The sequence below is a fragment of the Streptomyces catenulae genome (assembly GCF_000718015.1).
In the GTDB taxonomy this organism is placed as follows: domain Bacteria; phylum Actinomycetota; class Actinomycetes; order Streptomycetales; family Streptomycetaceae; genus Streptomyces; species Streptomyces catenulae.
Genome location: NZ_JODY01000006.1, coordinates 111282 through 168952, shown reverse-complemented (window position 1 = coordinate 168952; position 57671 = coordinate 111282). Strand labels below are relative to the sequence as shown.

General features: G+C 74.0%; 44 protein-coding genes (2 of these 44 cut by a window edge). 24 read left to right on the top strand and 20 right to left on the bottom strand.

Annotated elements, in window-relative coordinates:
* On the bottom strand, positions 1–972 hold the 5' portion of the coding sequence (locus IF23_RS0108630; RefSeq protein ID WP_030281546.1) for an aromatic ring-hydroxylating oxygenase subunit alpha. The gene continues 375 nt to the left of window position 1, outside the view; 972 of the gene's 1347 nt are visible here — the first part of the coding sequence; the start codon lies at positions 970–972; its stop codon lies off the left edge, out of view.
* An 817-nt stretch (positions 973–1789) separates the two neighbouring features.
* Between IF23_RS0108630 and IF23_RS0108625 the strand changes: the two genes are divergently transcribed.
* The 5 genes from IF23_RS0108625 to IF23_RS0108605 all read left to right on the top strand — a co-directional run bounded on the left by IF23_RS0108625 (position 1790) and on the right by IF23_RS0108605 (position 8602).
* On the top strand, positions 1790–3040 hold the full coding sequence (locus IF23_RS0108625) for a cytochrome P450 (RefSeq protein ID WP_030281544.1): 1251 nt from the start codon (positions 1790–1792) through the stop codon (positions 3038–3040).
* 67 nt (positions 3041–3107) lie between these two features.
* Positions 3108–4529, top strand: coding sequence for an aldehyde dehydrogenase family protein (locus IF23_RS0108620; protein ID WP_051739429.1), 1422 nt, complete (start codon positions 3108–3110; stop codon positions 4527–4529).
* 87 nt (positions 4530–4616) lie between these two features.
* Positions 4617–5993, top strand: coding sequence for an MFS transporter (locus IF23_RS0108615; RefSeq protein WP_030281541.1), 1377 nt, complete (start codon positions 4617–4619; stop codon positions 5991–5993).
* 152 nt (positions 5994–6145) lie between these two features.
* Entirely contained in the window at positions 6146–7747 is a 1602-nt protein-coding gene (locus tag IF23_RS0108610) for an ABC-F family ATP-binding cassette domain-containing protein (RefSeq protein ID WP_030281539.1), read from the top strand.
* Positions 7748–7819: 72 nt separating this feature from the next.
* Positions 7820–8602: an SDR family NAD(P)-dependent oxidoreductase gene (locus IF23_RS0108605; protein WP_030281537.1), complete on the top strand. Its 783-nt coding sequence runs from the start codon at positions 7820–7822 to the stop codon at positions 8600–8602.
* A 26-nt stretch (positions 8603–8628) separates the two neighbouring features.
* Here the strand turns inward: IF23_RS0108605 and IF23_RS0108600 are convergent, their stop codons facing one another.
* Positions 8629–9747 (bottom strand): NAD(P)/FAD-dependent oxidoreductase, encoded by a 1119-nt coding sequence (locus IF23_RS0108600; protein ID WP_245654933.1) that lies wholly within the window; start codon positions 9745–9747, stop codon positions 8629–8631.
* Between the two features lie 366 nt (positions 9748–10113).
* Between IF23_RS0108600 and IF23_RS0108595 the strand changes: the two genes are divergently transcribed.
* From IF23_RS0108595 to IF23_RS0108575, 5 genes are all read left to right on the top strand, one after another.
* On the top strand, positions 10114–10995 hold the full coding sequence (locus IF23_RS0108595; RefSeq protein ID WP_051739427.1) for an SCO6745 family protein: 882 nt from the start codon (positions 10114–10116) through the stop codon (positions 10993–10995).
* Between the two features lie 482 nt (positions 10996–11477).
* Positions 11478–12077 carry a cysteine dioxygenase gene (locus tag IF23_RS0108590; protein ID WP_030281530.1) on the top strand — a complete coding sequence of 200 codons (600 nt, stop codon included), beginning with the start codon at positions 11478–11480 and terminating at the stop codon, positions 12075–12077.
* Positions 12078–12139: 62 nt separating this feature from the next.
* Positions 12140–13846, top strand: coding sequence for a non-ribosomal peptide synthetase (locus IF23_RS0108585; RefSeq protein WP_030281528.1), 1707 nt, complete (start codon positions 12140–12142; stop codon positions 13844–13846).
* Positions 13843–19890 carry an AMP-binding protein gene (locus IF23_RS0108580; RefSeq protein ID WP_157847986.1) on the top strand — a complete coding sequence of 2016 codons (6048 nt, stop codon included), beginning with the start codon at positions 13843–13845 and terminating at the stop codon, positions 19888–19890. Before IF23_RS0108585 ends, IF23_RS0108580 begins: the two co-directional genes overlap by 4 nt.
* Complete coding sequence (locus tag IF23_RS0108575) at positions 19887–20624, top strand: thioesterase II family protein (RefSeq protein ID WP_051739425.1); 738 nt, start codon at positions 19887–19889, stop codon at positions 20622–20624. The genes IF23_RS0108580 and IF23_RS0108575 overlap by 4 nt, the downstream gene beginning before the upstream one ends.
* A gap of 20 nt (positions 20625–20644) precedes the next feature.
* On the opposite strand, the gene IF23_RS0108570 is transcribed toward IF23_RS0108575, so the two are convergent.
* Both IF23_RS0108570 and IF23_RS33920 read right to left on the bottom strand, forming a co-directional pair.
* The gene (locus IF23_RS0108570; RefSeq protein WP_030281522.1) at positions 20645–21187 is read right to left on the bottom strand and encodes a class I SAM-dependent DNA methyltransferase; all 543 of its coding nucleotides are present in this window, start codon (positions 21185–21187) and stop codon (positions 20645–20647) included.
* 913 nt (positions 21188–22100) lie between these two features.
* Positions 22101–22265, bottom strand: a complete 165-nt coding sequence (locus IF23_RS33920) for a hypothetical protein (RefSeq protein ID WP_157847985.1) — start codon at positions 22263–22265, stop codon at positions 22101–22103.
* Here IF23_RS33920 and IF23_RS0108555 point away from each other — a divergent pair.
* A complete protein-coding gene (locus tag IF23_RS0108555) occupies positions 22257–23018 on the top strand; it encodes a bestrophin-like domain (protein ID WP_030281520.1) in 762 nt (253 codons plus the stop codon). The two genes, IF23_RS33920 and IF23_RS0108555, sit on opposite strands and share 9 nt — an antisense overlap.
* A gap of 88 nt (positions 23019–23106) precedes the next feature.
* Here IF23_RS0108555 and IF23_RS0108550 read toward each other — a convergent pair whose 3' ends face one another.
* The gene (locus tag IF23_RS0108550) at positions 23107–23961 is read right to left on the bottom strand and encodes an NAD(P)-dependent oxidoreductase (protein WP_030281518.1); all 855 of its coding nucleotides are present in this window, start codon (positions 23959–23961) and stop codon (positions 23107–23109) included.
* Between the two features lie 216 nt (positions 23962–24177).
* Entirely contained in the window at positions 24178–24939 is a 762-nt protein-coding gene (locus IF23_RS0108545) for a sulfite exporter TauE/SafE family protein (RefSeq protein WP_030281516.1), read from the bottom strand.
* Between the two features lie 83 nt (positions 24940–25022).
* Between IF23_RS0108545 and IF23_RS0108540 the strand changes: the two genes are divergently transcribed.
* Entirely contained in the window at positions 25023–25976 is a 954-nt protein-coding gene (locus tag IF23_RS0108540; protein ID WP_030281513.1) for a LysR family transcriptional regulator, read from the top strand.
* A 15-nt stretch (positions 25977–25991) separates the two neighbouring features.
* Here IF23_RS0108540 and IF23_RS0108535 read toward each other — a convergent pair whose 3' ends face one another.
* Complete coding sequence (locus IF23_RS0108535) at positions 25992–26369, bottom strand: hypothetical protein (RefSeq protein ID WP_030281511.1); 378 nt, start codon at positions 26367–26369, stop codon at positions 25992–25994.
* An 88-nt stretch (positions 26370–26457) separates the two neighbouring features.
* Here IF23_RS0108535 and IF23_RS0108530 point away from each other — a divergent pair, with 88 nt between their 5' ends.
* From IF23_RS0108530 to IF23_RS0108520, 3 genes are all read left to right on the top strand, one after another.
* A complete protein-coding gene (locus IF23_RS0108530) occupies positions 26458–27270 on the top strand; it encodes an AraC family transcriptional regulator (RefSeq protein WP_051739423.1) in 813 nt (270 codons plus the stop codon).
* Between the two features lie 92 nt (positions 27271–27362).
* Complete coding sequence (locus IF23_RS0108525; RefSeq protein WP_030281507.1) at positions 27363–28310, top strand: GlxA family transcriptional regulator; 948 nt, start codon at positions 27363–27365, stop codon at positions 28308–28310.
* A gap of 43 nt (positions 28311–28353) precedes the next feature.
* Positions 28354–28986 carry a DJ-1/PfpI family protein gene (locus IF23_RS0108520; RefSeq protein WP_030281505.1) on the top strand — a complete coding sequence of 211 codons (633 nt, stop codon included), beginning with the start codon at positions 28354–28356 and terminating at the stop codon, positions 28984–28986.
* Positions 28987–29052: 66 nt separating this feature from the next.
* Here IF23_RS0108520 and IF23_RS0108515 read toward each other — a convergent pair whose 3' ends face one another.
* Positions 29053–30300, bottom strand: a complete 1248-nt coding sequence (locus IF23_RS0108515; protein WP_245654932.1) for an LmeA family phospholipid-binding protein — start codon at positions 30298–30300, stop codon at positions 29053–29055.
* 308 nt (positions 30301–30608) lie between these two features.
* Between IF23_RS0108515 and IF23_RS0108510 the strand changes: the two genes are divergently transcribed.
* The 5 genes from IF23_RS0108510 to IF23_RS31025 all read left to right on the top strand — a co-directional run bounded on the left by IF23_RS0108510 (position 30609) and on the right by IF23_RS31025 (position 36646).
* Positions 30609–31283, top strand: a complete 675-nt coding sequence (locus IF23_RS0108510; RefSeq protein WP_030281502.1) for an HdeD family acid-resistance protein — start codon at positions 30609–30611, stop codon at positions 31281–31283.
* A gap of 382 nt (positions 31284–31665) precedes the next feature.
* Entirely contained in the window at positions 31666–32997 is a 1332-nt protein-coding gene (locus IF23_RS33440; RefSeq protein ID WP_157847984.1) for a DUF6801 domain-containing protein, read from the top strand.
* 129 nt (positions 32998–33126) lie between these two features.
* Positions 33127–33315, top strand: a complete 189-nt coding sequence (locus tag IF23_RS0108500; protein WP_030281498.1) for a hypothetical protein — start codon at positions 33127–33129, stop codon at positions 33313–33315.
* Positions 33312–36038 (top strand): NACHT domain-containing protein, encoded by a 2727-nt coding sequence (locus IF23_RS0108495; RefSeq protein WP_157847983.1) that lies wholly within the window; start codon positions 33312–33314, stop codon positions 36036–36038. The genes IF23_RS0108500 and IF23_RS0108495 overlap by 4 nt, the downstream gene beginning before the upstream one ends.
* A gap of 227 nt (positions 36039–36265) precedes the next feature.
* Positions 36266–36646, top strand: coding sequence for a MazG-like family protein (locus IF23_RS31025; RefSeq protein WP_245654931.1), 381 nt, complete (start codon positions 36266–36268; stop codon positions 36644–36646).
* Positions 36647–36735: 89 nt separating this feature from the next.
* Here the strand turns inward: IF23_RS31025 and IF23_RS0108485 are convergent, their stop codons facing one another.
* Complete coding sequence (locus IF23_RS0108485) at positions 36736–37623, bottom strand: LysR family transcriptional regulator (protein WP_030281492.1); 888 nt, start codon at positions 37621–37623, stop codon at positions 36736–36738.
* A 98-nt stretch (positions 37624–37721) separates the two neighbouring features.
* On the opposite strand from IF23_RS0108485, the gene IF23_RS0108480 reads away from it, so the two are divergent.
* Complete coding sequence (locus IF23_RS0108480; protein ID WP_078653863.1) at positions 37722–38288, top strand: PACE efflux transporter; 567 nt, start codon at positions 37722–37724, stop codon at positions 38286–38288.
* A 6-nt stretch (positions 38289–38294) separates the two neighbouring features.
* Here IF23_RS0108480 and IF23_RS0108475 read toward each other — a convergent pair whose 3' ends face one another.
* Complete coding sequence (locus tag IF23_RS0108475) at positions 38295–39131, bottom strand: hypothetical protein (protein WP_211266135.1); 837 nt, start codon at positions 39129–39131, stop codon at positions 38295–38297.
* Positions 39132–39218: 87 nt separating this feature from the next.
* On the opposite strand from IF23_RS0108475, the gene IF23_RS31945 reads away from it, so the two are divergent.
* Complete coding sequence (locus IF23_RS31945; RefSeq protein WP_051739420.1) at positions 39219–39671, top strand: hypothetical protein; 453 nt, start codon at positions 39219–39221, stop codon at positions 39669–39671.
* Positions 39672–39770: 99 nt separating this feature from the next.
* On the opposite strand, the gene IF23_RS0108465 is transcribed toward IF23_RS31945, so the two are convergent.
* On the bottom strand, positions 39771–40226 hold the full coding sequence (locus IF23_RS0108465; RefSeq protein WP_037677715.1) for an ASCH domain-containing protein: 456 nt from the start codon (positions 40224–40226) through the stop codon (positions 39771–39773).
* 217 nt (positions 40227–40443) lie between these two features.
* On the opposite strand from IF23_RS0108465, the gene IF23_RS0108460 reads away from it, so the two are divergent.
* Entirely contained in the window at positions 40444–41262 is an 819-nt protein-coding gene (locus IF23_RS0108460; RefSeq protein ID WP_030281482.1) for an SAM-dependent methyltransferase, read from the top strand.
* A 60-nt stretch (positions 41263–41322) separates the two neighbouring features.
* Here the strand turns inward: IF23_RS0108460 and IF23_RS0108455 are convergent, their stop codons facing one another.
* From IF23_RS0108455 to IF23_RS0108430, 6 genes are all read right to left on the bottom strand, one after another.
* The gene (locus IF23_RS0108455; protein WP_030281480.1) at positions 41323–42447 is read right to left on the bottom strand and encodes a DUF5954 family protein; all 1125 of its coding nucleotides are present in this window, start codon (positions 42445–42447) and stop codon (positions 41323–41325) included.
* Between the two features lie 162 nt (positions 42448–42609).
* On the bottom strand, positions 42610–43596 hold the full coding sequence (gene sbnA / locus IF23_RS0108450) for a 2,3-diaminopropionate biosynthesis protein SbnA (RefSeq protein ID WP_030281478.1): 987 nt from the start codon (positions 43594–43596) through the stop codon (positions 42610–42612).
* A gap of 36 nt (positions 43597–43632) precedes the next feature.
* Positions 43633–44691: a 2,3-diaminopropionate biosynthesis protein SbnB gene (sbnB, locus tag IF23_RS0108445; RefSeq protein ID WP_030281476.1), complete on the bottom strand. Its 1059-nt coding sequence runs from the start codon at positions 44689–44691 to the stop codon at positions 43633–43635.
* Positions 44688–45692 carry a TauD/TfdA family dioxygenase gene (locus IF23_RS0108440; RefSeq protein ID WP_030281474.1) on the bottom strand — a complete coding sequence of 335 codons (1005 nt, stop codon included), beginning with the start codon at positions 45690–45692 and terminating at the stop codon, positions 44688–44690. The genes sbnB and IF23_RS0108440 overlap by 4 nt, the downstream gene beginning before the upstream one ends.
* 113 nt (positions 45693–45805) lie before the next feature.
* Positions 45806–49255, bottom strand: coding sequence for an amino acid adenylation domain-containing protein (locus IF23_RS0108435; RefSeq protein ID WP_030281472.1), 3450 nt, complete (start codon positions 49253–49255; stop codon positions 45806–45808).
* Between the two features lie 72 nt (positions 49256–49327).
* Complete coding sequence (locus tag IF23_RS0108430) at positions 49328–51970, bottom strand: Pls/PosA family non-ribosomal peptide synthetase (RefSeq protein WP_078653860.1); 2643 nt, start codon at positions 51968–51970, stop codon at positions 49328–49330.
* Positions 51971–52854: 884 nt separating this feature from the next.
* On the opposite strand from IF23_RS0108430, the gene IF23_RS0108425 reads away from it, so the two are divergent.
* On the top strand, positions 52855–54354 hold the full coding sequence (locus IF23_RS0108425; RefSeq protein WP_051739419.1) for an amidase: 1500 nt from the start codon (positions 52855–52857) through the stop codon (positions 54352–54354).
* 55 nt (positions 54355–54409) lie between these two features.
* On the opposite strand, the gene IF23_RS0108420 is transcribed toward IF23_RS0108425, so the two are convergent.
* From IF23_RS0108420 to IF23_RS0108410, 3 genes are all read right to left on the bottom strand, one after another.
* Positions 54410–55981 carry an alpha/beta hydrolase gene (locus IF23_RS0108420; protein WP_078653859.1) on the bottom strand — a complete coding sequence of 524 codons (1572 nt, stop codon included), beginning with the start codon at positions 55979–55981 and terminating at the stop codon, positions 54410–54412.
* Positions 55982–56078: 97 nt separating this feature from the next.
* On the bottom strand, positions 56079–56729 hold the full coding sequence (locus IF23_RS0108415; protein WP_030281465.1) for a response regulator transcription factor: 651 nt from the start codon (positions 56727–56729) through the stop codon (positions 56079–56081).
* A 4-nt stretch (positions 56730–56733) separates the two neighbouring features.
* A protein-coding gene (locus IF23_RS0108410; protein WP_037677712.1) for a sensor histidine kinase crosses the window boundary here: on the bottom strand, positions 56734–57671 show its 3' portion. The gene runs 226 nt beyond the window's last position; only the last 938 of its 1164 coding nucleotides appear in the window; its start codon lies off the right edge, out of view; it ends in the stop codon at positions 56734–56736.

Below are 57671 nucleotides of genomic sequence, written 5' to 3'. Positions count from 1 at the left end.
GAGCGGGTCGTCGTCGGTGCCGACGGCGCGGTCGTGGGCGACGCTGAGGAAGACGGTGTTGGGGAAGACCACGCCGTGGGCGACCTCGCAGTGGGAGGTGAACCGGACCTGCTCCGGGGTCTGCGCGGCGGCCAGTTCCGCCCAGCGTTCGGGCGGGTAGCCGGGGAACTGCGGGGCGGCCGGGTCGCGGTCGTCGAGGGAGTGGCCGTCCTCGACGACGTAACCGGCGCGCACGCTGTGGCCGCCCGCGGTGGCGATGTTGACGCCGACGAGGTCGGTGCCCGCCCGCCCGCGGGTGCCGTCGGCGAGGGTGTCGCCGTAGATGCCCTGGTCGAGCGCGATCCGGTGGGTGGTGCGCATGTGGTAGCCGTCCCCGGCGAAGTTGTCCGTGGGGATCTTCCAGTTCCCCCGGGCGCGGACCCGCTGCGGCGGTCCGCACACCTCCCACTCCCCCGCCCCGCAGTCCAGGAGGGCATCGAGGTACCAGGCGATCTCGCCGAGGTACTCCTCCAGTTCGGGCGCCTCGGCGTCCCAGGTGGCGAAGAGGAAGCCGCGCCGGGAGACCACCCGTGCGGCGGGCAGGTCGTGGGCGGCGCGGTCGAAGTCCGGCGGATAGGCCGACCGGAGCGCGGGAACTCCCGCCAGGCGGCCGTCGTTGGCGAACGTCCACCCGTGATAACTGCACCGCAGATGTGCGGTGTTTCCCAGACTCGCGCGGCACAGCCGGGTGCCGCGATGGGTGCAGGAATTGTGCAGCGCCCGGACCGTACCGTCTTCCCCGCGTACGACGACGACCTCGTCCCGGCCGAGCGTCCGCACGATGTAGTCGCCCGGCTCGCGCACCTCTCCGGCGAATCCGAGGAGTTGCCAGGAGGGCCGGAATACGCGGCCCCACTCGATATCGAGAACACTGTCGTCGACAAATGCGCGACGCCCGACGGTGGTTACCGAATCAACCTTTTCTGACGGCACACATCCCTCCCCTCAGAGAATTGAAGAACAGACCGCACCACGTACACGGATACCGTCCGCACCGAAAGCATGGAACACGAACGTGCCGAGCGGACAGTGCCCGGGAACCGCCGGGCGACAGCGTCGGAGAATGCGGCCGGACCGGCATTCCGGGTCCCGCCAGACCCGGAGGTGCACATACGTCGGCCGTCCGGCCGGGAAGGGTGCCGCGCCGGGGCGCGCACCGCTTCCCACGGGCCGGTGACGCACACGCTAAGCGCGGCCACCCCGGCACGCAAGGGCCTCTCCCGCCGCGTCAGCAGGTGTTCCGGCCGCCCGACCGGGCGTCGGCGCCACCGCGCGACGGGCGCCCCGTACCGGGCGCGGACGGTCCCGCGTGCCGTCGCCGACCCTGCCCCGCCGCTCCCGCGGAAACAACCGCTCCCCGGCGATGCGGCCGGAAATCAACGCCCCGTCATCCGGCCAGAAAAACGGCCCGGCCGGTGGCGGTTTCCGGTCCCCACGCCCCGTGTACGGCGCCTCCGGGGAAAGCGTTCCGACGCGGCGGGAGGGAGCGCCATCGGCGCCGCCGTCGCATTCCCGCATCCTCGCCGCGGGACGCCTCAACGCCATCCGACGGCCCCCGCAACTGGCCGAAATATTGGCCGCATCGGCGTAAGAATTCCAAATCTCGACTGCGAGGGTTCACGGCGTCGATCGGCTCCTTGATCCGCCGGAGAATGGTGCTTTACGGTGACGCCGAGAGAGCCTGAAATTCTCCCCGCGGCGCCATCGCCCGCCCTCTTGTACCTCCCATCACTTTTCCGGGAGCTGTGCTGTGTCAATCGATCTCGTATCCATCGAAGAGTTCTCCCACAACCACGTCGAGTACATCGAGGACCCGTTCTCCTTCTATGCGCTGATGCGCGAGCGGAGACCGGCCCATCTGTCCGGGAAGATCTTCGGCGGCACCTGGCTGATGTTCCGGTACGCCGACTGCGCGCGTCTGATGAAGGACGAGCGGCTGTCCAACGCGCGCTCCGCGGTCCCGCTGCGCTTCCTGCCGGACGAGCAGCGCGAGGAGTTCGCGGACATGCTCGACATCTACCGCCGCTGGCTGGCGTTCCACGACGGCGCCGAGCACACCCGCAACCGCCGCCAGGCCAACCGCGGCTACGTGCCGTTCACCGACGCGTACCTCGAACCGCGCATCCAGGGGCTCGTCGACCGGCTGCTCGACCGGGTCGATCCGGCGGGCTTCGACCTGCTCTCGGAGTTCGCCTTCCCGCTGCCCGCGATGGTGATCGCCGATGTGCTCGGCGTCCCGGTCGAGGCGCACACCGAGCTCAACCGCTGGACCGACGACATCGCGCACCTCTTCGGCTCCACCTCGGTGCCCGTCGCGCATCTGCGCCGGACCCGGGAGAGCACCCGGCAGCTCGCCGCCTTCCTGGCGTCCGAGGAGAACGCGCGCCGCTCCCGCGCCGTCGGCGGACTCCTGCACCAGCTGCGGGAGATCGAGGTCCGCGGGCACCGCTTCACCGAGCGCGACGTGGTCGCCCAGGCGGCGTTGCTGCTGTTCGCGGGCGTGGCGTCCATCCGGTACCTGATCGGCAACAGCGTCCACGCGCTGGCCGGTGTCCCCACCGACCAACGGGACCTGCTCCAGCACCCGGAGACGGTCGGTCCGGCCGTCGAGGAGCTGCTGCGGGTGTGCACACCGGTCTCGTTCGTCGGGCGGATAGCCGCCGAGGACTTCGAGTACACCGCCTCCGACGGGACGGTCGTCCCGCTCCGCAAGGGGCAGCCCCTGCTGCTGTACGTCGCCTCCGCCAACCGCGACCCGGAGGTCTTCGACCGCGCCGACGAACTGGTTCTGGACCGGCCGCTGCCCAACCCGCATCTGACGTTCGGCATCGGCAGGCATCTGTGTTTCGGCGACCCGCTGGTCCGTCAGACGACGCGGATCGCGCTCACCTCCCTCTACCGCAGGTGGCCGGAGCTGTGTGTGCCGCCGCAGGAGCCCAACTGGAACAACAACCTCGGCTTCCACGGCTTCACCTCGCTCCACGTCAACGGCGGCGGGTGAGCCCCGGCGAGGACCGCGCACCCGTGCCACCCCGCCCCGAACCCGCCGAGCGACAGGAGAACTCCCCGTGACCACACCCGCCGCACACCACGTCATCGACGGCCACCGCACCGCCCCCGCGGCCGATACCGAGCACGCCGAAGTCCTCGACCCCTGTACCGGCGACCCGCGCCTGCGGGTGCCGTGTGCCGGAGCCGCCGACGTCGACCGCGCCGTACGGTCGGCGGAGGCGGCCTTCGGCGGCTGGTCGCGGACCACCCCGGGCGAGCGCCAGGCCGCGCTGCTGGAGCTGGCCGACGCCGTCCTCGGCAGGGCCGACGCGTTCCGGGAGGCCGAACTCGCCGACACCGGGAGCCGGGAGGCCGCGGAGGAGATCGGCGGGGTGGTGGACGAGATCCGCTTCTTCGCCGGTGCGGCGCGGCTCCTCGACGGTGTGGCGGGCGGCGAGTACGCGCCGGACCACACCTCCTACACCCGGCGGGAGCCGGTGGGTGTCTGCGCGCAGATCGCGCCGTGGAACTTCCCGCTGCTGATGGCGGTGTTGAAGTCGGTCCCGGCGCTCGCCGCCGGGAACAGCGTGGTGCTCAAGCCCGCGCTGACCACGCCCTCGTCGGCGCTGCTGCTCGCGGAGACCGCCGCGCGGATACTGCCTCCCGGGGTGCTCAACGTCGTCTGCGGCGGCCCGGCCACCGGACGGCTCATGGTCGAGCACCCGGTGCCGTCCGTGGTCTCGCTGACCGGGTCGGTGGCCGCCGGGGTGGACGTCGCCACCCGCGCCGCCGCCACGCTCAAGCGCACCCATCTGGAGCTGGGCGGCAAGACACCGGTGCTGGTCTGCGCGGACGCCGATCTCGCGGAGACCGCGCGGACCGTGGTCAACGGCGCGGTCGCCAACGCGGGGCAGGACTGCACCGCCGCCACCCGGGTCCTGGCCGTCGACGCCGTCCACGACCGGCTGGTCGAGGCCCTCGTCGCGGAGGCGGCCGACCGGCGCCCCGGCCCGCCGTCGGACCCGGCGAGCGCGTACGGGCCGTTGAACAACCCCGAGCAGCTGGCGCGCGTACAGGAGCACATCGACCGGCTGCCGTCGCACGCCCGGGTGGTCACCGGCGGCCACCGGGTCGGGGACCGGGGCTTCTTCTACGCGCCCACCGTGATCACCGGGGTACGGGCGGGCGACGCCGTCACCGAGGCGGAGATCTTCGGACCGGTCCTCACCGTCGAACGGTGCGCCGACGAGGCGGAGGCGGTACGGCGGGCCAACTCCTCGCCGTACGGCCTCGCCTCGGCGGTGTGGACCGGCGACCACCGGCGGGCGATGCGGCTCTCCGCGGAGCTGGACTACGGCACCGTGTGGGTCAACACCCATCTGCAGTTCCCCTCGGAGCTGCCGCACGGCGGCTTCCGCCGGTCCGGCCACAGCAACGACCTCTCCCGGTACGGATTCGAGTGCTACACCCGCATCAAGCAGGTGACCCACCGCCTGTAGCGGCCCGCGGCACACATCCGTACGGACATCCGCAGTGACCGGCCGGGCGGGTTCACCGGCCGGTCACCCGGCATCGAGGGGGAGAGGGTGGAACGTTCCCCGGGGGTCTTCGCGCCGCGCTGGCGGCTCACCAGCATCGGGATCGCCGTCGCCATCAGCCTGTTCGCCTTCGAGGGCATCGCGGTCGCCACCGTCATGCCCACGGCGGTGCGCGATCTGCACGGACTGGCCTTCTTCGGCTGGCCGTTCAGCGTCTTCCTGGTGATGAACCTGGTGGGTCTGGGCGCGGCCGGTCGGTGGTGCGACCGGATCGGGCCGCGCCGCCCGCTGCTCGCCGGGATCGCCGTGTTCACCGCCGGACTGCTGCTGGCCGGGACCGCCGGGCAGATGGCGGTGTTCGTGGTGGGCCGGGGCGCGCAGGGGCTCGGCGTCGGCCTCGCCTCGATCGCGGTCTTCCAACTCGTCGCCCTCGCCTACCCGGTCGGCCTGCGGCCCCGGGCGCTGGCCATCATCTCGGCGGCGTACGTCCTCCCGGCGCTGGTCGGGCCGGTCGTCGCGGGCGCGGTCACCGCGCACGCCGGGTGGCGCTGGGTCTTCCTCGGCCTGGTCCCGCTGGTGCTGGGCGGCGGGCTGACGCTGCGGCCCGCGCTGCGGACGGTACGGCCCCCGGGCGGGCCGGTGGCGGGCCGCTCCCGTAAGCCGCTCTTCGCGCTGGTCACCGGTGCCGGTGTGGTGGCGCTGCAGGCCGGGGGCGGCGCCGTGGCCGCCGGACGGACGGTCCCCGCCGTGCTCCTGACGGCGGCGGGGCTGGTGGCGCTCCGGTCCGGGCTGCGGGTGCTGCTGCCGCCGGGCGCGGGGCGGCTGCGGCGCGGGGTGCCCGCCGTGGTGGCGCTGCGCGGCCTGCTGGCCTGCGCCTTCTACGCCGTGGAGTCGGTGGTGCCGCTGACGCTGGTCACCCTGCACGGGCTCGGGACGGTCGCCTCCGGCCTGCCGCTGCTGGCCGGGGCCCTGGGCTGGTGGGCCGGGGCGCAGTTGCAGGGGCGGCTCACCGCACCGGACCGGGCGACGCTGCTGCGGTACGGGCTGACCGCCCTGGCGTGCTGCTTCGCGGGCGTGGCGGCCACCTGTCTGCCGGGCGTCCCGGCGTGGCCGGTCTACCCGCTGTGGATCGTGGGCGGTCTGGGCATGGGGGTGTGCGTGCCGACCACCGGGGTGCTCGTCCTGGACCAGTCCGCCGCGGACGAGACGGGCGGCAACGCCTCGGCGCTCCAGATCAGCGATGTGACGGCGGCGGGGTTGGGCACGGGCGTGGCCGGGGTGCTCGTGGGCGCGCACGCGGCGCGGGGGCCGGGGTTCGGCGCCGGGATGGTGGCGCTGGGCCTGCTGGCCGCGGCCGTCTGCGCCGCCGCGGCGGTGGGCGCCGCACGCGCCGCTCCGGTACCGGGGCGTGCCGTGGCGACCTGAGCCGTCCCGGCCACGCAGGCGCCGGAATTCACGTGGCACGTCCGGCTCACCGGTCGCTAGCATGACCCGCATGTCCACTCCGCGCGTTTCCTAGCGACCGCATCCCGCTTCAGGGGACAGGTCTGCCATCAGGAACTCACGGAGAGCACCCATTGATCACTGTACGTAATGTCGATGTGCGTGTCGGCGCACGTCTGCTGCTGTCGGACGTCAACTTCCACATCGCCCCCGGCGACCGCGTCGCCCTGGTCGGGCGCAACGGCGCCGGCAAGACCACGCTGATGCGCACGATGGCCGGTGAACTGCGCCCCGCCGCCGGGGCCATCACCACGACGGGCCCGCTCGGCTATCTCGCCCAGGACCCGCGCGGCGCCGACCAGGACCAGACGGTCACCGACCGGGTCCTGGCCGCCCGCGGACTGGACCGCGCCACCGCCGCGCTCCGCGCCGCCGAGACGGCCATGGCCGAGGCGCGGACCGACGCCGCGCGCGAGCGCGCCATGCGCGCCTACACCCGGGCGCAGGACGAGTTCGAGGTCCGCGGCGGCTATGCGGCCGAGGCGCTGGCCGGGCGGGTGACGGCCGGTGTCGGGCTGCCGGACCGGGTGCTGACACAGCGGCTCGGCGAGCTGTCCGGCGGTCAGCGCCGCCGGGTGGAGCTGGCCCGCATCCTCTTCGCCGAACAGGACACCCTGCTGCTCGACGAGCCCACCAACCACCTCGACGCGGACTCCATCGCCTGGCTGCGGGACTTCCTGTCCACCTTCCCCGGCGGGCTGCTGATGGTCAGTCACGACAACGAGCTGGTGGAGGCGGTGGCGAACCGCGTCATCCATCTCGACGCCGAGCGGCTGGCGATGGATGTCTACAACACCGGCTGGCGGCGGTATCTCGCCGACAGCGCCGCGGCCGAGCGCCGCCGTACCAGGGAGCGGGCCAACGCCGAGCGCAAGGCGGCGGCGCTGCACGCCCAGGCGGACAAGATGCGCTCGCATGTGGCGACCGCGGTGGCCGCGAAGAACATGGCCCGCCGCGCCGACACCATGCTGCGGGAGCTGGAGCCGGTGCACCGGGCCGCCCGGGTGGCGCGGGTCCGGCTGCCCACCCCGCAGCCCTCCGGACGTATCCCGCTGGCCGCCGTCGGTCTCGCCAAGTCCTACGGCGACCACACGGTCCTCGACGGGATCGACCTCGCCGTCGACCGGGGCAGCCGACTGGTCGTCCTCGGGCTGAACGGCGCCGGGAAGACGACGCTGCTCCGCCTCCTGGCGGGCGAGCAGCAGCCCGACCGGGGCCGGGTGGTGCCCGGACACGCCCTGCGTCTGGGGTACTTCGCGCAGGAGCACGACACCCTCGACCCCGCGGCGACGGTGTTCCGGTCGCTGGCGTCCGCGGCGCCGGAGCTGACCGACGGCGAGGTGCGGCAGGTGCTCGGCGCGTTCCTGTTCCGGGGTGACGACGCCGACAAGCCCACGGGTGTGCTCTCCGGCGGGGAGAAGACCCGGCTGGCGCTCGCCTGCCTGGTCCACTCCGGTGCGAACGTCCTGCTGCTCGACGAGCCCACCAACAACCTGGACCCGCTCTCCCGTGACGAGGTCCTGGCCGCGGTGGGCAACTACCCGGGCGCCGTCGTGATGGTCACCCACGACCGCGGCGCGGTGGAGGCGTTGCGTCCCGACCGGGTCCTGATCCTCCCCGACGGGGACGAGGACCTGTGGAGCGACACCTACGCCGATCTGGTCGCCCTGGCCTGATCACGCCCCGCGCGCGTCCGTCCCGTACCGATCCTCCGGTCCCGTGGACCGGCCGACAAGCTGAGGAGCACCATGCCCGATCTGCAAGGCCGCACCGCACTCGTCACCGGTTCCTCGCGCGGTATCGGCCGCGGTATCGCCGAACGGTTGGCGGCGGACGGCGCGCGCGTGGCGGTCCATTACGGACACGACGCCCGGGCGGCCGACGACACGGTGGCGGCCATCCGCGACCGCGGGGGCACAGCGTTCGCCGTCGGCGCCGATCTGTCGACGGTCGCCGGGGTGGAGGAGTTACTGACCGAGACGGCCGCCCGGTTCGCCGCGGGGGGCCGGGACCGTCTCGACGTACTGGTCAACAACGCGGGGTTCAGCCGGACGTTCTTCGAGGCCACCACGCCCGAGACCTTCGACGCGCTCTTCGCGGTGAACGCCCGGGCGCCGTTCTTCCTGGTCCAGCGGGCGCTGCCGCTGCTCGCCGACGGCGGCAGGGTGGTGTCGGTCTCGTCCGCGGCGGTCCGGGTGGCGGTCGCGGACGTGGCGTACACGATGGCCAAGGCGGCGGTGGTGGCGATGAGCCGGACGCTGGCGCATCTGCTGGGCGAGCGCGGCATCACGGTGAACACGGTGGCCCCGGGCGCCGTGGACACCGATCTGACGGCGGCGGAGCGGCGGGAGCAGCCGGAGGCCAGGCAGGTCGTGATCGACATGACCGCGCTCGGCCGGATCGGCACCCCCGCCGATGTCGCCGGGGTCGTGGCGTTCCTCGCCTCGGACGACGCGGGGTGGGTCACCGGCCAGCTCATCGAGAGCAGCGGTGGCCTGTTCCTGGGGCTGCCGCCCGGGCTGACGCAGTGACCGCACCCCACGACGAGAGAGGCGCCCTAGTGGGACTCGCCCAGCCAGCCCGCGTCGGACGGCGCGTCACAGCCGACGAAGGTGTTCACGAACGCCCCGGTGGCCTGCGCGTCGGCGGCGGTGCGACCCAGATCGGCCAGGAAGTCGGCGCCGAACGGCCGCAGTTCGGCCTGCTCGCAGGTGTAGGCAAAGGCCGCCAGCCGCTGGGCGTCGCGGGTCGCGGCGTAACCGGCCAGCGCCTCGTCGAGCGCGGTCGCGTCGCGGAGTCCGGCGCCGAGGGCGTCGGCGAGGACCGCGGCGTCGGCGAAGGCGTCGGAGATGCCCTGCGCCGAGACAGGGTCCTTGTGGTGACCGGCGTCCCCGGCCAGGACCCACCCCGGGCCGTGGGCGTGCCGCCGGGCGTTGCGGACGGCGGCGGCCCGCGGTCCGGTCACCAACGCGCCGCCCTTCAGGGCCTGTTCGACCTCGGGCACCGCCCGGAGCGCGGCGGTGTAGAACTCCGCCGCGCGGCCGGGGCCCGGCGCCTCCTCGGGCGGGAAGATCAGCGACACCACGGTGAGTCCGTCGTGCGTGGGCCAGAGGGAGATGCCGCGCCTGCCCCGGAACACCACCCGCACCCCGGGTTCGGTGACGCCGGACCAGTAGGCGTAGAGGCTGCGGGCGAGGGTGCCGCGGTCCTCCACGACGGCGGAGCCCGCCAGGCGCGCGACGGTGGAGTTACGGCCGTCGGCGCCGACGACGAGCCGTGCGCGCAGGGTGGCGGGGCCGTCCGGTCCACTCCCCCGGACCCCGGTGACCCGGCCGTCGACGGTGACGAGACCGGTGACCGAGAAGCGTTCCCGTAGCCGGGCGCCCCGGGTGCGGGCGGCGGCCACCAGCAGGGCGTCCAGTGCGGTCCGCCGGGGTGCATAGGTCACGGCCTCCGCACGACCGGCCCGCGGCACCCCGGTCAGCACCCGGCCCTCGAAATCGAGCGAGACGCCGCGCACGGGTGGGCATCCCGAATTCTCCAACTCCGGGACAAGGCCCCATTCATGCAGCTGCCGAACGCCCGGCCACCTGATCCAGTGGGTGGAGAGCGTATCGGCCCCGACTGGATTCCGGTCAACGATCTCGACGGAATAACCCCGCTCGGCGAGGAGCATTCCGAGGGGGGCACCGGCACACCGTGCACCGACGATGACGACGTCCCGAAGTTCATCTGCCGCAACTAATTCAGCATTCACCGGAACACATCCGCCTCTCTCTGGGAAATACGCCGCCGACCTCGGCATCTGTCGAGGTGAGAGGCGTGTGGGAGGGTGGTGCAGTGGCGTCGATTATGGCATCGGACATGCGGTGCGACGAGCGGGTTTCGGATTTTTTCGCGGCCTTATCGATTGGCCGGATCGGGTCCGTAAAACAGGGCGTCGCGCGCTCTTTCCTGCCTGCCGGGAACTGTATTGAGCCCACATCGCCGGTTCCGTTCGGGAACGTTGACACCTCTCTTCCCGCAGACCTAATCTTCCCTCATGTCCAGCGATTCGATCCCGTTAATTGCATCGCGCTGCCATGCGGCAGGAGACCCGATTCATCTCCTCTGCTATTTCGCCCCCGAGGCCGACAAGGAGTTCACCTCCGCCGGACTCGAACCGGGCCACATGGGGTACTTCGCCGGCCGAGCCGCTCCGCTCGGGCGCGCCTCCTCCGCCGCGGTGGCAGCCGCGTTCTTCAACTTCAACCCCGCACTCGTCGCCCGGCATCTGCCCCGGGCGTGGGATCTGGCCCCGCCCGAGCGGGTGACGGAGGCGCGGCTGACCGCCGTGGACCGGGCGCTGCACCGCATCCTCGGCGCGGAGACGGTGCGCGGTCCCCAGGTCGCCGAGGCGGCCCGCCTCGCCCGGACGGCAGCCGAGGCGTGCGCCCCGGAGGGACGGCCGCTGTACGCCGCCCACGCCGAGTTGGCCTGGCCCCGGGAGCCCCATCTGGTGCTCTGGCACGCCCTCACGCTCCTGCGCGAGCACCGCGGTGACGGCCATATCGCCGCGCTCGTCGGCCATGGCGTCGGTGCCGTCGCCGCCCTGATCACCGACACCGCCACCGGGCAGAGCCTCTTCACCGCGGAGCAGGTGCGCGTCCACCGCGACTGGTCCGTGGCGGACTGGGAGGCGGAGACCGCCGCGCTCACCGAGGCGGGCGTCCTGGACGCCGCCGGGCGGCTGTCGGCGGCGGGCAGGGAGTTGCGCTCCCGGATCGAGGCGGCGACCGACGCCGCCGCGGCTCCCCCGTACCGCGCACTGGGCGCGGAGCCGGCCGAGCGGCTGATCGGGCTGTGCACACCGCTGCGTGACACGGTGGCCGCCTCCGGTGAGCTGCCGCGCAACGACACCGCGGACCGGCCCGCCCGGGGCTGAGACCGTCCGCCCGCGCACCGGTGGCTCCCGCCGACCGCCGGTCCGGCCGTGGAAGGAGCGATGCCCGCGCCCCCGCCGGGCGCCCCCCCCCTTTCCGTAACTCCGCGCCTCCCGCACGGGACCGACGTGTCCGGGAGGCCGTCCAGCGAGCGCCCGTCCGTGTCGCGGGCCGCTCGGCCCCACGACCCCGTCCTGCCGCGGGGCGCCGTGTCCGGACCGCCATCCGGACGTGTGCCGCCCCGCGCGCGGGACGCCGTTCGCCGCCCCCGGGACCGCCGAGGGCCCGACCGGGTACCACCCGGCTCCGCGACGGCACCGCGGAGCACCCCGCCGGACCCGCAGGCACGCGTCACCCGCGTCCGCCTGCGCGCCGGTCCCGGCGCCCGCCGTGGCGCGGACCGGGCGAGCCGTTCCGGCGTCCGGCGCGCACACCCCTGCGCGCCCGCACCTCGCCACACCAACCACCCCAGCGGAGGTGACCCATGGACGTCACCGCACTCATCGATGCGGTCTCGCGGACCAGAAGCCGAGCCGACCGGCTCCCCCGGCAGGAGATCATCGACCGGCTCTCCCGCGCGCTCACCGCGTTCACCACCTCCTCGGCCAACCAGCGCTTCGCCGAGGAGTACCGCCCGAGCGGCAACTACACGCGGCTGCTGCTGAACTCCCCGCAGGACGCCTACCAGATCGTCCTCGTGTTCTGGGGGCCGGGACAGGGCAGCCCCGTCCACGACCACGACGACACGATCGGCGTGGTCAGCGCGCTCACCGGCCGGACGAAGGAGGTCAAGTACGTCCTCGCGCCCCACGGCGAGGAGCGCGTCGGGCTCACTGCCACGGGCGAGTTCATCCTCGCCCCGGGCCGGATCACCCCGATCCTGCCCGAACGCGACAAGCAGCTGCACCTGATGGTGAACGAGCAGGACCACTGGTCGGCCACCGTCCACGTCTACCTCACCGCGATCCACCGCTACCGGCAGTTCACGGTGACGCCGGACGGCACCTACCGGGCGGCCGAGACCCAGCTGTGGTTCGACGAGTCCGACGTCGGCCGCCGGATGCCCGCGAGCACCCGTTCCTGACCCACCGGGGTACGCCGCCCGGCGCCGCGGGACGGCGCCCGGTCCCGTAGAGAGAGGTAGCGATGGATCTGCTGGACGCCGTGGCCCGCCAGGCGCGCCGCACCCCGGACGCCGTGGCGCTGACCGATCACCGCGGGACGCACCTGACCTACGCCGGGCTCCAGGCCCGCGCCCGGGCGGCGGCGGGCTCCCTGACCGCGCTCGGGGTGCGGCCCGGGGACCGGGTCGGGCTGGTGCTGCCCCGCACCGCGGAGCTGTTCGTCCTCGAACTCGCCGTACTGCTCGCCGGTGGCTGCTACACCCCGTTGGACCCGGATCAGCCGCCGGACCGGCTGCGGCTGCTGCTGGACCGCGCCGCGGTGGCCGTCCTGCTCACCGACGACACGGAGCTGGCGCGGGACGCCGGTGTCCGCGCGGTGCAGCCCGGTGCGCTGCCGCCCGCGGACCCCGCCGCCCCGCGCCCGCGGGAGGCCCGCCCGGAGGACCCCGCCTACTGCCTGTTCACCTCGGGTTCGACGGGGACCCCGGTGGGCACCTTGATCAGCCGTGCGGCGCTGGACGTCTACGTGGCGGCGTACGCGCGGCTGGTCGGCGCCTCGCCGCGGGAGCGCGGGGCGCAGCTCGGCTCGCCCGGGTTCGACGTCACCGTCGACGAGCTGTGGCCGTTCCTGACCACCGGCGCGTCGGTGCATCTCGCGTCCGACGCCGACCGCGCCTCGCCGCGCGCGCTGGTGGACTGGCTGCGCGCCCACCGGATCACCCAGACCTACATCCCGCCGCTGCTGCTGGAGTCGGTCTTCGCCCTGGACGGCGCGGAGTTGGGGGACGTACGGCTCATCCGTACCGGCGGTGAGCGCCTCGCCGCCTATCCGCCGCCGGGGTTCCCCAGCCGGGTGCTGAACGAGTACGGGCCGACGGAGACCGTGGCCGGGGCGGTGTTCTGCGATGTGTCCGCCTGGCCCGACCGCGGTGTGCTGCCGCCCATCGGCAGGCCGCTGCCGCACATCCGGGCCCGCGTCCGCGACCGGGCGGGGCGGCCGGTCGTCCCGGGGACGCCGGGCGAGCTGTATCTGGGCGGTCCGACCGTCGGCATCGGCTACCTCGGCGACGACGAGCGGACCGCGCGCAGGTTCGTCGAGGTGGACGGGGAGCGCTGCTTCCGCACCGGCGACCTGGTGCGGGAACTGCCCTCCGGCGATCTGGAGTTCCTGCGCCGCCTCGACGATCAGGTCCAACTGCTGGGCAAGCGCGTGGAGTTGGGGGAGGCGGAGAGTGCGGCGGGCGCCCATCCCGCGGTCCGGCGGGCGGCGGTGGCGGCCCCCGCGGACGCGGCGGGGCGGGCGGAGCGGCTGGTGTGCTTCGTGGAGTGGCGCCCGGGCCACGGCGCCGCCGACACCGACGGACTCCTGGACCGTCTGCGCCGGACGCTGCCGCCGCACATGGTCCCGTCCGAGGTGCACACGGTCGACCGGCTGCCCACGACCCCGTCGGGCAAGGTCGACCGGCGGGCGCTGCTCGCCGCCCGGCCGACCGCCGCCCACCCGCCCGCGACGCCGGAGGCGCTGGTGGGGGTCTGGGAGCGGGTCCTGGGGGTCAGCGGTCTCACCGCCGACGCGGACTTCTTCCTGTACGGCGGTGACTCGGCGCGCGCGGTGCGTGCGGTGGCCGAGATCGGGCTGCGGCTCGGGGTGCGGGTCACCGCGCGCGATGTGTTCGTCCATCCCACCCCTGCCCGGCTCGCCGAGCGGCTGACGAAGGAGACCCGGTGAGCGCAAGCCCCGTGCTCGACATGATCGCGGCGACCGCGGCCGCCCACCCCGGCGCGACGGCCGTCGTCCAGGGCGACCGCTCACTGACCTACCGGCAACTGGCCGAGGACGTCAGGGCGTTCGCCGACGCGCTGGCCGCCCGGGGCGCCTCCTGCGGTACCCACGTCCTGCTGGTGCTGGAGAACCGGCCCGAGTTCGCGGTCGCCTACTTCGCCACCGCGGAGGCGGGCTGCACGGTCGAGGCGGTCGATCCGGACCAGCCGCCGGAGGCGCTGCGGCGGCGGCTGGCCGACAGCCGCCCCGCCGTCGTGGTCACCACGTCCGGCCACCCGGTGGCCGCCCTCACCGACCGCCCGGTCCTGTACGCGGACGCGCCGCTCCCCCGGCCCCGGGCGGACGCGCCCCGGACCGCGCGGGCGGGCGGCCCCTGGGTGACCGCGCTCTCCTCCGGCAGCACCGGCGAGCCCAAGCGCGTCGTACGCGACCAGGAACACCAGGTCGCCGAGGCGGGCAACATCACCGCGACGGCGGACATCCGCGCCGAGGACGTCCTGCTCTGCCCGGTGCCGCTCTTCCACGCGCTCGGGCAGTTCTGCTGTCTGCTGGCGGCGGTCCGCTCCGGCGCCACGCTGGTGCTCACCGACCGCGGCGCGGACGCCTCCGCCGTGGACGCCGTGGTGGCGGCGCTGGCCCGGCACCGCGTCACCCTGCTGATCGCCGTGCCCCAGCTCTTCGACGCCCTGGCCGACCTGCCCGCGGACGTACCGGTGGAGCTGGGCGCGGTCCGCCTCTGTCTGTCCGGCAGCAACTTCCTCGACCCGGCCGTGACACACCGCTTCACGGCCCGCTTCGGCCTGCCGGTACGCCAGAGTTACGGGTCCACGGAGGCGGGCAGCGTCTGCTGGGACGTCGGCGCCGAGCCCTCCCCCGGCACCGTCGGCACCCCGTTGAACGGGGTACGCGTCGAGGTCCTCGGCGAGGGCGGCGCTCCGCTGCCGCCGGGCGTGACCGGCGAGATCGTGGTCTCCGGCCCGGCCGTCGTCGCCGACCCCGGCAGCGGGCGCCACCGCACCGGCGATCTGGGCAGCCTGGACGCCGCGGGCAGGCTGACCGTCGTCGGGCGCTCCCGGGTGCTGATCGACACCGGCGGCCACAAGGTCAACCCGGTCGAGGTCGAACGCGTCCTCGCCGCCCATCCCTCGGTCGCCGACGCGGGCGTGGCCGGGGTGCCGCTGCCGGGCCGGGGCGCGCTGCTGGTGGCGGCGGTCCGCCCGCGCGACGGCGTCCGCGCCGACCCCGCCGCGCTGCTCGCCCACTGCGCCCGCCGACTGCCCTCCCACGCGGTGCCCCAACGGGTGCGTACGGTGGCCGAGGTGCCGCGCACCGCGCTGGGCAAGGTCCGCCGTACGGAGTTGGCCGCGCTGCTCGCGGACGGCGGGGACGGGCCGGACGCCGGGGCACGCGAGCGGCTGACGGCGCTGCCACCCGAGCGGTGGCGCGCCGAGGCCGTCGCCCGGCTGCGCCGCGCGGTGGCCGAGGTGGCGGGGACGGCGCCCGCGGCGGTGGACCCGGACGCCCCGGCGCGGGACGCCGGGGTGGACTCGCTCGCCGCGCTGCGGCTGCGCACCACCCTCCACGCGGAGCTGGGCGTACGGCTGCCGCTGCCCCTCCTGCTGGGCCCCCGCCCGCTGCGGGAGGTCGCCGAGGAGGTGGCCGGACGGCTCGACGGGCCGGGGGACGACACCGGTCCGGTGCCGCGCGGACCGGCCGTCGGCAGCTTCCCGCTCGCCCCGAACCAGCTGTCGCTCTGGCACGCCGACCAGCTCCAACTGGGCGGTTCGGCCTATGTGGTGGCCGTCGCGGCGCGTCTGACCGGCGGCTGTGACGTGGCGGCGCTGCGGCGCGCGTGGACGGCGCTGGCCCAGCGGCACCCGGTGCTGCGCACCTCGTTCCCGCTGCGCGACGGGGAGCCGGTGCAGCGGGTGGCGGCCGAGGCGCGGGTGGACTTCGCCGTCGTGCCGTCGGCGGACCGCGAGGAGCTGACCCGGTCGGCGTTCGCGCCGTTCGACCTGACCGCGGGGGTGCCGCTGCGCGTCCGGCTCCACACCGGCGGGTCCGGCGACCCGGTGCTGGTGGTCTCCCAGCACCATCTGCTCACCGACCACTGGTCCACCGTCCTGCTGTTGCGGGAGCTTGCGGTGCTCTACGCGGCGGAGACCACCGGCGACGAGGCGTATCTGCCGCCGCCCGCGCACAGCTACGCGGACTTCGCGGTGTGGTCCCTGGCGCGGTCCCGCTCCCCGCTCGGCGCGGCCGACCGTGACCACTGGGTGCGGGAGCTGACGCCGCCGCCCCCGCCCGCGGAGCTGCCCACCGACCGGCCCCGCCCCGCGGTGCGCGGACAGCGCGGGGCGGCGCTGCGGACGGAGCTGACCCCGGCGCGCTCCGCCGCGGTCCGCGCGTACGCCCGGACCGCGAGCACGACGCCCTACGCCGTACTGCTGGCGGTCTTCCATGTACTGCTGCACGCGCATACGGGGCGCGCCGACAGCGCCGTCGCGGTGAACACCGCCAACCGCGACCGGCCCGAATTCGCCGAGGTGCCGGGCTGCTTCACCAACATCGTGGTGCACCGGGTGCGGCTCTCCCCGGGGCAGTCGTTCACGGATCTGGTCGGCTCGGTGGGCGACCGGCTGCTGGCGGGCCTCGACCACAGCGGCACCACCGTCGACCAGTTGCTGGGCCCGCTGGGCGTGGCACGCGACCGGGGCCGGGCACCGCTGGTGGAGGTCGGGTTCGGCCAGAACACCGCCCACGACCCGGCGCTGGGCCCCCTCGCCACGCTGCTCACCACCGACCGCGACGGTGTGCCGGTCCCCCTGGGGCCGCTGACCCTGGAGACGGTCGCGCTGCCCCGCACCGGGGCGGTCTACGACCTGGCCGGGGTGGTGTCCGAGCACGGCGACGCGCTCGGCGTCACCTGGGAGTACGACACGGACCTCTTCGCCCGGTCCACGGTGGCCGGGCTGGCGGACCGCTTCGGGACGCTGGTGGACACCCTGCTCGCCGCGCCCGACGCCGCGTTGCGCACCGTCACCGCCCCGGCGCCGCCCGGGCCCGCCGCGGCGCCCCCGGGTGAGCCGGTCGCCGACCGGATACGCCGGTGGGCCGAGGCGGACCCCGGGGCCCCGGCGGTCGTCGACGGGACGCGGACGACGGCCTACGGCGTCCTCGACCGGGCCGCGGACCGGGTGGCGGCCGCGCTCACCGCCGCCGCGCCCGGCACCGTGGTGGCCGTCCGGGCCGGGCGGCCCGCCGAGCTGGCCGCCGCGTGCCTGGGCGTGCTGCGCGCGGGGCTCGTCTGCGCGCCCCTGACCGGCGAGGGCGGCGCCGGGTCCGCCGAACTGTCCGAGGTGGGGGCCGCTTTGCTGGTGGACGCGGCGGGGTGCACGGACACCCCGGACACCGCCGCGGTGCCCGTCGAGGCGGTGTCCGCACCGCCGGTGCCGCGCCCCGACGGCCCGCGGGCGCCCGCGCTGGTGATCCGCACCAGCGGCACCACCGGGCCCCGCCGCCCGGTACCGCTCGGGCAGCGGGCGCTCGCGGACGCGGTCCGCGACGGCGAGCGGGGCGAGGTGCTGCTGACCCACGGGGCGGCCGACCGGCTCGCGTGCGAGCTGCTCACCACCCTCGCGGCGGGCCACGCCGCGGTCCCCCTCGCCCCCGACGCCCGGCTGGCGGAGCTGGCGCGCGGCCGCCCGGCAGCCGTGGCCACCCTCACCCCCACCGAACTGGCGCTGCTCCTCTCCCGCCTGGACGGCACCGCGGCCCCCGCGGTGCGCACGCTGGTGATCGGCGGCGAGCCCCTCGGCGCGGACCTGGTACGCCGCTGGCGCTCCCACGCCCCGGACGGCCGTCTGGTGCACACGTACGGCGGCGCCGAGTGGGGGCTGGTGCTGGCCGAGGAGGAGGTGACGGGCGACGGGGACGCGGAGCCCGCCACCGGCCTCGTACCGGTGGGCCGACCCGCGCCCGGGACGGCGCTGTGCGTCGTCGACGCCTGGGGCCGCGCCTGCCCGGCGGGCGTCCCCGGGGAGATCTCCGTCGCCACCGGGGACCGCGCGGCACCGTCCGCGGCCCCGGACGCGTCGCTCCCGCACCCGTCGCGCCCCGATATCCGGGTGCGGCGCACCGGGGACGCCGGGCTCCGCCTCCCGGACGGCAGGCTGGTCGTCCTCGGGCCTCTCGACCGGATCCGCTCCGAGCGCGGCTACCACCGGGCCCCGGCCCGGGTCGAGGCCGTGCTGCGGGGTCACCCGGCCGTACGGGCGGCCGTGGTCGCGGACGGCGCGGACGGGCCCGTCGCGGTGGTGGAGACGGACGGGAGCGTGGCCGAGGGGGCACTGCGGGAGCTGCTGCGCGGTGCGCTGCCCGCGCATCTGGTGCCCGAACGGCTGGTGTGCCGGGCGCCGTTGCCGCGGACGCCGGACGGCAAGGCCCGGCGGACGCCTCCGGCGGAACCGGCCACCGGCACGGCCCCGCCCGCCCCCGCCGAGGAGCTGACCGGGGTCGAGGCGGCGCTGGCGCGGGTGTGGCGGGAGGTGCTGGGCGTCGCGCACGTCGGTCCGGACGACGACTACTACGCGCTGGGCGGCGACTCGGTGCAGGCGGTCCGCATCGCCACCAGGGCGGCGGAAGCGGGCCTCCAGGTCACCCGGCGGCATCTGTTCACCCACCCGACCGTCCGCGCGCTGGCCCGGGTCACCACCTCGGCCGCCGCCGCGACCACGGTCCGCGCCAGTTTCGCCCGCCGCCGCTCCCTCCCGCTCACCCCGGTGCAACGCTGGTTCTTCGCGCTGGCGCTGCCGGACGCGGGCCACTGGAACCAGTCGGTCGCCCTGTCGGTGCCTCCCACGCTCACCACGGAGGCGCTGACCGGCGCCGTACGGGCGGTGGCCGACCACCATCCCGTTCTCCGCCACCGCTTCCGCCACCGCGCGACACGGTGGGAGCAGGTTCTCGACCCGACCGCGCAGACGGTCGAGGTCGAGGAGGTCACGGCCGACGGCGGCGCGGCGGTCCGTACCGCGACCGCACGGGCCCGACGCGGCTTCGACATCGCCGCGGGCCCGCTGCTGCGCGCCACCCTCGTCCACACCGGCGGGGAGCGGCGCCTGCTGGTCCTGACCGCGCATCACCTGGTGGTGGATGTGCTGTCGTGGGGCGTGCTCCTGGACGACCTGCGCACCGCCTGCGCGCACGGCACGGCGGGCACCCCCGTCCGGCTGCGCCCCGGGGCCGTCACCTACGACCGGTGGGCGCGGTCCCTGCGGGACGACGGCGGCGAGAACACCGGGGAGGACTCCCCCGATGCGCACCCGGACGGGCCGCCCACGACGTACGAGCGCGCCACCCGGGTCGCCGAGCGTGCGCTCGACCCGTCGTCCACCGGGCGGCTGCTCGACGGTGTACGGGCCCGCGGCGCGCACCCCGCCGACGCCGTCCTGGCCGCGGCGGCCACCGCGGTCGCCGCCGCGCTGGACCGCCGCACGGTCCGCGCCGTGACCGAACTGCACGGCCGGGACGAGGAGAAGGTCGGCGGCGCGGACCTGTCGCGGACCGTGGGCTGGTTCACCGCGCTGGCGCCCGTCCGGGTCGACGCGGCGCCGGACGCCGATCCGCGCACGGTCCTCGACGCCGCCCGGGCGGCCCGCACGGACGCCGACGGCCACGGCGCCGCCCGCCTCACCGGCCCGGACCGGCCGTGGCTGAGCGTCAACTACCTGGGCGCCCTCGGCACGCTCTTCGCGGGCGCGGCCGACGGCGACGGCCTGACGGAGTCCGCCCTGCCGGACCGGGGCGACCGCGGTCCGGACAACCCCCGGCCGTTCCACTGGGAGTTCAGCGCCCACACCGAAGGAGACACCTTGCGGCTGCGACTGGCACACGCGGACGGTACGGACCGGGCGGAGCGCCTGCTCGACGCCGCCTGCGGCTATCTCCGGGACCTCGCCGCTGCCCTGGAGCGGGAGGCGGCCCGATGAGCGCGGAGTGGCTGGTGGACCTGGTGCCCGCCGGGCGGCCGCGGCGGGTGGTGTACCTCTTCCCGCACGCGGGCGCGGGCGTCGCCGCGGTGCTGGCGCTGGGCCGCGCGCTGGGGCCGGAGCCGCATCCGGTGGCGGTCCGGCTGCCCGGCCGGGAGGCGCTGCTCGACGAGGCGCCGCTCACCGACCTCCCGGCGCTGGCCGCCCGGCTGGCCCCCGCCGTCCGCGCCCATGCGGACGGCGCCGAGATCGTCCTCTACGGCCACTCCTCGGGCTCGGTCCTCGCCTACGAGACGGCCCGGGCGCTGGGGCCCGCGGGCCCCGCCCTGCTCGCGGTCTCCGCACAGCAGGCGCCGGGGACCGCCGTCCGCACCGCCGACGGCTGCTGGGACCTGCCCGACGAGGAGTTCTTCGCCCAGGTCGTCGCGGACGGCTATCTCCCCGCCGAACTGCTCGACGCCCCCGACGTCCTGGAGATGGTGGCCCCGGCGCTGCGCGCCGACTACCGGGCGACGCACGAGTACCTCACCGGCACGGCCCCCCGGACACCGCTGGCGGCGCCGATCCTCACCGCCCGCGGCACGGAGGACCTGACCGTCTCCGCGGCGGACCTCGCCGCCTGGTCGGCGCTGACGACGGGCGGGCACACGACCGCGGCGCTCGCCGCCGGGCACAACCTGCTGCGCGACTGCCCGGAGGAGTTGGCCGCCGCCCTCCGGCAGGCGCTGCCCTGACCTCCGGGCGCCGCGCCCGGTCAGGGCCTGCGGTGTACGGACACCGCGTACGGGCCGCCGGTGTAGGGCTCGCGCGACCAGGTCGCGTACCTGGCCTCCGGCGCGAGCCCCGCCGCGCGGCAGTGCGCGTCGTAGTCGTCGAGTCCGTAACCGCGGTCCAGGGAGAACCCGGCGACGAGGTGGCCCCCGGGCCGGACGTGCCGGGCCGCTCCGGCGACCAGCTCGGGCTCCGTCCCGGGCGGTGTGAACAGCGGGACGTTGCCCGCCATCACCACGACGTCGAAGGTCCGTCCCAGATCGAGGCCGACCAGGTCGCGGCGGTGCCAGTGGATCTCCGGCGCCCGGCGCCGGGCGGTGTCGAGCATGGAGGCGTCGGCGTCCACCCCCGTCACCTCGATCCCGTGCCGGGCCAGCTCCGCGGCCACCCGCCCCGTGCCGCAGCCCGCGTCGAGCACACTCGCGGGCGCGAAGGCCCGGACGAACACGGCCTCACCGTGCACGTCCTCGCCCGCGGCGGCCATCCGGTCGAACCGGTCCTGGTAGTCGTCACCGTTCCACGTCATACGCCCCACCCTGGCACACCGGTTCCCCACCGCCGCGCGAGCCCGTTCCGTCCGGGCCACGGGAGAGCGAAGCACGCCACCGGCCACCCTTGCCTCCCCTCTGACCAGCGCTTTCCCTGATCTGCACACGCGCACGCGGTTCCGGCGAGGTACGCGTAACTCCCCTACCTCACCCTTTAGTTGAGTGCATCGCGCCGCGAACAGGGCGACGCACCAACCGTGTTCCGGTCGCGTCCCGGGCCGCCGCCCGTCGACTCCCCCCTACACACATCCCACGACCACACACACCCACTATCCGCTTTTCCCACCATTTGAGGGAACTCCGGAGATCATCGCGGGCGGACCGGTGGCGCGCTGCGCAGAATTCCGGTGTGTGCCAACTCCACGTGTTACCGCGGCCGGTGGCCGGTCTCGCCACCGCCGCCTTCCTGATATTGACCGGATTCGCCGCGGTGCCGGTCCTCGCCTCCTCCGCCGCGGCCGACCAGACGCACGACACCGAGCACCGCGGAGGACACGCCGTCGTCGGCCGTGACTCCGTCCACGCCTCGTCCGGCGACTCCCACGCGTCCGTCACCCCCGACGGGGCGTACGCGTCCTCCGGCGACAGCTGCGCGTACGCCGGGGCATGGCCGGCCGTCGCTGTGGCGACCGGGTTCCCGATGCCGCCGGACCGGCGTTTCCCCTGTACGGAGCCGACACCGACACCCACTCCCCCGCACAGCCCGACGCCCCGGCCCCGGCCGTCGGATCCCGGTCCGCGGCCGACCCCCACGCCCGGGGCACCCTCGCGCCCCTCCGCGGCGCCGTCCGCGCCGCCCCCTACGGCGCCGCCCGCTGTCCACCCTCACCGGCCCGCCCCGGCGCCGCCCTCACCGGCGTCGCCGGGCGCCTCCCCGACGCCCCCGCCCAACTACGCCGCGGTGGCGCACAAGCCGCACGGCGGCAGCTCGATGGTGACCAGGACGTTGCTGGTCACCACCCCCGCCGTGTTGGCCGGGGTCGCGCTCCGCCCCCGTTCACGCTCCTCGTCCGGATCGTCCGGGCGCCGTTCCTCGTAGGAGAACCCATGTCGCAATGGCTGGTGCTGGCCATCGCCACGGCCGCCGTCTGTGGCGTCGTCCTGGCCATCACGGTGCTCAAACAGCGCCGGATCGGCGAGGACGACGACCCGTCCGAAACCCCCGATGTCATCGAGTACATGACGATGATGGTGGGCGTCGTCTACGCGATCGTCCTGGGTCTGGCGATCGCCGGGGTCTGGGAGGCCCGGGGCACCGCGGAGGACACCGTACGCACCGAGGCGCAGGCGCTGCACGAGATCAGTGCGCGGGCGCGGGCCTACACCCCGCCGGTGCGCGACCGGATCCGTGCCGACGTCGACCGGTACGTCACCTATGTGGTGCACAAGGAGTGGCCGGTGATGGCCGAGCGGGGTGAGATCACCGCGCAGGGCACCGCGCTGCTCGCGAAGGTCCGCGCCGATGTCACCGACCACCATCCCCGTGACGCCTTCGAGGAGCAGTCCTACCAACCCCTGGTCGACCAGGTCGCGGTGGCGGACGGGGCGCGTAACGCCCGGGCGGATGCGGCCGGTACCGCGCTACCGGCCGTCGTGTGGTTCGGGCTGATCAGCGGTGGTGTCGTGACCGTCGGCCTGATCTTCACCCTGCAGATCCGGCGGTCCGGGAAGGAGCTGCTGATGGCCGCCGTCTTCAGCGCGCTGATCGCGTTTCTGCTCTTCCTGGTCTGGGACCTCGACGCACCGTTCAGCCGCGGTCTCGCCGCGGGCGTCGACTCCTTCACCGCGCTCTTCCCCCACGCGGGCTGACCCTCCCTCCGGCCGGTGCCCCACCCGGGGCCCGGCCGGAGGTCTGCCATGCGCCGGAAACCCCCACCCGGGAACGGCTGCCGACCGCTCAGCCGCGGAACTCCGCGCGGGCGGTGGTTCTACGGGTCAGGTCCACGAAGTCCGGTTCGGAGCCGTCGTTCGCGGTGACGGCTTCCCACAGGCGGCCCGCGGCGGCGTGGGAGATCGGCAGTTGCCGGGCCGGGTCGGGGACGGCGGCGAGCAGGGTGTCGTCGTCCTCCGCCGAGCGGCGCAGCGGGCGCGGGTTGGTGGTGTCCCGGGCGCGGGCGACGACGGCGGCCATGGGGCCGACCGCCATCAGGTCCAGTGCGGTGTCGTAGTCCTGGCCCAGGTGGTCGGCGAGGTCCAGGGCCTCGCGGATTCCGGCCTCGGCCGCCATGACGGCGACGTTGGTGATCAGCTTGTAGGCCACCCCGGCTCCCAACTCGCCGACGTGCCGCACCTTTCCGAGCGTCTCCAGCACCGGGCGCGCCCGCTCGTGGACCTCCGGCGCCGCGCCGACCAGGAAGGTGATGCCGCGCTCGCGCGCGTACTTCACACCGCCGACGATCGGCGCGTCCAGGACGGTCACCCCGGCGGGGGCGGCGGAGACCGCGCGGTGCAGCAGTTCGGGGGTCGTGGTGGAGCAGACCACGACCAGGGAGTCCCGCGGGGCTCCGGCGAGGATGCCGTCGGGGCCGAGGTAGGCGGCGGGGATGTCGTCCGACATCACCAGACCGAGGGTCAGCTGCGCGCCGCGGGCCGCTTCGGCGGGGGTGGGGTGGACGGAGGCGCCGAGGGCGGCGGCGCGTTGCCGCTTGGCGGGGTCGGTGTCGCTGATGCGGACCTCGTACCCGGCGGCGACGAGGTGGGGGGCCATCTGTTCCCCCATGTCGCCGAAGCCGATGATCGCGACCGTCTTCATTCCGTCCCTCCAGAGTCTCCGTGGGCAGGCGGGTCGTGCGGGTGACGTGGGTGTGCCCGGGCGGGCCGTCCCGCACCGCAGCGGGGTGGCGGCACGGTGGGTGAGGGCAAAGTTACCGGTGGGCAGGGGTGGTGGCGGGGCAGGATCGCCGGGCGGGCGCCGTCCGCGCGGGGGGCGGTGGGTGTGCCGTCACGGCGGTGGCGGGGTCCCGCGGTGTCAGGCGCGCAGGAAGTAGAGGACGGTCGTGAGCACGGCGGTCACCAGGAGGGCGCCCCGGAGCAGCCCGGCGGGGAGGCGGCGGGCCAGATGGGCTCCGGCGAAGCCGCCGACCACGGCGCCGAGCAGCATGGCGGTGAGGAGCACCGGGGCGCTCAGGGCGTCCGAGGCGACGAGGAAGAGTGCGGTGGCGCTGAGATAGACGGCGGCCAGTTGGGCGACGCGCATCGGGTTGCCGGTCGCGGCGTCCAGTCCGAGGCCGATGCTCCACAGGGCGAGCATCAGGATGCCTACGGCTCCGCCGAAGTATCCGCCGTACACGGCGAGGAGGAACTGTCCGGTCAGGACGGCGCGTCCGCTCATGCCGACCGGGCGGCCGAGCGCGCCGGTCAGCGCCCGGGAGAGGGGGCGGCCGACGGCGAGGGTCACCGTGGCGAAGGCGAGCAGCCACGGCGCCGCGGCGTCGAACGACGAGGCGGGCAGCGCCAGCAGCAGGCCCGCGCCGACGCCGCCCCCGATCACGCTGACCGTGGTCAACGCCCTGATGGAGGTGGGTCCGACGGGGGTGAGGTCGCGCCGGTAGACCCAGGCGCTGACGGCCGCGCCGGGGACGAGGGCGACCCGTGACACCGCATTCGCCGCCACGGGTGGCAGGCCGAAGGCGACCAGTGCGGGCAGCGCCACGAAGGTCCCGCCGCCCCCGATGGCGTTCAGGGCTCCGGCGGCCACGCCCGCCAGCAGGACAGGGAAGAACTCGCTCATACGCCGAGCATCAGCCCCGGACGGAGAGTTCCACAATGCGGAATCTCCAGCCGTAGCCTTCGGCTGCGCCGTAGCCTGAGCGGATGCGCTACGACCTGGACGATCTGCGGCTCTTCCTCCACATCGTCACGGAGGGTTCGATCACCGCGGGGGCGGGGCGGATGCCGCTGAGCCTGCCGTCGGCCAGTGCCCGGGTGCGTGCGCTGGAGCACCACGCGGGCGTGGCGCTGCTGATCCGGGGCCGCCGGGGCGTCCGGCCCACCCCGGCGGGTACGGCGCTGGCCCGCCATGCCCGCGACGTCCTCGACCGGACCGCGCGGTTGGAGAGCGCCGTGGCGAGCTACGCCCGGCCCTCGACCGCGCCGCTGACCCTGCTCGGCGGCGGCTCCGCCATGTACGGGCTGATGCCGCGGGCCCTGACCACGTTCCTCCGCGCCCACCCGGACACCGATGTCACCGTGTCCGAGAGCCGTACCCCGCAGACCGTACGGAGGCTCGCCGACGGTGAGGCGGAGTTGGGTGTCGTCATCGATGACGAGGCCGGGGACTGCGGGCTGCGTACGGAGCCGCTCGGCGACGACTCCCTCTTCGTGGTCGGCCGGGTCGGCGGGGTCCTCAGCGGCCGGACGGCGCTGACGTACGGCGAGGTCGCCGAGCACCCTCTCGTCGGGCTGGACGCCGACTCCTCGCTGCGCCGCTGGATCGAGCGGCATCTCGGGCCGCACGCCCCGGCAGTGCGCCACCGCACCACCGTCGCCGACCTGGGCGTCCTCGTCTCCCTCGCGGCGGCGGGCGCCGGGCTCGCCGTCGTCCCGCGACGGGCCGTCGATCCCCGGCTGCCCCTCGACGTCTGCGCGCTCCAGGACCCCTGGGCCCGCCGGAACCATCTACTGGCCTGGGGCGTCAAGGACCGCGCCACCTCGCCGGAGGCCCTGGCCCTCGCCGAGCACCTCCGCCGGGCGGCCCGCCACCGGCCGCCGTCCGGGGCCACGCAGGGCGAGGATCCGGCGGAGGCGGACGGCTTTTCGGACCGCTGACCGCCGTCCGGGCGCTCAGCCGTGCCGGACCGTACCCGCGGCGACCAGGAGCAGGGCGAGGGCCGCGAGGTCGATCCGGGCGACCCGCTTCGTGGCGCCGTTGAGCGCCCGGGTGGTGCGGGCGAACAGCAGGAAGGTGCCCATGCTGACGCCACCGGCGACCATGGCGGGCACCCGTAGCGACGGGAGGAACGCCGCGCCGAGCAGTCCGGTGCCGACCAGCGCCAGCAGCACCGCGCGGTGGCGGAGCAGCAGGACCAGATCGGGGTCGGCGTGGACGTCGATGCCGTAGGCGGCGCCGATCCGGGACGGGGCGACCGCCACGGCGCCGGGCACCAGGTTGATCACGCCGACGAGGAACAGCAGGGCGGCGGTGAGGGGTTCGGTCGGCATGGCGGCGGCGCTCCGTTCGGGGAGGGGTGCGGGTAGGCCGTGCGGTACGGCGGACCGCGGGGCGGGCTCGGCGGTTAGCATCCCCCGCATGTCCCCCGCGCCGCTTTCAGAAACGTGCCGTGAGCGGGCCGCGTTGTGGCTGTGGCCGGGGCAGGCCCTGTACGTCGGGCCCGCGTTGGGGCTGGGGTTCCACTCCGGTGCGGTGAGCTGTCTGGCGGTGGGCGTCGACGGGGAGTTCACGGTCGAGGTGGAGCACGGCGCGCGGCACCGGACCCGGACGGCGTGGGTGGCGGCCCGCGTACGGCACCGCATCACCGCCGGGGGAACCCGGATGGCGTTCTGCTATCTCGACCCGGCGTCGGCGCGGGAGCGGGCCTGCCGTCGGCTGCTGGACGGCGGCGCCGAACTGGCCCTGGACCACGCGCACCAGGCCGAACTGGTGCGCGGGGCCGCATCGTTGGGCGCGGACGCGCCGCTCGCGGAGGTCCGGGGCTGGCTGGAGCTGACCGGCCCGGACGGGCACGACCGCGGCCGGGACCCGCGCGTCCTCCTGGCGACCGCCCGGCTGGCGGGGCCGCCCGGGCAGCCGGTCGCGGCCCGGGAGCTGGCCGCCGAGGCCGGGCTCTCCGTCTCGGCGTTCCTGCGGCTCTTCCGCGCGGAGACGGGCACCACCGTCCGCCGGTACCGGCTGTGGGCCCGGCTGGTGCGCACCGCCGGACTCCTCGGGACCTGGCCCGATCTGAGCACCGCGGCCGTGGAGGCGGGGTTCTCCAGCCCGTCCCACTTCAGCAGCGCCTTCCACGCGATGTTCGGGCTGCGCCCCAGCGCCCTGCTCTCCGGCCGCGCGGTGATCCGCACCGTCGAGCACCCGGCGGTCGCGTCCGGCCCGACCGCGGGCTGAGCGACGGCCGGGCCACCACCGGGACCACCGGTGGCAGGAAAGGTGGGATTCTTGTCATTGCAGACACGGTGCGGGCCGCGAAGGATGGAGACATGACGCGGCGATCCGTACTGGTCCTCCTCTTCGAGGGCGTGCAGAGTCTCGATGTCACCGGCCCCGTGGAGGTGTTCGCGGGCGCCGGACGGGCGGGCGGGGAACCGTACGAGATCCGCACCGCCTCGCTCGACGGCGGGCCCGTGCGGACGTCGAGCGGGCTGCGGCTCACCCCGGACTGCGCGCTCTCCGACGCCGGGCCGCCGCACACCCTGCTCATCCCGGGCGGCGAAGGCTCCCGCTGCCCCGCCCCCGGGCTGATCGACCGGCTGCGGGAGTACGCCGGGCGGGCCGAGCGGGTCGTGTCGGTGTGCAGCGGGGCGCTGTTGCTGGCCGCTGCCGGGCTGCTCGACGGCCGCCGGGCGACGACGCACTGGGCGCTCTGCGCGCAGCTGGCCGAGGAGTACCCGCGGGTGACGGTCGAGCCGGACCCGGTCTTCGTCCGGGACGGGCCGATCGCCACCTCCGCCGGGGTCACCGCGGGCATCGATCTCGCACTCGCGCTCATCGAGGAGGACCACGGCCGGGACATCGCCCTCCTCGTCGCCCGCCAGCTGGTCGTCTTTCTCCGACGGCCGGGAAACCAGGCGCAGTTCAGCGTCCAGCTGGCCGCCCAGACGGCCCGCCGGGAGCCGCTGCGCGACCTCCAGCAGTGGATCACCGAGCACCCGGACGCCGATCTGTCCGTCGACCGTCTCGCGGAACGCACCCGGCTCTCCCCCCGGCACTTCGCGCGGGCCTTCCACGCGGAGACGGGGACGACGCCGGGCCGCTACGTGGAGCGCGTCCGTCTGGAACAGGCCCGCCGTCTGCTGGAGGAGACGGCGGACGGTGTCGAGCAGATCTCCCGTGCCTGCGGATACGGCACCCCGGAGGCGATGCGCCGCGCCTTCGTCAGAACCCTGCACACCGCACCGGCCGAGTACCGCCGACGCTTCCGCCCCTGACCCGGTCCCGCCTTTCCGCACTCTCCTCCCCGAAGGGAAGACCATGCAGATCGCCATCGTCCTCTACGACCGCTTCACCGCGCTGGACGCGCTCGGTCCGTACGAGATGCTCTGCCGCACCCCCGGCACCGAGACCGTCTTCGTCGCCGAACGGCCCGGTCCGGTCACCAACGACCAGGGCGCGCTCACGCTGATCGCGCAGAAGGCGCTCGACGAGGTGCCGGACCCGGACATCGTGGTGGTGCCCGGCGGCCCCGGCCAGCGGGACCAGATGACCAACGAGACCCTGCTGGGCTGGCTGCGCACCGCGGACGCCACCAGCACCTGGACGACCTCGGTGTGCACCGGATCGCTGCTGCTCGCGGCGGCCGGACTGCTCCGGGGCCGCCGCGCCACCTCGCACTGGCGGGCGCTGGACACCCTCGCCACGTACGGCGCGGAGCCGACCGGTGAGCGGGTCGTCGTGGACGGCAAGATCGTCACCGGGGCGGGGGTCTCGGCCGGTCTCGACATGGCCCTCACCCTGCTCGGCAAGGTGGCGGGCGACGAGTTCGCCCAGACCGTCCAGCTCGCGATCGAGTACGACCCCCAGCCGCCCTACGACGCGGGCTCCCCGCAGAAGGCACCCGCCGCGATCGTCGACAAGCTCCGCGACGGCGCGTCGGTCTTCCGCTGAGACCACGCGGCACGGGCGCCGTCCCGCGCCCGTGCCGCCCCGTGTCCTCCCCGGTGGTGCTGCCGCTCAGCCCACCTTCACGTCCGTGCCGGTGATCCGCGCACGGATCCCGTCCTTCGTGACGGAGAGGTCGCGCAGCCGGATGTCGCCCGGCAGATCGTCCGGCAGTTGGGCGGCGAACTCCATCCGCTGCGCGACCTTCGGCTCCCGGAGCTGCTGCAACCCCTCGATCAGCGAGGGGTCGATACCGGTGGGCCCGAGCAGCGACGGATGCTCCACGAGCGTGTCCAGCATCCGCCCCGTCATCATCTGCCGCGGGCTGACGCGCTCCCCGGCCGCCTGTCGCAGTGCGTCCTCGTCCATCCGGTCGGCGACGGGCGCGGTCAACTGGAGGCCGCCGCCCTTGCCCGGTACGTAGGTGAGCAGTCCGGGCACCACCACGCGGGTGTCCTGCACGGTCAGCCGCAGCCCGCGGTCCCCGGTGCGCTCCAGGTGGGCGCGTCCCTGGAGCCGGGCCTGCCTGTCGCCCACCGGCAGTTCGCCGGAGGCCAGCACCGTGTTCTTCTCCGGCCCGGGCTCCAGGGTGATCTGCGAGGCGCCGACCTCGCGGTTCAGGTCCTTGAAGTCCAGCAGGAGGTCGCCGCGCACCCGGCTCAGGACCGCCCCGGTGACGGAGGACGGCAGGCTGCCGACGATCCGGATGTCGTCCGCCGTCCCCTTGACCTGGGCGACGGAGACCGGTCCGGCGTCGACATGCGGGACGGTGACCTCGACCCGGTCGATGCCGCCCGCGAGCACCTGCCCGACGAACGGGAAACTGTCGATGTGTACCTCGGGCGCGGCGTGCAGCTTCAGCGCCTTCCGGACCTGCTGCGCCGCCACGTTCTCCGCGTAGAGCACGGCCCACCGGTCACCGAGCGCGAGAAACGCCAGGACGACGGCGAGCGCGACGGCCGTCTTGACGGTCCGCCGTACGATCCGACGCCTGCGCCGCCCGTCCCGCGCGGGTTCCTTTCCGCCGCGGGTGGGCGTGGGGTCGTCAGCGGTGACGTCCGTGGCGGCACCGGCCGCGGCGTCGTCGGCCGTGGTGGCCGCGGGGTCGGCGGCGTCGGCGGGGCTGCCGGTGACGGTGGGTGCGCTGTCGGTTACGGGTCCGCTGTCGGTGACGGGGGCGCTGTCAGCTACCGGGGCGGCGGGTGCGTCGCCGGTGGCGTCGTCCTGGGCGGGCGCGGCGTCCGGTTCCGCGCCGTCCCGGGCGGTACGGCTGCCCGGTATCCGTGCCGTGGGGGGTGCGGAAGGTTCGTTGGAGTCCATCGCCGCCATGCGATCACAGCCCGCGGACGCGCACCAAGTTGCCGCCCGCGATACCCGGGCAAGCGCGCACGGGACGGGAGATTTCCCGCCCGGAGCGTCCGGGCCCTCGCCGACGACCCTCGCCGACCGCCCGGGCCGTACCGGGAGATCCGCCGCGTCCCGGGGCGAGCGGCCGGGAGCCCCGCGCCGCCGCAGGCCGGGCGCCTCCCCGAAGGGCGCCGCGCGCTCCCCAAGCGGGACGGGGCCGATGGGGTGACGATGGAAGCGTCCGTATCCGACCGTGCTGTCCCATGAGAGAGGTGGCAGGTATGACGAACCCCTCCGCGGCCTCGGACGACGGCCCGCCGCAAGCCCCGGAAGCCTCCGCGGAGAGCAACCCCCTGGGCATCCTGTCCAACCTCGGCTGGCAGGCCCTCTTCACCATCGGCCTGGCGTCGATCGCCCTCGGTGTGATCATCCTGGTCTGGCCGGGCAAGACCCTGCTGGTCATCGGCATCGCCTTCGGCGTCTACCTGTTGGTCAGCGGTGTCTTCCAACTGGCCGGAGCCTTCGGCGCGCACGTCCCCGGGCATCTCCGGGCGTTGCACTTCATCACCGGTGCGCTCAGCGTGCTCCTCGGACTCATCTGCTTCCGGGGCACCCTCCAGTCACTCCTGTTGCTCGCCCTCTGGATCGGCTTCGGCTGGCTGGTGCGCGGCATCATGATGACCGCGGCCGCCGGTTCGGCCCGCGAGGCGCCCGCACGGGGCTGGCAGCTCTTCCTCGGCATCATCACCCTGCTCGCCGGCATCGTGATGATCGTCTCGCCGTTCGGCTCGATCGCCGCGCTCACGCTGGTGACCGGCATCATGGCCATCGTCCTGGGCGTCACCGAGGTGATCAACGCCATCCGCCTGCGCATCGCCATCGGACGCGACCCCAAGAACACCCCCACCAGGCACCGGCGTTCGACGTTCCACCCCCGTCCGCATCCGCAGCACTGATCCGATGACTCCTGTGGCTGCGGTGGCCGAGAGCCGCCGCAGCCACAGCGGTTGCGCGTCCGAGGAAATACTCACCGGTATCCGTGACACACACGGGGCTTTTCCGTTTCTGATCTTTATTCAGCAGGAAGAATATTCCTGGCAGTCGCCCCCTCCTCAAGGGGTTCTGCAGCATTCCGGGCGGGGAGTGCGTCAGGTTCTCTTGCAACCGGGGCCGCGCACATCGCGTCTTCCAAGTAACCTTGTCCGCCCCGCTGATCGGAATCGGCCGGGTGCCGAAGATCCGGCACGGGCGCACGGAATCCGAGCGGCACGCTCCGTTTCGATGAAAGAGCGCGTCGTTCCGTAATCGCACACCCGCACAGTGAACGGGGGATTACTCATGAACATCAGGTGTGGCGGGCCCAGGGCGAAGACCGTCCTCGCGGTCGCCACGGTTTCGGCGGTGACAAGTGGGGTGCTGGGCATCGGCGGCGCCGGATCGGCTTCCGCCCGCACACTCACCCGGACTTTCGCCTATACGTGCTCGGCCCAGATGATGGGCGTTCAGCCGCTGACGGTGAAGATCACCTCGGACCTTCCGAAGTCGGTCCCCGTGGGCGCGCCCAGCAGGAACATCACCGTCAAGGCGGTGGCACAGGTGGACGCGAGTTTCACGGAGTGGCTCGCCAAAGCCGGGATGACGTCCCTCCGGGGCACGGCGGAGGCGCAGGCCCAGGTGTCCGCGCCGAAGAACGACTTCGGCCTCACGGTCCCCTTCCGGCTGAGCACGGCCCACGTCCCCGCGTCCGGCCCCTTCAGCATCGACGCGACCGGCAACGCGACCGCCCCCACCTTCCACCACCCCGGCAGGGGCACGGTCACCGCCGGCGACCTCACGCTCCACCTCGCCGCGACCAACGGCAATCTCTCGCTGGTGGCCGACGCGCCGTGCACCCTCAACCCCGGCCAGAGCAAGGTCGTGACGGCCTTCGACGTCACCACGCCGGGCTCGGGCTCCTCCCCCGCCCCGCACCCTTCGACCGGCTCGGGCGCCTCGGTGACCCCGCGGCCGACGGCCGGATCGGCGGGCGCCCCGGCTCCCGGACCGACGGCCGGACCGGTGGGCGCCGCCGCCCCCGGTGAGCCGACGGCCGGATCGACGGGCGCCGCTCCCACCGCCCACGGCGCGCCCGCGCCCGGCACGCCGAGCCCCGGCGTCTCCGGCGGCGCCCCGAAGGCGACCGTCCCGGCCCATGCGGCGCCGGGGTCGGCCGAGCCCGCGCCCGCCGGGAAGGCCTCGACCGGCGGGCCGAGCACCAGGGACCTCATCCTGCTGGCGGTGGGCGTGCTCGCGGCATGCGCCGCCGCCTTCGGCCTCGGTGCGCGGCGGCGGAACAACGGCCGTCCCGGGGGCGACGGGGAGGAGCGACGGCCCCTCGTCCCGCCGCAGGGTCCGCTCGCCGAAGGCGTCGAGGGCGGCGTCGACGGCCGTCACCAGAGGACGATCTTGACCGCCACCGTCCCGTGGCCCCGGGGGCACGGCGGCGCGGGCCGACGGGTCTCCGAGGGCCGGAACGTGGTCCTGGGCCGCCGTCCGACCGTCGCTCCGGGGGCCGGTGCGCGGGGCTGCGGCGCCGAGGCGGCCGTCCCGCAGCCGGGCCCGCGGGACGGCGACGACACCGGCGCCGTGCCCGACGAGCGGTCCGGCACCGCATACGTGCGGCAGCCGTAGGGAAGCAGCCGCCGTCGGCACGGCGGAGGACCGGGCAGGGCGGCAGGCGGGCACGGCCGGTGCCCGCCTGCCGTGCGGGGGAACCACCACGGGGAGCTGACCGTTGACGCGGAGAGGGAGGTGCTTCCGGTGACGGAGATCGACACCCTGCTCGACCGGGTCGTACCCGCGGTGGAAGCGGCGGTCGGCGTCCACGGCGCCGGTGCGCGGCCCCGGACCGAGGACCCGGCGGCCGACGCGACGGTACGGCGCGGACCGCGGCCGCATTCCGGGATCATCTCCACAGGCGGCCACTCAACGCCCATCCTCTTTCGGTGAGCGGCGCACCGGAACCGCAGGAGCGGGAGCCCATGGGCCCTCATGCCCCACAGCCGGACGGCCGGGACCTGTTCCGGATCGGTCTCAACACCGGCATTGTCGTCAACGGAAACCACAATTTCATCGTGCAATTCCCCGCGGATTTCTCCGCCAAGGATGCACTCACCGGTTGGATCGAACAGCTCACCACGGCGGTCGGCGCCGATCAGGGATCCGTCGGCGGCAAACTGGCCGAACAGGCCGATGCCCTCGCACTCGCCGTCCGCGCCCGCCTGAAGCCCGAGGTGGAACAATTACGGCTCCAGGACGGGAAGTTGCCGCTGCGCTGGCGGCTGATGCTGGAGAAAGCGGCCGACCACGACGGCGATTCCGACGCCCCGACCGGAAAGGCGCCCGCTCCCCCGGCGGATCTCGCGGACGTTCTCGCACAGACGGAATCCCGTTGGCTGGTGGTGCTGGGCCGGGCAGGCTCGGGGAAGACCGCCCTGGCACTCCGTTTCGCGCTGGCCCACCTGGACGCGCGGGTGCGCACCCGCGGGACGGCGACGCCGGTACCGGTGATCTTCAGTCTCGGCTCCTGGGATCCCGCCGCCCTGTCGCTGCGGGACTGGTTGATCGGCCGACTGGAGCGGGACCACACCTTCCTCGCGGTGCACGGCCCCGGCGACATCACCTGGGCCGAGGCGCTGATGAGCGAGGAGTACGTACTGCCGATCCTGGACGGGTTCGACGAACTCGCCCCCGGTCTACGCGGAATGGCGCTGGAAGAGCTCAACAACTTCCTTCTGCCGCTGATCGTGACGAGCCGTCGTGCCGACATAGAGGCCACCGCGGAACAGACCGGGGTCGTTCCCTATGCCGTCGCCGTCGAACTGGCCGATGTCACCCTGGACGACGCCGTCGCCTATCTGGAGCGGACCAGCCACCGCCGCTTCCTCCGCAGGCCGAACGCCTCCGGGACCGACTGGGCCCCCGTTCTGCGGGAGTTGCGCGAGCAGCGGCAGACACCGGCCGGTGCCCGGCTCGCCGCCGTACTGACCACTCCGCTGATGGTGACGCTCGCCCGCTTCGTCCACGAATCCGGCCCCGATCCGTCGGATCTCCTGGACACCGGCAAGTTCGGCACCCGGGAAGCCCTGGAGAACCACCTTCTGGACAGTTTCCTCGCCGCCGCCTACCGGCGCGACGCATACACCCTGCGCTGGGACCCCGAACACGCCCAACGCTGGCTCGGCTATCTCGCCGCGCATCTGACGGAGCTCCGCACACCCGACATCGAATGGTGGCGGCTGGGGACCAGCGTCCGGCTGCGGTGGCTGATGCTGCGGGTCGGCGTCACCGTCGGGGTCTTCTGCGCAATCGTGGCCGGACTCGTCTACGGGGCCGAGAGCCTGCTCCTGTACGGGCCGCTGCCCGGACTGTTGACCGTCGCCCTCACCGGCCCGACGAACGGCCTCGCGATGGGGCTGACCTTCGCCCTCATGCACGGATTCGTCAGCCGGATGCAGGTCGGCGGCCCGATGTTCGAACCGTCGCTGATGGAGATCAGGCTCAGCGGCTGGAAGAAGAACAGGGTGGGGAAGAAGCTGCGGGAGAGCTTCCGCCCCAGGGTGGCGGGCGGGCTCGCCGGGGGCCTGCTGTTCGGTCTCCTGTGGGCGCTCGGAAGTGCGATGATCACCGCCGCCCTGCGGTATCCCGCCCCGGTGATCGCGCTGAACTCGGCGATACTGCTCGCGGCGGGCATCGGTCTGGGCGGTGTGCTGGGGCTCGTCGCCGCGCTCGGCGCCGGGTTCGAGACCGTCATCCCGCGGGAGACCAGCGCCCACCCGCCGGACCTGCTGAACACGAACCGCGCCACCGTACTCAAGCAGTTGCTCACCGTCGGGCTGGTGATCGGGATCGGGTGGGGCGTCGTGTTCGGCGCCGCGTCGCGCAGCGCGCTGGCCGGTGCCGGAGCCGGGCTGGTGTCCGGGGTCATGATCGCGCTGGGGACAGGCACCATGACCGCCTGGGGACGGTGGGTGGTCCTGGCCCGCATCTGGCTGCCCCTGTCGGGATGGTTGCCGACGGACCTGGACGCGTTCCTTCAGGACGCCTGGAAGCGGAACATCCTGCGCCGGGTCGGCGCGGTCTACCAGTTCCGCCACGCCCAACTCCGGGACCATCTGGCCACGACCGTCGGCACCCCGCCCGAACGCGTCCTCCACCGCGTCAACCTGGACCTGCTGTTCGACGCCGCCGACACCGATCACGACGGCTACGTCACCGAGGACGACTATCTGCGGTTCGCCGGGCGCTGCCGTACCGCCTACGGGCTCGACACGGACGCCGCCGAGGCGAGGGAGGTGGAGTCCTTCTACCGGGAGTACTGGGCCGGGCTGCGGCGGCAGGCGAGGACCGGCGGCAGGCTCTCGCGCGCACAGCACCGCACCGCTGCCGGGGCGCTCGCCGCGGACCCCGATCTGCCCGGGCAGGTCGCGGCCTTCGGGGCGGCGCTGTTCAAGGTCCTCGATGCGGACGGCGACGGCTCCGTGGGCGAGCGGGAGCTGAGCCGGTATCTCGCGCTGTGGGGCCTCGCCGACGACGCCTCGGCCGTACTGGCCCGGATGGACGGCGACGGCGACGGTCGTCTCCGCGAGGCCGACCTGATCCGTGCGCTCGACCTGCATGTCCGCCGCCCCCACCTGGGAGGAGCGGGCAGTGTGTTCTTCGGCGTCGCGTGACCCCGCCCGGGGGCACGTCGGTCGGCGGCTCCGCGCCTCACGGCCGTCGGGGCTTCCGCCCGTCCGGCGGTCTCACCGGTCGTCGTGACGCGACGCTTCGGACAGCGCAACAGGTACAGGGAGAGTGCGAAGGCATGAGGGAAGCGACACCGGCGGCGGAGACTTCCGGCGGGAGCGGGGCGACCGACGGTTCACCGTGCCACTGCGCACGGCCCGCGGGCGATTTCTTGGAGACGACCGTGGAGCGGCTCGCCCGGCGGTTCACCGCGCACGACACGGCGCGGGGGCTCGGCGCCGTCGAGCAGTGGACGTTGCAGGTGCTGAAGATCTCGGAGGAGACCGGTGAGGCGGCGCAGGCGGTGATCGGGGCGCGCGGCACCAACCCCCGTAAGGCGCCCGGCTCCTGGGACGAGGTGCACGCCGAGGTCGCGGACGTGGTGATCACCGCCCTGGTCACCCTGAAGCGGATGCGTCCGGACGACGCCGAGGAGTACCTCCGTCACCAACTGGCCCTCAAAACCGCCAACTTCCTCCCGGACCCGACCACGCCCACCGGTGACGCCCCTGCGGCGGACCGTCCCGGCGCGCCCCCGGGCAACCTCGGATGACGCAGGAGGAGTGAGCCCGGTCCCGGCATGCGGTGTGGCCCGGCCCCTCGGTTCAGTCCTCCCGAGATCGGCCGAGGGCTTGCCGGGATTCAACGGTGGCTGGTCCGCATCAGCTCGACGACCTCTCCCGCGGCTTTACGGAGGGGCTTTCTGCGCAGCCACACCAGATGTACGGGCAGGGGCACGCCGTTCCGGGTGTTCTCGAATTCCAGCAGCCGTAGCCTCCCGGCGGCGACTGACGCCCGGATCGAGCTGGTGGGCAGGTTGGCCCATCCGGCTCCGACTTGCACCAAGGCGCGGGCGGTCTCCACGGAGTCCACATGCCAGCGGTCGCCGGAGACGATGAGGCGGCGGTCCACGACGGACTCGTCGGGTCCGGCCACCAGGATCTGGCGACTGGCGCTCAGGTCCTCAAGTCGCCGCAGGTCAACGGGGAGACCGAAGGTGTCGACGGTGGCGGAGGCCACCGCGACGAAGGTCTCCTCCCCCACGGTGATGCGGACCTCCTCCCGGTTCGCCTGCGCGGGGGCGGGCATCAGCGCCAAATCGATGTGCTCCTGGTGCAGCATCGCGCGCACCTCGTCCTGGGGGGCGTGGCGCAGGTTGACGCGCAGGAGGGGGTAGCGGGTGCCGATGTGCGTCACGGTGTCCAACAGGTCCTGGTCCTGGGTACCCGTGGCCACGGCGAGGGTGAGTGTGCTCTCCAGATTCTGCGACAGCTGCACCGCGTGGACCTGTAGCAGCCGCAGGCTACTGGCGATGGTGCGGGCCTGAGGCACCAGCGCCATCGCCTGGGCGGTGGGGGTCGCCTCGCGACGGGACCGGTCGAACAAGGGATATCCCAGCTCTGCCTCGATATTGGCGATGCCCATGCTGACCGCGGAAGGTACCCGACGGAGTGCGCGTGCCGCGGCGGAGAAGGAGCCGTGATCGACCACGGCGAGGAACAGAGTGATGTCGTCGCTGGAGAGCGCCATAGGGACCTGTCAGTTTCCTTGAAAGGATCTTACTTTTTTCGCCAGTTCGCCTGAATTACCGTGCCCTGCGCACCCAGCCGAACCGGAAGGCAATTTACATGCAGGGCATAAAGCGGAAACTGGTCTACGTCGGAGGCTACGAGGTCCTCGGACTGGTGGTGGGCACCTCGGTGATGACGCTGCTGACGGGCGACGCGTTCTCCGACACCGGACCTTTGGCCCTCATGATCAGCGCCGTGGCGACGCTGTGGAACATGGGGTACAACTACCTCTTCGAGGCATGGGAAGTGCGTCGGAACGACCGGACGCGGACGGTGTGGCGTCGCATCCTCCACGCCGTGGGATTCCAGATCACCCTGGTCTGCTTTCTTGTCCCCCTCATCGCATGGTGGCTGCACATCACAGTGGTTCATGCCTTCCTGCTCGATATCGTGTTCATCGTCTACGTCCCCTTCTACACCCTCGCCTACCATTGGGCCTTCGATAAAATCTTCGGAGTTCCCAACTCGGCGAGGAACGACGCCGCCGATTCATCGGAAATCGTCGCGAAGGGCGGACCCGCGTCGCCGTCTCATTCGCATCACGGTGAGATCGAAAGCGATACGGACGGCGCGAGCGGCATTCCGATCGGGGTGAACTCTCCCTCCGTATCGGACCGTTCATGAGATCCCCTAGAGCGTCTCCCGTATCCGGGCGAGGCGGGCGGCGTCCCAGGTGATGTCGGGGTCGGGTTCGAGGAACGAGAGGGCGGTCGCGGCGACGCCCAGGGCGGGCTGCGACCACTCGACCTCGTCGGTCGCCCCGAACGCGCCGGGTCGCCGCCGCGTCTCCGCCAGGTCCGGGCGAGCGAGGGAGGTGAGGACGAAGCCGCGCATGGTGGCGTTGAGCGTGGTCGCCAACTCCTCGAAGGTGGTGTGGAGGTCCGGTCGCAGACGCATCCCGAGGAGATCGGTCAGCTCCCGGTAGGAGCGGGCGATCCGGTCGTTGAGGTCGTGTTCGGCGGCGGCGAGCGCGGACCGGACCTCGCGCCGCAGGTCGTCGTCGGTCAGCCCGAGGAAGGTGGCGTGCAGCGCGATGTAGGTGCGCCACTGCGTGGAGGCGCGCATCGCCGCGAAGTCCCGTAGCGCGCCCTGCCGCAGCAGCTCCCCGCAGAGTTCCCGCCGCCCCTGGGCGGTGGCGAGCTGGTCGAGGCGTTCCCGGGCCAGTCGGCGCACGGCCGCCTCGCCGATCTGGCCGTCGGCACCTGCCGCCGCGGGGGCGCGCCGGGCCAACTCCTTGAGCAGGTCGCTGAGGAAGAGGTCCTTGTACGGCCAGCGGCGGTAGACGGCGCTGCGGGCCACACCGGCGTCGCGGATCACGTCCTCGAAGCTCAGATGGTCCAGGCTCACGGTCAGACCGGTGTGCTCCACCGTCGCCACCGCGGCGTCCAGCATCCGCTGCGCGGTCTCGGCATCGCTGAGGCGCCGACGGCGCCGGACCACTCCGGTAGGAGGTTGCTCGTTCGACATCCGGCCCTCTACTCTCCGTTTGAGACTTGAGACACTGTATCCCAACTCTCTTCAGTTCCTTCCGGATCCGTCTCCCAGGAGAAGCCGATGTCCGCACAGCAACTTTCCGCCTCCGCCCGACCGACCGGCCGCGTTCTGTACACCGCCGCCCTGCTGGCCGTCGCCTCCGCAGGCGTCATCGTGATCGACCAGGTGGCGGGCGGCGGCCTCGCCGCGCAGCTCCGGCACGTCTATCCGGGGCGCAGCGCCGCCGACATCTCGATGGCGGAGTCCAGCATCCTCACCTATCTCTTCACCCTCGCGGTGCTCGGCGCCGCCCTGTTCACGACGATGGCGTGGGCGCTGCGGCGCGGTCGCCGCTGGGTACGCGGCGTCGGCGCCGCGGCCGTGGTGCTGGGGTCCGTACTGGCCGGGTACAACTTCAGCCAGCCGCACCCCCTGTTGATGACGGTGGCCGGTGTCGTGCCCTGTGTGGCCGGTCTGGCGGCCGTGGTGATGCTCTGGACGGAGCGTTCGACGGCCTCGCCCATCCCTGCCTGACCTGCTCGTCCCTCCCGGACCGGGCTTCCCCTCGCGGGGAGCGGTCCGGGAGGACGGGCCGGGCGGCGACCGCCGGAAGCCGCCGATGCGGCGCCCCGGTCACCCCTCGCGCGGCTCCTCCGGGCCGACCACCCGGAAGGTCTGGGCGACGACGAGGGTGTCGCCGTCGATGACGGGGGTGTGGCCCAGGTACGCGGACACGCCCGCGCTGCGGAAGAACTCCTCGTGGGCGGTGCGCCACTGCGCCGCGTCGGCGTAGCCGCGGCCCTCGGCGCGGGCGAAGGCGTCGTCGATCTCCTTCATGGGGACGACCCGGACGTCGGTCAGCTCGATCGTGACGGCCGGGCGGGCCTCGGAGTCGAGGACCGCGAACCGCTGTCCGGCCCGCGGGATGGCCTCCCCGGCGTGCGCGTAGATCTCCCGCAGGCCGGTGAGCGCGGTCTTTTGGCCGTCGAGGATCGCCGCCACCCCGCGGTCACGCTCCGGTCCGGGAAAGGCCAGTTCCAAGGTGGGCAGGTCGTCGTCTTCCAGGGCGGGAACGCCGTCGTACGCCATCGGGCGAGCGTACGGAGCCGGGGTGCGGTGATCAACGGGATATCCGTCCCGACCGCCCGGACGTCCTCCGGCAGTACCCGCGCCGCCCGCGACCGCCGGGCGGCGCCACGGGAGGCGCAGGACCCACCCCTACCTGCACCGCCCCTCCCCCACCGGCCGGTTCGGGTCCTCTTACCATGACTCCCAGACATTTTCCGTGGGCAGAAAGGCAGTTGCGATGACCGAGGGCAATTCCGGCGTGGACCAGTCGAAGCCGAGCATCGCCCGGGTCTACGACTATCTGCTGGGCGGCAAGGACAACTACGTCGTCGACCGTGCCGTGGGAGATACGTTCAAGCACGACATGCCCGGTTCGGTGGCCATCGCGCACGCCAACCGGCAGAACCTGGTGCGGGCCGTGCGGGAGCTGGCGCTCGCCGGTGTCGACCAGTTCATCGACATGGGCAGCGGGCTGCCGACCGCGGACAACGTCCACCAGGTCGCGCAGCGCCACCTTCCCGACGCCCGGGTGGTCTACATCGACAACGACCCGATCGTGCTGGCCCACGGCCGGGCGCTGCTGGAGGACAACGCGCACACCCGGGTGATGCAGGCGGACGTCCGGGACCCGCAGGCCATACGGGAGCACCCGGACACCCTCGCGCTGATCGACTTCGAGCGGCCGGTGGCGGTGGTGCTCAGCGCGATCCTGCACCACATCAACGACGACGAGGACCCCCGCGCCCTCGTCCGTTACTGGCAGGACCAGGTGCCCTCCGGCAGCTACTTCTTCCTCTCGCACTTCCGCAGCGGCAACAATCCGCAGACCACCGAGGCGGAGGCGGTGCTCCAGTCGACATTCGGCCGTGGGCGGTGGCGGAGCGATGACGAGATCCGTGCGCTCTTCGGCGATCTGGAGATCCTGGAGCCGGGGATCGTGCCCTGCTCGCTGTGGCGCCCGGACGCGGCGTCGGACCCGCTCCACGCGGGGGCGGCGGAGGCCGAACTGACCGTCTGGGAACAGCTCATCGTCGGCGGGCTGGCGCGCAAGGCGTGATATAGGGCGGGGCGGCACCGGGTGGGTGCCGCCCCGCATCTTCGCCGTCAGGGGACGCCGTCAGGCTTCCCCGTCCCCGTCCCCGTCCCCGTCCCCGTCCTCGTCCTCGTAGTGGTCGAAGTGGACGACGCCGTCCTCGTCGAGGAACGGGTGGAGCCTGTCGGGGAGATGGCTGTCGGTGTCGGAGGGGCGGGGGCTCTCGGGACCGTCCGGGCCCCAGCGGAGCAGGCGGCGGGCGCGGCAGATGCGGTGGACGGTGCCGTGCACCTCGATCTGGTTGGCGCGTTCGGTACGCAGCCGGTCGGCGGCGCGGATGTACTCGGCGAGTTCGGCGGCGGTGGCGTCGTCGCTCTCGGCGGCCACCGCGCGGGCGTCGGCGGTCCGGTCGGGCAGGTCCCAGGGGATGAGGCCCTGCTGGCGTGGCTCGAACCAGGTCAGCGAGAAGTCCAGGGTCTTGCGGGCCTCGTGGGCGCTGGCGTGCAGGGCACTGCCCGTCTTCCAGCCGATGCCGTCCTTCTCCACGACCCGGAAGGCGGGCGGCAGCAACAGGACGTCCGGGTGGCTCTCGCGGATCAGCCGGGAGTCGCGGCAGACCTCCTCGGGGAAGCGGGATCCGGCGTAGACGAGCGCGCGCAGGGCCAGGCGTTCGGCGGCGAGGGCGGGGGTGACGGGCTCCTGCGGGTCCAGGAGCAGTTGGTCGTCGATGCGGTCGCGGACGCCGCGCTCCCAGTCGGGGACGGCGGGTTCGGGGTCGGTGGCGCGGGGCTGTTCGATGCCGTCGCGGCCGCTTCCGGCGTACTCCTCGGCGCGGACGACGCGGTAGCGGGTGTCCTGGACGGTGAGTTCGTCGACCGGCTCCTTCTCCAGGCGGGCGACACCGGCCAGCAGGGCGCGGCGTTCCTCCCTGGTGTCGGCCGTGTCCTTCGCGCGGAACCACAGCCAGGAGTTGAGGCTGTCGCGGGCCTCCTGGGGGCTGCCCGCCGTCACCGGGACGACCACCCGCCACCGGGGCGCGTCCTCGGGGCTCTGGGCCGCGACGCCGAACAACGGGCCCCGCACCAGCATCACATCGACGTCGGACATCGCGTCGAGCGCGTCGGCCTCCATGACCGCCTCGACGGGGCCGTCCGGGGATCTCACCACGACCGGCCGACTGCGGCCCGGGCTCACCTCACCATGACTCATGCGTTCATCCTGGCGACCCCGGAGGGAGCCGACAGGCGTTCCCCGGAACCCCACCCCACCCGCCCCGACCACCACCCGGACGAGTGAGCGGATTCAGGACAGGCGTGGCGCCGCCCGGGCCCGGGGTGGTCTCCCGGGGCCGGGCGGCGTCCGTCCGGGGTGTCAGGCCGATTCGAGGTCCGGGGTGACCGGGTCGGGGCCGAGGACGTCCTCGCCGTAGAGGGCGTGCAGCCAGTTGGTCTGGTAGATGGTGTCCAGATAGCGTTCGCCCAGGTCGGGGGCTATCGCCACGGCGGTGAGGCGGGGTGTGCGGTGGTGTGCGAGCCAGCTCGTGGCGCCGCTGACGACGGTGCCGGTGGAGCCGCCGAAGAGGAAACCCCGGCGGGCCAGGCGGTGGCAGGCGCGGACGGTGTCGGCCTCCTCGACATGGATCACCTCGTCCACGAAGTCCTCGTCGAGCAGGGCCGGGCGGACGCCCGCCCCCAGACCGGGGATCATGCGGCGGCCCGGTTCGCCGCCGAAGGTCACCGAGCCGACGCTGTCCACCGCGACGATCTTCACCGCCGGGCGGTGTTCGCGGAAGTAGCGGGCGCAGCCCATGAGGGTGCCGGTGGTGCCGGCGCCGATGAACAGGATGTCCAGGTGCGGGAAGTGACGGGCGATGCCGGGTGCGGTGGTGCGGTAGTGGGCCTGCCAGTTCCCGGCGTTGGTGTACTGGTTGAGCCAGACGTACCGTTCGTCGGCCGCGCACAGGGCCCGGACGTGGGATATCCGGGCGCCGAGCAGACCGCCGGTGGCCGCCGGTTCGGCGATGATGTGCACCCGGCCGCCCATCGCCTCCATGAACCGGCGGGCCGAGAGGTTGCAGCGGGCGTCGGTCACGCACAGGAAGCCGTAGCCCTTGCTCGCCGCGATGATGCTGAGGGCCGCGCCGAGGTTGCCGGAGGAGGACTCGACGAGGACGGAGCCCGGTTTGAGGGTGCCGTCGCGTTCGGCGGCCTCGACCATGGCGGCGGCGGCCTTGAGTTTGATGGAACCGGCGAAGTTGAAGCCCTCGCATTTCAGGAAGAGGGAGTGGTCCACTATCGGCCGCAGGTCGACGTAGAGGTCTTCGGCGTTGAACTCCGCGGGACCGGAGATGATCGTCATGCTGCGTTCCTCCTCGGCGGCAGCGCTCGCGGCCGGTCAGCCATGACGGCGCAGTTCGTGGAAGAAGTCGTCGACGCGGTGGAGTTCACCGGCGCGGGCCACCTCGTCGTAGACGTACCGGCCGACCGCGAGGTCGAGGACGCCCAGGCCGAAGGGGGAGAAGATCACGGTGCGGTCGGCGGGGAGGGTGACGCGGCCCGCGGTGATGTCGTCGAGGGTGCCGGTGAGGAAGTCGCGGCTGCCGGTGCGCTGTTCGGCCAGGTGCGGGGAGGTGTCCGCCTTGAGGCAGTGTTCGATGTCGTCGACGACGTTGACGGAGTCGAGGATGATCTCCGGCGCGAGGTCGCGCAGGGAGATGTGCAGCACCAGCGGGTGGTGGTCGAACCAGGTGACGTCGTCGACGTGCGGTTTTCCGGCGACGGTGGCGAAGACGACGAGGTCGCTGGTGCGGACGAGGTCCTCGGCGGCGGGGTGGACGGTGACCGGTCCGGCGCCGGACTGCTCCAGGTAGAGGCGGAATCCGGCCGCGCTGTCGGGGGACACGTCGTGCACGCCGATGTGGTCGAACTCCCAGCCGGTCTCGGCCAGGAACGTGTGGATGTAGCGGGCGATCAGGCCGGTGCCGAAGAAGCCGATGCGGCGGGGGCGCGGGCGGCCGCGGCTGAGCCGGTCGGCGGCGAGCGCCGCGGACGCCGCGGTCCTGGTGGCGCTGATGATGGAGCTCTCCAGGCAGGCGAACGGGTAGCCGGTGTCGTGGTCGTTGAGGATCAGCACCGCGGAGGCGCGGGGGATCCCGGCGCCGACGTTGGCGGGGAAGCTGGAGATCCACTTCATGCCGTCGACCGGGGTGCCGCCGCCGAGCGAGGCGGGCAGCGCGATGATGCGGGAGGTGGGCCGGTCGGGGAATTTCAGGAAGTACGAGGGCGGGTTGACGGAGTTCCCGTCGCCGTGCAGGCGGTAGGTGGCCTCGACGAGGCCGACGATCTCGTGGGCCCGGCCTGCCAGCGCGCGCTGGACCTGGTGACCGGGGATCACCGCGAACGACGGTGCGGGGGCGGCGGGGCGGGGGTCGGTGGGGTGCTCGGTGGTGGTCATGCGGCGGTCACCTCGATGGTGGGCGAGCAGTCGGTCAGGGACACCCGGTCGGCGAGGGCGACCAGGATGTCGCGGCGGCCGTGGAACGGTTCCCGGCCGTGCGCGGTGCGGACGTTGTCGACGAGCAGCAGATCCCCGGAGCGCCACGGGGTGCGGCGGGTGAGCGCCTGGTAGACGCCGTTGAGCAGCTCCACGGTCTCCGGTTCGAGGGGGTCGCCGTTGCCGTAGCGGGTGTTGAACGGCAGTCCGTCGGGGCCGTAGCTGTCCACCAGGTACTCGCGGATGTCGGGGGCGAGCGTCCATTCGTTCAGGAAGGCGACCTGATTGAACCAGCAGCGGCGGCCGGTGAGCGGATGGCGGACGACGGCGCTGCGGCGCTGGCGGGTGCAGAGGGTGCCGTCGGGCTGCCAGCGGTAGGCGATGGCGTGGGTGCGGCAGTGCTGTTCGACGGCGGCGCGGTCGTCGGTGCCGAACGCCTCGGCGACGGAGGCGCCGATCTCGTCGTTGTAGGTGCGGGTCAGCAGCCAGCCCTGCCGGGTGAACCGCCGGACCAGCCGCCGGGGCAGCGCGTCGAGGACGGCGGACGCGTCGGCCACCACCGTCTCCCCGCCGTCGTCGGGCTCCGTCAGGCAGGCGAAGAGCATCAGGCCGGGGAACTCCGTGGCGTAGCTCAGCTCGTGGTGCGGGCACATCTGTTGGTTGGCGGGCCACGGGGTGGTGGTGTACGTGCCGGTGGCGCGGGTCTGGCGGGGGGCGAAGCTCTCCGTCTCGGCCATCAGGTCGTCGGAGAGGGCGGCGAAGACCTCGGCGGTCCCGGCGGCGTCGCGCAGCCCGAGGCCGCGGACGAGGAGGGCGCCGTGTTCGGTGACGAGGGCGCGCAGGGCGTCCCGGTGCCGGGCCGTCCAGTGTGCCGGGTCGCCGCCCGGCTCCACGGGGAGGACGGGTGGTCGGCCGGCCCGGAGGAGCGGGACGGGCAGGGGTGGTGAGGGGGGCGATGCCATGGGGCCTCTTTCCGTGACGGAGTGCTCGGGGCGGGCGGATCGCTCGGCGGGTCGGTGGGTCGGCGGACCACGGGCCGGTGAGCCGGGCCGGTGGCCGGGTGGTGGGTGCGGGGTCAGGCCGGGGGCGCGGTGACGGCGTCGAGCACCGCCCGGGCGGTCTCGGCGGGGCGGGTGTGGTGGAAGTGGTGGCCGCCGTCGGGCAGCCGGTACAGGGTGACGTCGGCGGCGAGGCGGCCCCAGGCGTGGTGCGGCAGGCCGGTGGTGCGGGTGAGCGGGTCGTCGTCGGCGAGCACCAGGGTGAGCGGCGCGGTGAGCCGGACGGGCGGTGCGTCCTCGTCCAGTGCGGCGGCGAGGTAGCGGTGGGCCACCGCGCTGTCGTGCCGGTGGGCCGCGGCGCGCGCGGCGTGGACGTCCTCGGGGGCGGCGGGTGCGGGGACGTCACCGGGGGCGGGCGGGGTGGCGGCCCCGGTGTCGGCGGTCCGGGGTGCGGGCGGGGCCGTCACCGTGCCCGTCCGGCCGCCGGTGCGGACGGCGGTGAGGCGGGTGCCGCCCTCGGTGATCCGGACGGCGGCCGGGTGCGTCCCGCCGTCGGCCGCAGGGCCGGTGGTGACCGTGGCTCCCGCCGCGGGGCCGGTGGTTCCGGACGGCGGCTGTGCCTCCTCCGTCGCGCCGGGGGCCGTACGCCCTTCCGCCGTGTCGCCCGGTGCGGTCGTCGCCTCGGCGGCCTCGGCCAGCAGGCGGGCGCCGATGAAGACATGGCGGGCGGGGGTGCCGCGGTCCTGGAGGAGGCGGGCGGTGGCGACGGCGAGGGCGGCACCGGCGGAGTGGCCCCACAGGACGACGCCGGTCAGACCGCGGCGGGCGATCTCGTCGGCGGTGGCCTCGGCGACCCGTTCCAGCGGGGCGAGCGGGGTGCGGTCGGCCGGATCGTGGCCGGGCAGTTCGACGGCGTGGGCGGCGTACCCGGCCGACCGCAGCGCCTCGGCCAGCGGCAGGAAGCCGAGCGCGTTGCCGCCCGCGCCGGGGAAGGCCACCAGATGGCCGCGGGGCGCGTCCGCCGGTTCGGCGAGGGTCTGCAGGAGACCCGGTTCCGGTGCCCGGCCGTCGTCGAGCAGGGCGGCCAGATCGGTGAGGACGGGGCGGCGGGTCAGGTCCTTGAGGGAGACGGCCCGGTCGAGAGCGATGACGAGTTTGACCGCCGCCAGCGAGGTGCCGCCGCGGTCGAAGAAGTGGTCGTCCCGCCCGACGGTGACCTCCGGGACGCCGAGCACCTCGGACCAGGCCCGGGCCAGGCGCCGTTCGGCCGCGGTCCGCAGGGGTCGGTGGTGCTCCTCCGGCGGGGCGGGGCGGGCGGCGAACCCGGCGAGCGTCCGCTTGTCGATCTTGCCGTTGCCGGTGAGCGGCAGCCGGGCGTGCCAGTGGAAGGCGGTCGGCACCATGTAGGCGGGCAGCGACTCCCCCAGGCGGGCCCGCAGCACGGTGGTCTCCAGGGGGCCCGGGCCGCTGTAGAAGGCCACCAGGTGTTTGCCGTGGCCCTCGCCGCTCACCACGACGGCGCCGTCGCGGACGCCGTCCACCCGCAGCAGCGCGTTCTCGATCTCGCCGATCTCGATCCGGAAGCCGCGGATCTTCACCTGGGCGTCGCGGCGGCCGAGGAACTCCAGCTTGCCGCCCGGCAGCCAGCGGCCGATGTCGCCGCCCTGGTAGAGCCGTTCGCCGGGGCGGTGCGGGTCGTCGCCGAAGACCTGCCGGGTGCGTTCGGGGTCGTTGACGTAGCCGCGGCCGACGCAGACGCCGGAGAAGACGATCTGGCCGGGGGCGCCGAGCGGGACCGGCTCCAGGTGGTCGTCGGTGACGTAGACACGGGCGTTGGGGACGCAGGGGCCGAGCGGGATCCGGTCGCCGTCGGGGGCGCGGTCCATGACCTCGTGGTTGGTGTCGTCGGAGGTCTCCGTCAGCCCGTAGGCGTTGACGAGGCGGATGCCGGGGAGGGCCGCGAACCAGCGCTGGACCAGCGGCTTCTTCAGCGCCTCGCCGGTGACCGAGACGCAGCGGAGGTCCGGGAGCGCGCGGGGGGTGCGTTCCAGGTGGGTGAGGACGGCTTCGAGGTAGGACGGGACGACCTGGAGGACGGTGATGCGGGCGGTGGCGAGGGTGTCGACGAAGCGTTCCACGTCCAGGACGACCCGCTGTGCGACCAGGTGGGTGCGGCCACCGACCAGGAGGGCGGCGACCAGTTGCCACAGGGAGATGTCGAAGCACTGGGGTGCGGTCTGGGCGACGGTGTGGCCCTCGGCGATGCCCAGGTCGGCGATCTTGGCGTGGAGATGGTTCAGGAACCCGGCGTGTTCGCACATCGCGCCCTTGGGTTCGCCGGTGGAGCCGCTGGTGAAGTAGAGGTACGCGAGTTGGTCGGCGGCGACCCGTACGCCCGGGTTCCCGGTGGGGTGACCGGCGGCGAGGGCGGTGTCGATGCCGAGGGTGCGGACCGCGGGGAGGGCGGCGAGGGCCTGGTCCAGGGTGGTGGTGCTGCCGGGTTCGGTCAGGGCGAGGGCGCATCCGGCGCGGGTGAGCATGGCGGCGATGCGGTCGGGCGGGAAGTGCGGTTCGACGGGCAGATAGACGCCGCCCGCCTTGAACACGGCGAGGACGGCGGCCATCCAGTCGAGGGAGCGTTCGCTGACGACGGCGACGACGCCCTCCCGGGTCAGGCCCTCGGCCAGGAGGGCGTGGCCGAGGCGGTTGGCGCGGTCGTTGAGTTCCCGGTAGGTGAGGGACCGATCGCCGAGGACGGCGGCGACGGCGTCCGGGTGGGCGCGGACGCGTTCCTCGAAGAGTTCGTGGAAGCGGCGGTCGGGCAGCGGGCGGTGCGGCCCGGCCAACCCGTCGAGCTGGAAGCGGCGTTCGGCGTCGGAGAGGAGGCCGAGGCGTCCGTAGGGGGCGTCGGGGTCGGCGGCGAAGTGGGTGAGGGCGGTGCGGTGGTATCCGGCGATCCGGGCGGCGCTCTCGGTGTCGAGGGCGTCGGTGCGGTGGCGGGTCCGCAGCCGGGCGCCGGTGCCGTGGCGGGTCACCGACAGCCGCAGCACGCTGGTGCCGAGCGGGTCGCCGCCGTGGCCGTACGGGTCGAGTTCGGCCTCGAAGAGGACGGTGTCGAGGCCGAGTTCGGCGGCGAGGCGGGGCACGGCGCAGTGGCGGTGGGCGGCGAGGTCGGTGAGGACGCGGGCGGCCTCCTGGGCCAGTTCGCGCCAGGTGACGGGGGTGGCGGCGAGGCGGCAGGGCAGGGCGGGGCCGGTGGCGGCGGTGGTGCAGCCGGTGGTGACCTGCCGTTCCCCGGAGAGCGCGGCGAGCACCCGGGTGTGGGCGGCGAGCAGGATCGCCTCCCGGGGGACGCCGTGCTCGCCGCCCCAGCGGTCGAGGCGGTCCATCAGCTCGCCGGGGAGGGCGAGTTCATGGGTGGCGATGCCGGGCACGGGGGCGGGGGCCCAGCGGGGGACGGCGGTGAATCCGGCGTCGGTCAGGACGGTGCGCCAGTACTCCCGGTCGTGGTCGGTCGGCTGAATCATCAGGAACCCTTCCTGCTGGATCGATGGGCGCGGCGGGGCCGCGGCGGCGGGTGGTGGGTGCGGCCGCCGGGGTCAGCGCGGGGTGTGCTCCGGGGCGGTGGTGCCGGGCACGCGGGGCCGGGGCGGCACCGGGGCGGGCCGTCGACCGGGGTCCGCGGGGGCTGCGGGGTTGCCGGCCCAGTGGGCGTGTGCGGGGACGTCCTCGCCCTTCATCAGGAAGGAGTCGGCGCCGAGTACCGCGCCGCGGCCCATCGTCACGCCGTAGTGGACGAGGGCGCCGACGCCGAGGGTGCAGTCGGCGGCGAGGGTGCTGTGGGCGGACTTGAAGGTGCCGTCCTCCTGGGAGTGGCACTGGATCTTGCTCCCGGCGTTCAGGGTGCAGTCGTCGCCGATGGCGGTCAGGGTGCGTTCGGTGAGGATGCAGCCGTCGTCGAAGACCCGGCGGCCCATCCGGACGCCGAGCAGCCGCCACAGCAGGCTCTTGAAGGGCGTGCCGTTGAAGGCGTTGAAGTGGGTCTCGGGCACCTTCCAGACGCGTTCCTGGTGCCAGAAGTCCCGTTCGTAGATGGAGCACACCTGGGGTTGCAGGGGGCGGAAGCGGATCAGGAGGCGTTCGACGAGGGCGTAGTAGACGGCGGTGTACGTCATGGCGCCGACCAGGAATCCGGCTTCCAGCAGGGTGCCGAGGGTGTCGTCGTCCCCGGTGGTGATCAGGCTCAGCAGGACGATGCCGTGGAAGTGCGCCCAGCGGATGAGCAGGAAGAGGGCGATGGTGCGGAGGTTGTAGCGGTTCTTCTTCCGGAGGCGGTCGCGGAGGGTGTCGCCGGTGCGCAGATGGTCGAAGCGGGCGTCGCGTTCGACGGTGCGCGGGATCTCGAAGCTGGGCGAGCCGAGGAGACCCACGCCGGTGCGGACCTCGCCGTCGAGCGGGATCATCACCTTCGTCGCCAGGAGGCAGTTGTCGCCGGTGCGGCCGCCTGCCGGGTAGGCGATGAGGTTGCCGAGGAAGTTGCGGCGGCCGATCGTGGTGCGGCGGACGCGGAAGGACGAGGCGGAGAACTCGGCGTTCAGGAGCGAGAGTCCGTCGGCGATCATCGTGCCGCTGCCGACGGTGGTGAGGAACGGCGAGTCGTGCTGGATGAAGCAGCCGAAGTTGGAGCCGGTCTGTTCGACACGGGAGAGGTCGTACCCGATGCCTTGCAGGTAGGGGACGATGTAGCTGCTGTCGCCGAAGAGTTGGATGAAGAACTTGAGGTTGGTCAGGCGGGCGATGGTGCGGTGGGTGCTGTAGCGCAGGCCGTACAGCGGATAGACCTTGTCCGGTTCGATCGTCCGGCGCAGCAGGCGGGGGACGGTGAAGAGCACGCCCAGTCCGAGGGTGACGGCGCCGAAGAAGAGCGTCAGGGACAGCAGCAGGGCGTTGAGGTGGAAGACGGCCGAGGTCAGGGGCTGTTCGTCGAGGTCGCCGTGGCCGCCGAGCACCGGGAGGCCGTTCCAGACCAGGGAGAGCAGGGCGAGGGTGAGCGGGATGGTCAGGAGGAGGGTCTTGGCGAGGTCCGCGGCGCCGAAGACGGCCCGCCGCAGTGTGCCGCAGCGCTGCGGGGCGACGCGTGCGTAGGTGACGTCGGTGGGGCGGGCCGGGGAGCCGTGCCAGCGGGCGCCCGCGGGGACGGTGTCGCCGCGCCGGAGGGTGGAGGTGTGGCCGAGTTGGGCGCCGTCGCCCATGGAGCTGTCGATGTCCAGGACGGTGCGTTCGCCGACGAAGGTGTCCCGGCCGAGGGTGACGGGGCCGGTGCGGATGCGTCCGGCGTGGGCCCGGTAGCAGAGGAAGAAGGCGTCCTTACGGATGACGGAGCCGGAGCCGATGGTGAGCAGGTCGGTGCAGACGGGGACGGTGCGGGACAGGATGGTGACGTGCCGGCCGATCTTCGCGCCGAGGGCCCGCAGGTAGAGCGGGTAGAGCGGGCTGCCGACGAAGAGCACCACGGGGTTGGCGTGCACCAGCACCTTCACGATCCACAGGCGCAGATAGGTCAGGCCCCAGAGGGGGAACTCCCGCGCCGTCCACCTCCCGATGAGCAGCCATTTGACCAGCACCGGGAAGGCGCAGAGACCGGTGAACTCGGCGCTGCCGAAGAGGACCGCCCGGCCGTAGAGCGACGGGAGTGACGCGGCGCGGGAGACCCAGGAGTAGCCGCGGGTGGTGGCGAAGGCGATGAGGCAGGAGTAGCCGAGGAAGAAGGCGAGCTGCGCGGCGCCGCAAGCGAGGTAGCGGGCGGTGCGGTGGGCGGGCGGCGGGGCGGCGGGCTCCTCGGCGGTGGCCGGGGGCTCCGTGTCGGCGGGGGCGGCGTCGGCGCGGGCGGCGGCGGCGAGGGCGGCGACGGTCGGGTGCCGGTAGATGTCCTTCATCGAGACCGCGGGCAGCTCCGGGTGTTTCCTGACGCGGGCGCAGAAGTGCGCCATCACCAGGGAGTCGGCCCCGAGGTCGTCGAAGAAGTTGCCGTCGGTCGGGACGTGTTCGGTGTCCAGGACGGCGGCGAGGACGGCGGCGAGCGCGGTCTCCAGGGCGGGCGCCGGATCGGCGGCGTCCGGGGTGGCGGGTGGTGCGGCATCGCCGGTGGCCGGTGGCTCGGTCCCGTCCGTGGCGGCGGTGGTGGCCGGTGCGGCATCGGCGGGGTGGCCGGACGGGGTTCCGGTCGGTTCTTCTCTCCCCACGTGAACTCCTTGGACGCGTCGTGCCCGTACGCGGGCGGGATGCGGTGGTGATGCGGTACGGAGGGGCGGTGACGGATCAGGGGGTGCGCGCCCGGGGGCTCATCGGCGTGTGCCGGTGCCCGGGGAATCCGGAAGGCCACCTCCGGCGCCTGCCGTGTACCGCGCTTTTCTTCCGCACAGCTCCCCCATTTCCCGTTCCCACCGAAGGGATCGTTGAAGAACGTAGAACTGCCCTCTCCCTCGAACCAGCCGGGTGCAGGCCACAAAAACAATCGGCCGCACCGCGGCGGAAGGAGCGACGGCGCGCCGGAGGCGCCCCGGCTCCGCGTCCGGCGCATTTCTCTGCGGCGCCGCCGTCACCTGCGGATATCCCGTCCGTCCCCGAGGCGGCGCGACCCGGACCCAAGCCTTCACCACACCCACACATAAAGCATGTAAATGCTACTTACCGGGCGGCTTTCTCCCGTACAAACAGGGGCGAACGAGGCAATCCGCCGGGAGAGGTGACACACCTTCAAGACTGGGGCGGCGCCCTCGATTGGCGCGAATCGACCGGCGCGCCACGCGCCGTGGATAAAGAATTACCCTGGCGCCGGTAATGGCCCGCCACAATCCGGCGGACGACCCTCCGGGGCGCTCCGAGAATATTTTTATATTCCCCGCCGGGAATTCCCTTCGCCCGCCCCATTCGGCACACGGATCACCGCGCACACCGGAATGCACTCGCTTTCCCCGGGCCCCGGAAATCCCTCTTCGGCACCACGGCAAATCCAGCGGCGCGGAGGCACACCACGGGCGCACCTCCGTGCGCGCCCGGCGCGACGGACACCCCCACCACGTCCCTACGGTGGGCTGTGGCACAACCGCGAGGAGAAGAGGCAGAGATGACGGAGCATCAGACACCCGGCGACGGACGGGCCCCGGGCGGCGCGCGGATACCGGACGACGAACTCGCCTGGCTGGACGCGACGGCGCAGGCCGATCTGGTCCGCCGGGGTGTGGTGTCGCCGACGGAGCTGGTCGAGGCGGCCATCGCCCGGATCGAACGGCTCGACGGCAAGCTCAACGCGGTGATCACGCCGCTGTTCGAGAAGGCCCGCGCCACGGCGGCGTCGGCGGCGCTGCCGGACGGCCCCTTCCGCGGGGTCCCGCTGCTCCTGAAGGACGCGCTGTGCCACTCCGCGGGCGACCCGGCCCACAGCGGGATGCGCGCCCTGCGCGACCGCGACTGGCGCGCCCCGCAGGACGCGACGCTGACCCGGCGGTTCCGGGCCGCCGGGTTCGTCATCTGCGGCCGTACCAACCTCCCGGAGCTGGCCACCAGCGTGACCACCGAACCGCTGGCCTACGGCCCGACCCGTAACCCGTGGGACCTGACCCGCTCCCCCGGCGGGTCGAGCGGCGGTTCGGCGGCGGCGGTCGCCGCGGGTCTGGTCCCGGTGGCGCACGGCAACGACATGGCCGGTTCGATCCGGATACCGGCGAGCGCCTGCGGTCTCGTCGGCCTCAAGCCCACCCGGGCCCGGACGTCGCTGGGGCCGGAGTTCGGCGAGTACTGGGGGCCGGGGACGCATGAGCACGTCCTGACCCGGTCGGTCCGCGACACCGCGGCGGTGCTGGACGCCACCGCCGGGATGGCGACCGGCGACCCGTACACCGCCCCCGCTCCGGCCCGCCCCTACCGCGAGGAGGTGGGCGCCGACCCCGGCACACTGCGCATCGGGTTCCGTACGGTGCCGCCGGGTGCGGGCGCACCGGCCCATGCGGACTGTGTGGCGGCGGTCGAGCACACCGCGCGGCTGCTCGACGGGCTCGGCCACCGGGTCGCGCCGGAGGCGGCGCCCGCCCTGGACTCCCCCGGCCTCTTCGAAGCGCTGCCGGACCTCTTCGCCGCCATCCTCGCCTGGGAGGTGGCGTACTGGTCGCGGCGGACCGGCACCCCGCTCGAACCCGGTGACCTGGAGCCGATGAACGCGGCGCTCGCGGAGGCGGGCCGCTCGGTGACGGCCGCGCAGTGGCTGTCCGGCATCCAGATGTGGCAGCGGTGGGGGCGCGAGGTGGCGGCGCTCTGGGAGAACGACGTCGATGTGCTGCTCACCCCGACACTCGCCACACCGCCGCTGCCGCTGGGCCGTCTCGCGCCGACCGCGCGGGAGCCGATGGAGCTGGTGGCGGGCGTCGCCGAGGGCATCGCCTGCACCCTGCCATTCAACGTCACCGGCCAGCCCGCCGTCTCCCTGCCCCTGTACCGCAACGCCGAGGGCCTGCCGATCGGCGTCCAACTCGTCGCGGCCTACGGGCGGGAGGACGTACTGCTCCGGTTGGCGGCCCAGTTGGAGGCGGCGGCGCCGTGGGCGGACGACCGGCCCCCGTTCTCCGCGTAGTCACCGGTCTCCGGAGGGGCGCGGGCGGCCGGGGCCGGTCCGGCCGCCCGCCCCGTCACGTCCCGGGCCCGTCCGTGCAGCGCAGATCGGACGCCGGGCGGTGGCCGGTGCGCAGATAGGTGGTCACCGCCCGGTCGCCGCAGGCGTTGCCGTGGGCGAGGTAGACGCCGTGGCCGCCGCGGTCGACGGTGACCAGCCGGGCCCGCGCGCCGAGGGCGGCCCGCATCCGCAGGGCACCGGCGTAGGGGGTGGTCGGGTCCCGGAGGTTCTGGATCATCAGGGCGGGCGGGCCGTCGGGGGTGACGCGCACGGGGGCGTCGGCCGGTGCGCCGGGCCAGAAGGCGCACGGGGTGAGGGTGACCGGCTGCCCGGCGGTCAGCGGGTGCCGCACCCGGTCGACGGCCACCTCACGGGCGTAGCGCCGCACATCGCGGGGCCAGCGCACATCGTTGCAGAGGGTCGCCAGGAACACCGTGGCGTCCCGGTCCGGCACCGGTGTGCCGTACCCCGGCGGCAGCGCGGGGGTGGCGTCGGGGTCCCCGGCGGCGGTGATCAGCCGGGCCGCCCAGGGGAAGGCGGCGTCGTCGGTGAGCGCCTGTTGGACGGTCTGGCGCAGGAGGTTTCCGGTGAGCGGATGGTGCGGGGTGTCGGTGGCCCGGGGCGCGTGGTCGAGCCGGTCGGCGAGGGCCAGCACCCGGGGCCGTACCTCCTCCGGGTGGCGGGCCAGGCGCAGCCCGTCGGCGTCGCGGGCCGGGTCGGCGGCCCACCGGGCGAAGTCGGGGAACCGCTCGTCGGCACCGGCCGCGGTGCGGGCGTTCCAACCGCGCCCCACGCGCGTCGGATCGGGATCGTCGGAGCTGTCCAGGACGGTGCGGTCGGTGTGCCCGGGGTGGCGCTGGGCGTAGGCGGCGCTGACGTAGGTGCCGTACGAGACGCCGTAGAGGGAGAGTTTCGGGGTGCCGAGGGCCCGGCGGAGGCGTTCGATGTCGCGCACCTCGTTCGCGGTGGAGTAACTCCGTACCACCGCGCCGCCGTTGCGGGCGCAGGTGTCGGCCGTGCGGCGGGCGCGGACGGCGACGCCGTGGAGGTCGCCGCCGGGGCCCGGCCAGCCGCGGAAGGCGAGCACGTCCCGGTCGTCCGGGCGCAGTCCGCAGCCGGTGCCGTCGGAGCCGCCGACGCCGCGCGGGTCGAGGCTGACCAGGTCGTAGGCGCCCCGTAGCGCCGTGCGCAGGGCGGCTCCCCGGTGGGCGAGCGCCTCGACGCCGGAGCCGCCCGGGCCGCCGGGGGCGACGAGGAGGACGCCGCGCCGGGCGGCCGGTCCGTCGCCCGGCAGGCGGGTGACGCGCAGGGTGAGGCGGGCGCTGTCCGGCGCGCGGTGGTCGACCGGGACGGACAGGTCGGCGCACCGCTGGTCGGCGGGGCCGCCGGGCTGGGCGCACGGCGTCCAGACGAGCCGGTCCGCGGGCGGCGGCGCGGCGGGGGCGGGTGACGCCGCGCCGAGGGTGAGGGCTCCCAGGGCGACGGCGATCACGTACCGTCCGGCGGTCGTGGTGCGCGGGGTGGTGGCGGTCGGGCGCGGCGGTCGCCGGTCCGCCCGGTCTCTCCCGGTGGGTCGTGGCCTTGTCATGTTCCGCACTCTGCCGGGCGGGGCCGGGGCTCCGGTTCCCCCGCGCGGGGGAACCGCCTCCCCCGCGGGAGGGGAAGGCGCCCCGCGCGGGGCGTGCCTATCCGGGGGTGACGAACCCCGACTCATACGCGGTGATCACCGCCTGGGTGCGGTCGCGCGCCCCCAACTTGCCCAGCACCGCGCTCACATGGGTCTTGACGGTCTCCGTGCCCAGCACCAGCGTGGCGGCGATCTCCGCGTTGGACAGGCCCCGGGCCATCAGCCGCAGCACCTCCGCCTCCCGTCCGGTCAGCGCGGCGCGCTCCAGCAGGGCGCGGGCGCGCGGATCGGTGCGGTCGGCCGCCATCCGGCGCAGGGCGGCCGGGAAGAGCAGCGAGGATCCGGCGGCGACCAGCCGGAGCGCATGGACCACCTCCGAGGGGTGCGCCCGCTTGAGCAGGAAGCCGTTCGCGCCCGCGCGCAGCGCCTCGTACACGTAGTCGTCGTTCTCGAAGGTGGTGATCACCAGGATCTTCGGCGGGTCCGGGACGGCGGCCAGCACCGCGCGGGTCGCCTCGATGCCGTCGAGCAGCGGCATCCGGACGTCCATCATCACCACGTCCGGGCGCCGTCGGCGGATCAGCGGGATGACCGCGGCGCCGTCGGCCGCCTCGCCGGTCACCTCGATGTCCGGCTGCGCCTGGAGGATCGCCCGGAGCCCGGCCCGGACCAGGGGCTCGTCGTCGACGAGAAGCACGGTCAGCGGCATGGCGTCACCCTACGGCGGCCGGCAGCCGGGCATGGACCCGCCAACTTCCCGCATCGGGGCCCGCTTCCGCCCGCCCACCCAGCAGCCGGGCCCGCTCCCGGATGCCGCGCAGCCCCCGGCCGCTGCCCGACACGGGACCGGCGTCGCCCAGCCGGTTGCGGATGTCCAGTTCGACGGTGCCGCCGTGCACGGCGATCCGGACGGTGACGGGGACCGGTCCGGCGTGCCGCACCACATTGGTCAGCGCCTCCTGGAGGATGCGGTACCCCTCCCGCGACACCGGGCCCGCGACGCTCTCCAGCGGGCCGGACACCTCGGCCGTCACCTCCGCCCCCGCGCCCCGGGCGGCGTCCAGCAGCCGCGCCGCATCGGTGAGCGCCGGACGGTCGCGGGGCTGCGGGGAGTCCTCGCGCAGCACCTCCAACACCCCCTCCAGCTCCTCCAGGGCGCGCCGCCCGGTCTCCTCGATGGCGGCCAGCGCCTGCCCGGTGAACGCGGCCGAACCCGCCGCCCGCGCCGCGCCCGCCTGCACCACCACGGCGGTGAGGGCGTGGCCGATCGAGTCATGGAGTTCGCGGGCGAGGCGGTTGTGCTCCATCAGCCGCTCGGTACGCTCCTCCAGCGCGGCGATGCGTTCGGCCGCCGAGGGCGCGAGCAGCCACCGCGCCGCGGCGGCGACGAGGGCTCCGGCGCCCACCACGACGGCCGCCAGCCCCAGCAGCGGGAGCGGCGCCAGCAGCGCGTATCCGTCGCCGCGGCCCGCCAGACGGACCGTCTGGAGGGGCAGCCACACCGAGGCGCTCAGGGTGAGCGCGCCCGTCTGCACCCGCAGCACCAGCCAGCAGACCGTACGGGCCAGATCGGCGGCGGAGGCCGACGGTGCCGCGGTGAGTTCGGCACGGCGGGCGTCCCGGTGGGGCGAGGGCCGCCCGGGGACGAGCA

Bases quoted from the DNA above. Each gene is read 5' to 3' on its own strand.
- IF23_RS0108595 (WP_051739427.1), top strand. From the start codon at position 10,114: ATGTCCAGCGATTCGATCCCGTTAATTGCATCGCGCTGCCATGCGGCA.
- IF23_RS0108585 (WP_030281528.1), top strand. From the start codon at position 12,140: ATGGATCTGCTGGACGCCGTGGCCCGCCAGGCGCGCCGCACCCCGGAC.
- IF23_RS0108475 (WP_211266135.1), bottom strand. From the start codon at position 39,131: ATGTCGAACGAGCAACCTCCTACCGGAGTGGTCCGGCGCCGTCGGCGC.
- IF23_RS0108525 (WP_030281507.1), top strand. From the start codon at position 27,363: ATGACGCGGCGATCCGTACTGGTCCTCCTCTTCGAGGGCGTGCAGAGT.
- IF23_RS31945 (WP_051739420.1), top strand. From the start codon at position 39,219: ATGTCCGCACAGCAACTTTCCGCCTCCGCCCGACCGACCGGCCGCGTT.
- IF23_RS0108520 (WP_030281505.1), top strand. From the start codon at position 28,354: ATGCAGATCGCCATCGTCCTCTACGACCGCTTCACCGCGCTGGACGCG.
- IF23_RS0108540 (WP_030281513.1), top strand. From the start codon at position 25,023: ATGCGCTACGACCTGGACGATCTGCGGCTCTTCCTCCACATCGTCACG.
- IF23_RS0108455 (WP_030281480.1), bottom strand. From the start codon at position 42,447: ATGAGTCATGGTGAGGTGAGCCCGGGCCGCAGTCGGCCGGTCGTGGTG.
- IF23_RS0108415 (WP_030281465.1), bottom strand. From the start codon at position 56,729: ATGCCGCTGACCGTGCTTCTCGTCGACGACGAGCCCCTGGTCCGGGCC.
- IF23_RS0108425 (WP_051739419.1), top strand. From the start codon at position 52,855: ATGACGGAGCATCAGACACCCGGCGACGGACGGGCCCCGGGCGGCGCG.
- IF23_RS0108480 (WP_078653863.1), top strand. From the start codon at position 37,722: ATGCAGGGCATAAAGCGGAAACTGGTCTACGTCGGAGGCTACGAGGTC.
- IF23_RS0108605 (WP_030281537.1), top strand. From the start codon at position 7,820: ATGCCCGATCTGCAAGGCCGCACCGCACTCGTCACCGGTTCCTCGCGC.
- IF23_RS33440 (WP_157847984.1), top strand. From the start codon at position 31,666: ATGAACATCAGGTGTGGCGGGCCCAGGGCGAAGACCGTCCTCGCGGTC.
- sbnB (WP_030281476.1), bottom strand. From the start codon at position 44,691: ATGACCACCACCGAGCACCCCACCGACCCCCGCCCCGCCGCCCCCGCA.
- IF23_RS0108460 (WP_030281482.1), top strand. From the start codon at position 40,444: ATGACCGAGGGCAATTCCGGCGTGGACCAGTCGAAGCCGAGCATCGCC.
- IF23_RS0108535 (WP_030281511.1), bottom strand. From the start codon at position 26,369: ATGCCGACCGAACCCCTCACCGCCGCCCTGCTGTTCCTCGTCGGCGTG.
- IF23_RS0108530 (WP_051739423.1), top strand. From the start codon at position 26,458: ATGTCCCCCGCGCCGCTTTCAGAAACGTGCCGTGAGCGGGCCGCGTTG.
- IF23_RS0108515 (WP_245654932.1), bottom strand. From the start codon at position 30,300: ATGGACTCCAACGAACCTTCCGCACCCCCCACGGCACGGATACCGGGC.
- IF23_RS0108420 (WP_078653859.1), bottom strand. From the start codon at position 55,981: ATGACAAGGCCACGACCCACCGGGAGAGACCGGGCGGACCGGCGACCG.
- IF23_RS0108555 (WP_030281520.1), top strand. From the start codon at position 22,257: ATGTCGCAATGGCTGGTGCTGGCCATCGCCACGGCCGCCGTCTGTGGC.
- IF23_RS0108440 (WP_030281474.1), bottom strand. From the start codon at position 45,692: ATGGCATCGCCCCCCTCACCACCCCTGCCCGTCCCGCTCCTCCGGGCC.
- IF23_RS0108590 (WP_030281530.1), top strand. From the start codon at position 11,478: ATGGACGTCACCGCACTCATCGATGCGGTCTCGCGGACCAGAAGCCGA.
- IF23_RS0108550 (WP_030281518.1), bottom strand. From the start codon at position 23,961: ATGAAGACGGTCGCGATCATCGGCTTCGGCGACATGGGGGAACAGATG.
- IF23_RS0108575 (WP_051739425.1), top strand. From the start codon at position 19,887: ATGAGCGCGGAGTGGCTGGTGGACCTGGTGCCCGCCGGGCGGCCGCGG.
- sbnA (WP_030281478.1), bottom strand. From the start codon at position 43,596: ATGACGATCATCTCCGGTCCCGCGGAGTTCAACGCCGAAGACCTCTAC.
- IF23_RS0108545 (WP_030281516.1), bottom strand. From the start codon at position 24,939: ATGAGCGAGTTCTTCCCTGTCCTGCTGGCGGGCGTGGCCGCCGGAGCC.
- IF23_RS0108435 (WP_030281472.1), bottom strand. From the start codon at position 49,255: ATGATTCAGCCGACCGACCACGACCGGGAGTACTGGCGCACCGTCCTG.
- IF23_RS0108510 (WP_030281502.1), top strand. From the start codon at position 30,609: ATGACGAACCCCTCCGCGGCCTCGGACGACGGCCCGCCGCAAGCCCCG.
- IF23_RS0108465 (WP_037677715.1), bottom strand. From the start codon at position 40,226: ATGGCGTACGACGGCGTTCCCGCCCTGGAAGACGACGACCTGCCCACC.
- IF23_RS0108600 (WP_245654933.1), bottom strand. From the start codon at position 9,747: ATGCTCCTCGCCGAGCGGGGTTATTCCGTCGAGATCGTTGACCGGAAT.
- IF23_RS0108570 (WP_030281522.1), bottom strand. From the start codon at position 21,187: ATGACGTGGAACGGTGACGACTACCAGGACCGGTTCGACCGGATGGCC.
- IF23_RS0108485 (WP_030281492.1), bottom strand. From the start codon at position 37,623: ATGGCGCTCTCCAGCGACGACATCACTCTGTTCCTCGCCGTGGTCGAT.